This is a genomic window from Salinivibrio kushneri (genome assembly GCF_005280275.1).
Classification (GTDB): Bacteria; Pseudomonadota; Gammaproteobacteria; order Enterobacterales; family Vibrionaceae; genus Salinivibrio; species Salinivibrio kushneri.
Window position 1 is genome coordinate 1,114,934 of the sequence record NZ_CP040021.1, and the last position, 57,671, is coordinate 1,172,604.

Genomic DNA, 57,671 nt, shown 5'->3' on the forward strand with positions numbered 1-57,671 from the left:
GCGCCCACGGCCGCGGCGGCGCGTGATAGTGGCGTCACCAGCTCTCGCACACCCGTCCCGTGGCTTGGGTCGACCAACACTGGCAAATGGCTGCGCTGCTTCATCAAGGCCACGGCGTTCAAATCCAAGGTGTTACGTGTGGCGGTTTCGTAAGTGCGAATACCGCGTTCACATAAAATCACATTGGGGTTACCCGCATCGACAATATATTCCGCTGCCAGCAAACACTCTTCGATAGTGGCGGAAAGCCCCCGTTTTAACAAGACAGGTTTGCCCGTTTCGCCTACCGCTTTGAGCAAGCCATAGTTTTGCATGTTACGTGCGCCAATTTGCAAGCAATCAATGTACTCGCACACCGCGTCGACTTGGCTAATTTCCATCACCTCAGACACGGTTGGCATGCCAGTCAGGTCACTGGCTTGTTTGAGTAGCTTTAGCCCCTCAACCCCCATGCCTTGGAAATCATAAGGGCTGGTGCGTGGTTTAAAGGCGCCGCCCCGTAATACTCGCGCACCATGGGTTTTAACGCGCTCCGCCACGGATAGCAATTGAGACTCTGACTCCACCGAGCAGGGGCCTGCCATGACCACGAAGTGTTGGCCGCCTACAGGGACATTGCCGATATGTACCACACTGTCGTGCGGCTGCACATCGCGGCTCACGCGTTTGTACTTGGTTAAAATCGGTTTGACTTCCTCAACCAGCGGGTTGGCCTCAAAATGGCATTGTTGCAACACACGTTCATCACCCAGTGCGCCCAATACAATGCGTTCCACACCCGGCATATAAAGCGGTTTTAACCCGCATTGCTCGATTTGATTGAGGAGGACGTTGGCATCCTGCTCGGTGGCTTGGGGTTTAAGTACAATAATCATCAAATATCCTTATCAACTATGTTGCGGGTTACCGTGACTGAATGCGTAGTGGCACGATAACGCGTGATGGCAAAACTGAGAGACAAAAACGCCCGCATCAGTGGCGGGCGTTGTGAATAAGGTTGCTGTTTATACAGCGCGTCACACCGCCCGTGAGGAGCCGTGCCACCAAATAAGTGCAACAGAGTTCATGGATGTCGCCAATACACTCACGGCCTGTGCGGCAGTGGGTGCAGTGTGAATCGAATGTGATCTAGACGCGGCGTTGAAATACATGCTGCGAGACTCCGTCGTGACTGTTACCCTTAGCGCCATATTGCTCCCCGAGACTGAGAAGTGGTGCGCGTTAACCTGTGTACTAGTAAACTGATATTTTGCTTCTGTGTCAACGGGGAATTCAAAAAGAATGCAGAAAAAGTGCGGAATAAGCACACGATAATAAACAACAAAGATATTCACCGTGCTCGCTAAGCGCTGATTAACTTGGCGCATTCGCATCGACAGAGCCCGCATGGCGCGTACTCAGCCTCAGGCTGATAAGACACCAACTGACAGTGCCAAGGCGCGAGCGCATTAAGGAAACCCGATACACCATGATCATTGACTTACATAGCCATACCACTGCCTCCGACGGCCGCCTATCACCAAAAGATTTGGTGCAGCGCGCTGTCGAGCGTCGCGTGGGCGTGTTGGCGATTACCGACCACGACACCACCGCTGGGCTGGTGGAGGCACAAGCAGAAATCGACCATCAACGCTTGCCTCTTACACTGGTCAATGGCATTGAAATTTCGACCTTGTGGCAGAACTTTGATATCCACATTGTAGGGTTGAATGTCGACCCCCAGCATCCGGCATTAACCGCATTGATTGCCGAGCAAGCTGAGCGACGCCAACAACGCGCTGAGCTGATTGCTGAGCGGTTAGAGCGCTCGCATTACACAGGGGCGCTTGCGGGAGCGCGTGAACTGGCTGGCGATGCGCCGCTGACCCGTGCGCATTTTGCGCGCTGGTTGGTCGAGCAAGGTCACGCGAAAACCATGCAGGCTTGTTTTAAGCGCTTTTTAACCCGAGGGAACACCGGCTATGCACCACCGAACTGGTGTTCGATTGCAGATGCGGTTGCGGCGATCCATGAGGCCGGTGGGCAGGCGGTGCTTGCTCACCCAGGCAGATACAAACTCAAAGCCAAATGGTTGAAACGATTACTGACTGCGTTTTCTGAAGCCAATGGCGATGCTATCGAAGTCGCTCTTCCTCAGCAGTCGCAACAAGAGCGTCGCTTGCTAGCCGATTACGCGCGAGATTATGGTTTGTTGGCCTCGCTGGGATCGGATTTTCATTATCCCTCTCCGTGGACAGAGTTGGGCCGCAATTTATGGCTACCCAAAGACAGTCAGCCGGTTTGGTATGACTGGACATGGTTAGACGCAGCGGAACAAAAATGGCAATCAGTAAATCAACTAGATAGCGACAAGCCAGACGCGTTACAATAACGAAATACGTTATATTGATAGCGATAAGGATTATCCGGCGCGCAGATCATTCACGCTGGATTTGCGGTGCGCATCCCGATGGGGTCAAGCTACAGCAGGAGGAACCATGAGTCAGTTTTTTTATGTCCACCCAGAGAACCCGCAAGCGCGGCTGATCAAACAAGCGGTGGAAATTGTCCGAAACGGTGGGGTGATCATTTATCCCACCGATTCGGGCTATGCGCTTGGCTGTCAGCTTGAGAACAAACAAGCGTTAGAGCGTATTTGCCGTATTCGCGATCTCGATAAAGATCATAACTTCACCTTGTTATGTCGCGATCTGTCTGAGTTATCACTGTATGCACGGGTCGATAACGTTGCATTTCGCTTGATCCGCAACAATACACCTGGCGCGTATACATTTATTTTCAAAGCGACCAAAGAAGTGCCAAAACGTTTGATGAATCCAAAACGGAAAACCATTGGCATTCGTGTTCCAGATAACCAAATCGCCCTGGATTTGCTCGAGGCGCTGGGTGAGCCGCTAATGTCGACCTCACTGATTCTGCCCGGTAATGATTTCACCGAATCCGATCCTGAAGCGATTCGCGATCAGTTAGAGCACAGTGTGGATTTGATTATGCACGGTGGTGTATTGGGTGAGCACCCCACCACAGTGGTCGATTTCAGCGAAGGCTTGCCTGAAATTCGCCGCCATGGCAGTGGTGATCCCGCCCCGTTTGATTAATGTCAGATGACAGGTGAACCAACGCACAGTGTCGCGCGTACTTATCCGTGCAATGTTCTTGTTCTGATGTTGCGTCAACCTGTGGTTGACCTTCCATTCCCGCCCAGCCACCTTGCTGGGCGTTTTTTTGTCCAGGTGTTTTGCTATTGACTCAGCCACAACAGTTGATATGCCGTGAACGCGTGAAACTGTTTCTCTATCTCTACGCTTATTGGTATCATGCACGGCTGGCTAACTTATTATCGTTAGCTCTTATGCCAACCGAGACAGTGATGACGCCTGTGAAGGCGACAGTAAGGTAAGAAAACATGAGCGAAAAATTACAGAAGGTGCTAGCGCGTGCTGGCGTAGGTTCACGCCGCGAGATGGAAGGCTACATCCAAGCCGGTCGGGTGAGTGTTAATGGTGCTGTTGCCAAACTGGGTGACCGCCTTGATGATCCCAGTGCGTTGGTACGTGTTGATGGTCACGCGGTGCAGCTTAATGCGCCTTCTGAGTCTGTGTGTCGCGTTCTTGCATACAACAAACCAGAGGGTGAGTTGTGTACGCGAAGCGACCCAGAGGGGCGTCGTACCGTATTTGATCGCTTACCTAAATTGAAAGATGCGCGTTGGGTTGCGGTTGGCCGTTTGGATGCTAACACCTCAGGCTTAATGCTGTTCACGACCGACGGTGAATTAGCGAATCGCTTGATGCACCCAAGCCGCCAAGTGCAACGTGAGTACATGGTGCGTGTGTTTGGTGACGTGAACGAAGATATGGTGAAAAACCTGGTTCACGGCGTAGAACTAGATGATGGCGTGGCACGCTTTGAAGACGTCGTTTATGCGGGCGGCGAGGGCATGAATCACACCTTTTATGTGGTGATCACTGAAGGACGCAATCGTGAAGTGCGTCGTTTGTGGGAAACCCAAGGTGTAACGGTAAGCCGTTTGAAGCGCGTGCGTTACGGCGATATCTATCTTGAAAAAGACCTGCCGCGTGGCGGTTGGCGTGAGATGGACCTTAAAGAGGTCAACTATCTGCGCGAAATGGTAGAGATGAAGCCAGAGTCGCAGACGGTGATCACGCCAGAAGATCAAAAGCGTAAAAAATCGCGCCAGAAGATCCGCCGTGCGGTACGTCGCTACGAGGAGCGTATCGACAGCAATGATAAGCCGAAGAAAACACGCCAGGCTCGTCGGGGTAATGGACCCGCAGCAGGGCCGAAAGGCGGAAGCCCGAAAAAGGGTAATCAGCGCTCGGGCGCGCCGCGTGGTAAAGGCAAACCAAGAACGCGTAAGTAAGTCTGCGTGATGTTCGCTAAAGCCCGGCCATGTGCCGGGTTTTTATTTTTGTGTGACGGGGTCGCTGTCGTCGTGCTCTTTATTATTGATAGCAGCCATCTCATGCTTCTAATTGGTTCGCCGATCGCAAGCTAATGGTGATAATGATTATTGTTTGTGTTAGTTTTTGGGTTTATTTATAAACTTGTCGACAAACGGATGTGATGACAACGGCATTAGCACCAGAGCAAACCGCACGCTTTGATCGCATAGAGCGGGTTCTAGACTTTATTCACGCAAACCTTGACCAACCGCTTTCTGTCAGTGAGTTGGCCGCCCATAGCTGCTGGTCTCGCTGGCAATTGCAGCGCGTGTTCTCGGAACAAACCGGCGTGAGTGTGGCACACTATGTGCGTGAACTGAGACTTAGCTATGCTGCGAAACAGTTGCTCTCTCGGCCCGATAGAGTGATTGATATCGCGCTGTCGTTTGGGTTTACCTCAGAGGCGAATTTTTCCCGCGCATTTCGTCAGCAGTTCGGAGTGAGCCCTCGGACCTATCGTCGCCGAGGGGTGATGGATGGGATCCGAACGCCACTGCATGTCACCACACTGGCAACCCCAAAACCCTCATGGCTGTCAGTGCATATTCAAACGCGATCATCGATCACCCTGGTGGGGCAGACATCGCCGATATTAGGCTTGTTCGCACCTGAGCCCGATTTTACGGACGTGGTGCCTAAGCTGTGGCGTGATGCGTACGAGGCGGGCTTTATTGACGCCAGCCAGTCAAGCATTGGTGCGATTGATGTCGCCAGCGCCGATACGCTTCAAACGCCGTTACCGTATTTGGCGGGTCAACAAGGCGACACCTTACCGGCGGCTTCTTTGACTAAATGGACGGTGCCTGAGTCGACCTATGCGGTGATTACACATTTAGGGCCAGTGACTGAGCTACCTAATACTTTGCATACCTTTATTTATCATTGGTTGCCAGCCTCAGGCTATCGATGCACTGACGGGGTTGAGCTTGAAGTCTATCCGTCGGGTTATCAACCACAGCGTGACACGGCAGAAATGACGTATTGGATCCCGCTCGAGTGTCGCCATCATGCACCAAAATGAACAGTATTCATTTTGTATCTCTTTAAAATGCGAATGATTCCGTTTTACGTTTAATTTGCATTGAGAGGAAAACATCATGGATATGGGTTGTGCACGCATGCAGCAGGTTGGTGGATGGCGACTGTCCCCGTTAGCAATGGCGGTCATGGGGAGCTTGATGCTGCCATCAGCTTATGCCGAGTCGCAACACGCCGAGATGGAAACCATACAAGTCTTAGGCGACACCTACCGCAATACGGCGACTAAAACAGTACTGGCACCAGAAGAAACGCCTCAAGCGGTCACCGTCATCGACCGAGAGGCCATCGAACAGCGCCAAGCCAGTTCATTGAGTGAAGTGGTGCGCTATACGCCTGGTGTAAATACTGAGCTGCGGGGTGGGGCCGTCACGCGACTTGATCTCTTTAATATTCGTGGTTTTATCAACTATCAGAACTTTTTTGATGGCCTAGCGGTACCTTACAACACCTGGAATTTACAGCCTCAAATCGATCCGATTGCGATTGAACAAGTGGAAGTGTTTAAAGGCCCGACGTCGGTGTTATACGGGAATATTCCACCGGGGGGGATGGTGAATATGATCGCCAAGACGCCGCAACAAGAGGCGGCGCACCGTGTGGCAATGAGCACCGACTCTGATGCGCTGCGTGAAGTGTCTGTCGACAGTACCGGTGCAATTTCTGACACCCCATTGGCGTACCGGATGGTGGCGCTGGCACGACAAAAAGATGGCCAAGCGGGCGATTCAGAAGAAGAGCGCTATGTCGTCGCTCCATCGTTAGATTGGCGGGTGTCGCCAGATACCTTGGTGAACGTTAACCTTTATTACCAAGCGGATCCGGCAGCGGGGATTTATACCTCATTGCCGGCCAAAGGCTCGGTATTGCACAGTGACCAAGGCAGCCTTTCTAGCGACAGTTTTTCCGGTGACAACAACTGGAATACTTATGATCGTGAGTTTCTGATGCTGGGTTACAAGGTGCAGCACCAGCTCTCATCAAATTGGTCGTTGCTGCACTCGGCACGCTACACAGATGCCGATTTGCTGCAAAAAAACATGTATCACCAAAAAAGCAATGACGGTCGCCACTATCCGCGAAACGCTTACCTAACCGATGAGACAATGGCGGCTTGGGTGGTGGATACGCAGCTTTCTGGTGATTTGAACTGGGGGTCGGCACAGCACTACACCTTATTCGGTATTGATTATCAAGATATGTCTTCCGACGTTGATTATGACGATACGTTGGCGAATGTGGTGCCGGATATTGATATATTCGACCCCGACAACAACCAGGTTGACCCTGATTCTCTGGACTTTATCTACCAAGATCAGCATGACATCTCGGTAACGCAGACCGGCCTCTATGCCCAAGATCAGATCCTGTGGAACCAATGGGTGTTGCTCGCTGGGGCTCGTTACGACGAGTACGAGTTAAAAGATGACCAGCACACACTGTATGCGGGCTCACCGAGTACGTCAGAGAAAAACATTCGTCACTATAATCTGGCATTCCGTGCCGGTGCGATGTACCAGTTTGACAACGGCATTTCCCCTTATCTGAGTTACTCAGAAAGCTTTGAACCAACCGATATGGATAATCGGGGTAATGTGTTTGACCCTTCCACCGGCAAACAATGGGAAACCGGCCTCAAGTACTTGTCGCTAGACGGCAGCACGGGGCTGAATTTGGCGTTGTTCGAGCTTAAAAAGCAAGACGCGCTGGTGAATGATCCCAACGACTCATACGCGAAAATTCAAACCGGTGAAATCCGCTCTCGTGGCATAGAGGTCGAATTTAATCATGCACTTAGTGTAGAGACGGATGTGGCCTTAACTTATGGCTATATTGATATGGAGATCACGGATGACCCTAACCTAGAGGGCAAGACGCCAGTTTGGGTACCAGAGCAGACTGCCAGTGCGTGGCTGAATCACCAGATCAGTGCGGGGACACGCGTGAGTGTGGGCGCACGTTATGTGGGTGAGTCACAGGGTAACGCAACCAATACCTTTACGGTGCCCGACTATACCGTGTTTGATACTGCGATTAGTTACGATCTTTCGCAAGCGTCATCGTCGCTATCAGGCGCAAAACTGTCCCTATCTGCAACAAACTTGTTCGATAAAACCACTTACAGCTGTTTTGATGAATTGAACTGTTGGTATGGGGACGAACGCAATATCAAAGCCAAACTCAGCATCGATTTTTAAATCGGTGAGCTAAAACGAGCGCCCCCAACCATGGGGGCGCTGTGCTTAGCGCTTAGGTTGTGCATCGATACATTGTCCGTGCTCACCAATACCTTCTGGTGCCATCAGATACAGGTAGAGTGGCATAATATCCAATGGTGTTTTCAGTGTTTCTGGATCTTCCCCTGGGAACGCGCTCGCGCGCATACTGGTGCGGGTACCGCCTGGGTTGATCGCGTTGACACGTACCTTGGTATCAGACATTTCATCCGCCAGTACTTGCATCATGCCTTCGGTCGCGAACTTAGAAATCGCATAGCTGCCCCAATAAGCACGCCCTTGGTGGCCGACAGTCGATGTAGTAAACACCACGCGAGCATCGTCAGACTTTTTCAATAATGGCAACAGGGCTTGCGTCATCAGCATGGTCGCTTTGACATTCACTTGCATCACATCTTCATGTGACTTTTCATCAATTTGATCGAATGGGCTAAGCACACCGAGAAGGCCAGCGTTGTGCAACACGCCGTCTAAGCGCCCGAACTGTTGTTCAATGGTGTCTGCCATATCCAAATAATGCTGACGCGTGGCACCCAGCATATCCAGTGGGATAATCGCTGGCTGTGGTGCGCCCATGGCATCAATTTCATCGTATACTGCTTCAAGTTTTTTCACGGTGCGGCCGAGAAGAATGACAGTGGCCCCTTTCTCTGCATAGCTAAGTGCGGCTTGGCGGCCAATGCCAGCGCCTGCACCGGTCACCAAAATCACACGCCCTTCAAGCGCGTTTGAGCTTACTTGGTAGTCCACGATATAAATCCTTATTTATTGTTAAACGTAGATTATTGTAAGGTTGCAGGTAAAGTGTGACAACCAAGTGCGTGATGTACGGTTAACGGCATTGCCAACGTAGCGATAAAAAAGAGGATACAACATTGGATTTCATTGCGGATTATGGGCTTTTTCTGGCCAAAGTCGTCACTTTCTTATTAGCGGCATTTGTGTTGGTCGCTTTAGTGCGCGCCGCGAGCGACAAAGGGGGGCAAAAAGGTAGCCTGAAGCTCACTGACTTGACTGAGCGGTTTAAAAACTATCGTCAATCGTTAGAGCAGCATTTGTACAATGAGTCGTCGTTAAAAGCGCGAGAGAAAGACGAGAAAAAAGCCAAGAAAAAGGAAGAAAAGGCGCAAAAAGCCGCAGCCAAAAAGCAGAGCGAATCATCGGCTCAACGAGATCCACAACTGTTCGTGATCCACTTTAAAGGCAGCATTGATGCCCGCGAAGTGGAGGCGTTACGCGAAGAGGTGACGGCGATTTTGTCGGTAGCAACCGAACAGGACGAAGTCTTGGTCAACGTCGAGAGTGGTGGCGGTATGGTGCATGGCTACGGCCTAGCAGCGTCTCAGCTGGCACGCTTCCGTCAAGCAGGGGTGCCCTTAACCGTGGCGGTCGATAAAGTGGCGGCGAGCGGCGGTTATATGATGGCATGCGTCGCGGATAAGTTAATTGCAGCGCCGTTTGCGATTATTGGCTCGATTGGGGTGATTGCCCAACTACCTAACTTTAACAAGTTGCTAAAGAAAAACGATATTGAATTTGAGCAGCTGACCGCCGGTGAATTCAAGCGCACGCTTACCATGTTTGGTGAAAACACTGACAAAGCACGCGAGAAGTTCAAAACGGAGCTGGAAGAAACCCATGGTCTGTTCAAAGCGTTTATCAGCGAATACCGCCCGTCTCTCAATGTCGATGATGTTGCCACCGGTGAGCACTGGTTTGGTAACCAAGCATTGGAGCGAGGATTGATTGATGAGGTCTGTACCAGCGACGAGTATTTATTCCAGGCGGCGAATAACGAACGAAAAGTGCTGTCGGTGTCGTACCAGCAGCGGAAAAACATTGCGGAAAAACTGGCTGGTGCATCCGCGGAAGTGGCCGATCGCGTGTTGCTAAAATGGATCAGTCGTGGTCAGCGTCCGTTGGTGTAATTCATTTTCTGTGTCCTGTCTGTTGGCGCTAGACGTTAGACAACGGAGAGAAATAGCGGCAACAGGCGCACGATAATTAGCGAAATAGTGGTAATAGTGTGAGCCAAGCCAAAGATTACCGCATCCACTTAGCTATTTTGCGTGCGGCAATGGTAATGATTAGCGCGTTTTTGCCGGAAATCGGCATGAAGAATAATCGAGATATCACCATCACAATTGCGTAACAATTGTGGAAGGGACGAGCAATCAGCGTGTTTTGCTGCGAATTTAGTTGATATTCGGCTAGACTCGCTCAATATTGTAAACAGATAGCGGCACTCCGCATGGAAGTGCAACGCAACGAATTTTCGACAGTTTTAGCGCAAAGGGCGTCAATTAGGTCATTATGGGCAAATCTCTCGTCATCGTGGAGTCCCCAGCAAAGGCGAAAACGATCAACAAATATCTCGGCAAAGACTTCGTGGTGAAGTCGAGTGTCGGGCATGTTCGTGACTTGCCAACTGGAGCGACGCAAGGCGGTAAAAAAGCCGCACCTGTGTCCACGAAAGGGCTCAGCGCCGAAGAAAAAGCGCGAATTAAAAAAGAAAAAGAACAGAAGGCGCTCATCAATAAGATGGGCGTTGATCCTTACAATGGCTGGCAAGCGAAATACCAAGTGTTGCCCGGTAAGGAAAAAGTCGTCGCCGAGCTTAAGTCACTGGCTGAGCAAGCGGACCACGTTTATCTCGCAACGGATTTGGACCGCGAAGGGGAGGCCATTGCTTGGCACCTGCGCGAACTTATCGGTGGTGATAACGACCGTTTCAAGCGCGTCGTGTTTAATGAGATCACCAAAAATGCGATTACACAGGCGTTTGAAGCGCCGGGTGACGTCAATATTGACGGTGTTAATGCGCAGCAAGCGCGTCGTTTCCTAGACCGTGTGGTGGGCTTTATGGTCTCGCCGCTGCTATGGAAGAAAGTGGCGCGTGGCCTATCGGCCGGTCGTGTGCAGTCGGTCGCAGTCAAGCTGCTTGTTGAGCGAGAGCATCAAATAAAGGCCTTTATTCCCGAAGAGTTTTGGGATGTGCATGCCGACACGCTCACACCGAAAGAGCAAGCACTGCGTTTGCTCGTGGCGCAGCAAAACGGCAAGGCTTTTAAGCCGAAGAACAAAGATGAGGCGATGGCGGCGGTATCGGCGCTTGAGCACGCTAGTTTTGTGGTGCGTGATCGCGAAGATCGCCCGTCAACCAGCAAACCATCAGCGCCTTATATCACCTCAACATTGCAACAGGCGGCAAGTACGCGCCTGGGCTTTGGGGTGAAAAAAACCATGATGCTGGCGCAACGTTTGTATGAAGCCGGTTATATCACTTACATGCGTACCGACTCGACCAACCTCAGTAAAGAGGCGGTCGACGCGGCTCGTGGCCATATTGCCAGCGAATACGGTGAGAAATATTTACCTGAGTCGGCCAATGTCTACGGGGCAAAAGCCAACGCACAAGAAGCGCACGAAGCGATCCGACCTTCTGATGTGGGGGTTAAGGCCGATGATTTGCAGGGCATGGACCCCGATGCGCATCGTCTGTACGACTTGATTTGGCGCCAGTTTGTGGCCTGCCAAATGGTACCGGCAAAATATGACTCGACCACTTTGACGGTCGATGCGGGCGATTACACCTTGAGAGCCAAAGGCCGTACGCTGCGCTTTGACGGTTGGACGCGGGTACAGCGTCCTTCTGGTAAAAATGAAGATCAAACCTTGCCAGCGGTTGAGGTGGGTGAATCACTGACACTCGACAAGCTTGATCCCAAGCAGCACTTTACTAAGCCACCCGCCCGTTATACCGAAGCGGCCTTGGTTAAAGAATTGGAAAAAGCGGGCATTGGTCGTCCATCGACGTATGCGTCTATTATTTCCACCATTCAAGATCGTGGTTATGTGCGGGTCGAAAATCGTCGCTTCTATGCTGAGAAAATGGGCGAGATTGTCACAGACCGCCTCAACCAAAGTTTTGCCGATTTGATGGACTATGACTTTACCGCTCGCATGGAGGCATCACTGGATAAAATCGCGGAAGGTCAAGCTGACTGGAAAGGGGTACTTGACGACTTCTTTGCCGATTTCACCGCAGAGCTTGAACAAGCCGAGCAGGATGAAGACGAAGGTGGTATGAAGCCCAATAACATGGTGATGACAGATATCGACTGTCCAACCTGTGGGCGTAAAATGGGGATTCGTACCGCTTCGACTGGGGTGTTCCTCGGCTGTTCGGGTTACGCATTACCCCCGAAAGAGCGGTGTAAAACCACCATCAATCTGATGGATGAAGATGGCATTGTTAATGTGCTCGAAGAGGACGTTGAGACCGCTGATCTTCGGGCGATGAAGCGTTGTCCGATTTGTGAAACGGCGATGGACTCTTACCTCATTGATCAGCATCGCAAGCTGCATGTGTGTGGTAATAACCCGAGCTGTGAAGGCTACGTGGTTGAAAAAGGCGAGTTTAAGCCGAAAGGCTATGATGGCCCAGTGGTGGAGTGCGACAAATGTGGTAGCGACATGGTGCTGAAAAATGGCCGGTTCGGTAAATACATGGGGTGCACCAATGACGAGTGTAAGAACACGCGTAAGATCCTCAAAAATGGTGACGTGGCGCCACCGAAAGAGGATCCGGTGCACTTTCCAGAACTGCCATGTGAAAATTCAGACGCCTACTTTGTGCTACGCGATGGCGCTTCAGGCTTGTTTATGGCCGCGAGCAACTTCCCCAAATCCCGCGAGACACGCGCGCCGCTGGTGGAAGAGCTTCATCGCTTCAAAGAGCGTATTTCGGACAAGTTCAAATACCTTGCCGATGCCCCGCAGGAAGATCCCGATGGGCGTCCTACTGTGATTCGTTTTGCGCGTAAAACTAAAGAGAATTACGTGCGCAGCGAAGAAAACGGTAAACCAACGGGTTGGTCAGCCTTCTTTGTGGATGGTCAGTGGGAAGTCACTGATAAGCGCAAGAAGAAAGCCAAAGCCTAATAGGCGCACGCGCCAACAATTAAGCCCGCCGCTAAGGCGGGTTTGTTGTTTTAGAGAAAGCTTGCCCTTGCTTGATCCGCACCAATATCTCCTCGACAACAGTTGTTAAAATCCCGCCTTTGTCTTTTACCGCTGAGGCGTCATGGAGCTGCATCAACTTGTTAATACACTAGGCCAAGACTTAAAACACCGTTATGGTGAACGTGTCCATAAGCTGACACTACATGGTGGTTTTAGTTGCCCCAATCGTGATGGCACGCTCGGGCGAGGCGGTTGTACCTTTTGCAATGTCGCCTCGTTTTCCGATGAAACCGCGCAGCACCAAACCGTTAGCGATCAACTGCGCCTGCGCTCGAAAGAGGTAGACCGAGCACGTCGTTATCTGGCGTATTTTCAAGCCTATACCAGTACTTATGGTGAAGTCGCGCGATTAAAGGCTTTGTACCAGCAAGCACTCGCGCGTGAAAACATGGTCGGGTTATGTGTCGGTACTCGGCCAGATTGTGTGCCTGAGCAGGTGTTGACGCTGTTGGCGGACTATCGTCAACAAGGGTTTGAAGTCTGGTTAGAGCTGGGTTTGCAAACCGGCCATGATAAAACGTTAAAGCGCATTAACCGTGGCCATGATGTGTCGGTGTACGAGCGGATCACTCAACAAGCCCGTGCGCTCGGTATCAAAGTATGCACGCATTTGATTGTTGGCCTGCCTGGAGAGGGCATCACCGATCATCAAACAACGATTGACCGTGTGGTGAGCACAGGCACCGATGGCATCAAATTGCATCCGCTGCATATTGTTGAGGGGAGTATCATGGCGAAAGCGTGGCGGGCGGGGCGTCAAAGCGAAATTACATTAGACGCCTACGTCGATAGCGCCACGATGATGATCCAGCGAACGCCCCCTGAGGTGGTGTATCATCGCGTGTCTGCGAGCGCGCGTCCACCGACGTTACTGGCCCCTTCATGGTGCGAGAACCGCTGGTTAGCGATGACCGCCATTGCTAACCAGCTGGACCAACATGGCGCACAAGGCACCGCGCTCGGTACTGCTTTTACTGCACGTTAGGCTCTGATTGTGAGGAAGATACGCCGGGAGTGAGCCGACGCAGCAGTTGGCCAATATCTTGCAAAATCAGATATAAACACGGCACCAAAAACAGCGTTAGCAAGGTGGCAAACATCACCGCAAAGCCAAGTGCAACAGCCATTGGGATCACAAAACGCGCTTGCAGGCTGGTTTCAAACATAATGGGGAGTACCCCCGCAAAGGTGGTGATAGAGGTCAGTGTGATTGCCCGAAAACGGGCACAGCCTGCGTCGATCACTGCTTGTTTGATCGCAACACCCGCGTTGCGCGCTCGATTAATATAATCCGTCATCACCAGCGCATCGTTGACTACCACGCCTGCGGCGGCAATCAAACCAAAGGTCGACATCATACTTAAATCAATATCAAACCAATAATGCCCCCAAATAGCCCCCGTTAAGCTAAAAGGGATCACAGACATGATAATCAGTGGTTGTGTGTAGCTTTTTAAGGGCACGGCTAACAACGCATAGACCACAATCATCCCGGCCACAAAGAAAAGCTTTTGTTCATCTTGCTGGGCTTGTTGTTCTTCAATCGAACCACTGAGTTCACTGGTAACCTCCGGATAATCGGCCAATACCTCAGGTATCACCGATTGCTGAATGGTCTCCACTACTTGATTGGGTTCCACTAACTCTTCATCAATCGCCCCATAGACATAAACCGTTCTAAATCCAGCTTCACGGCGCAGGCTACTCACCCCAGGTTGCTGTTCAAGTTTAACCACATCGCCCAACATAACTTGTTGACCGGTTGGGGTGGTGATCACCGCATAACGTAAGGATGAAAATGCCTCCCGGGTTAATTTGGGATAACGCACCATGACTCTTATTTCTTCACCGTCACGGATCAGGCGCTGCGCTTCCCCGCCATAGAAACTCCCACCGACTTGCTGTGCAATGGTGGTGAGATCCAGTCCTAGATCATGAGCCACGGGCGTGAGGGAAATAAGCACTTCCTGGCTGCCGGAATCGATGGAAGACGACACATCAAAAAGGCCCGTTTGCTGGTTAAGGCGCGACATTAACGCACGTCCGGCCGCATTGAGTGTGTCGATATTGGGCCCAAAAAGGAGAAAGCCAAACTCATCACCTTGTTCTCCACCATTCACATCATCTTGAATGGTGAGTTTTTTAACCCCTGGGATCTCCGGCATCGCCTCGCGCCAGCGCCGTGATAATTCGAAGGTGGTAAAGGGGCGCAATGTATCATCGACTAAAGGGATCACCAGTTGTCCCGAGGTTCGCCCTTCATTAAACACCAGGGTATCTTGCACCATGGCTTGGCCCGTTTCGGCTTCTGTGGCGTTATCGACCCGGTAGACCATACTTTCAATGGCTTTGAGTGCGGCTATGGTTTGCTCACTGGAGGCGTTATTGTTCATCTCAAGACGAATATTGGGAAAATCATGCGGGACTTTGGGCGTCGGCACCATACGCACGTGGCTGGCAACCACCAATGAAACACTGATAGCTAATAAGGCACCAAATAATGCGAAAGCCGACCAGCGCCAATGCACGGCGAAGGTGACGGCGCGGCGGTATGGCCCATTGACAAAGCGATGGAATTGCCGATTAAAACGCTGGCGAAAGCTATTTGATTTGGGCGTGGAAAAGTGGGTGTGCGCCAAGTGAGCGGGCAAAATAAGCTTCGACTCTACCAAGCTAAAGATCAGACACAAGATGACGATTGACGCGATGCCAAAGAAAAAGGCGCGTTCAGGGCCGCTCGACATAATAAAAGGGGCAAAAACGGCAATGGTGGTGAGCACGCCAAAAGTGGCAGGGGTGGCAACACGCTGCGCCCCGGCGACAACGTTATTGACGCCGCCACCCATGTGCTCCACTTCGGTATACACACTTTCGCCGATAACGATCGCGTCATCGACGACAATCCCCAACACCATAATGAACGCAAATAGCGAAACGATGTTAATGCTGACCCCAATCACTGGCATTAACATGACCGCGCCAAGAAAGCATACGGGCAAACCGATAAGCACCCAGAGGGCAAGTTTAAAGCGCAAGAATAGTGTCAGCAGTAACGCAACCAGTACCGCCCCTTGTAATAAGTTTTTGAGCATCATATCAAGGCGGGCATTGAGGTAGTGTGTCATATCGACCACCGATTTGAGCGCCAGCCCGGCGGGCAATGTCGCGTTCTTTTCACTGATGTAACCTTTGACAGCGTCGGCGACAGTGACCATGTTTTCCGACGCCGTGGCGTTCACCGAGAGAAAAATCGCGTTTTGCCCTGAGTATTTAAAATAACGTTCGCCCTCTGTAAAGCCGTCTTTAATGGTGGCAATATCCTGTAGCAATAATCGACTGCCGTTGGGGCCAATTTTGATTGGGATCTGGCGAAATTCATCACCGCGGTAGCGTTGATTCTCGACCCGAATTGCAATCATGCCGCTGTCGGTGCGTACCTCCCCGGCAGAGAAATTGGCTGAGTAGCGGGCAATGGCGTCACTCACCTGATTAAGCGTGAGGTTATACTTGCGCAGAATACGGGGGGCCACTTCGATGGCAATTTCGTAGGTAGGGGCACTGAGCTCCACCAAGGTGACGTCCTTGAGTTGGAGGAGTTCGTCCTCAATGTCCTGTGCTGCGCGTTTAAGCTCAGTGAGTGGCTTATTGCCTACCACTGCCATCTGAATAACGGTTTGGCGAAACTCCACTTGCGCGACATTAAGCGGCTCCATCGACGCGGGGAGGTTGGACAGAGCGTCGACCTCTTGTTTTACGCGATCCAGGACGAGATTGAGATCTTCCCCAACATCCACTTCGATTTCTACTTGACCAAATCCGCGCCGCGCGGTTGAAACCACCGATTCGATCCCGGTGACATCTTTAATCGCCTCTTCGACTTTAACCAGAATACTTTCTTCGACCTCCTGTGGAGACGCCCCAGGATAGTCCGCTGTGATATGGATATAGTTGATTTCGATGTTAGGGAACATCTGTCGCTGAATGAAAAAGTAACTGGCGACCCCCATGATGAGTACAAATACCATGATCAGGTTTGCAGCAACCGGGTTGTGGGCAAAATAGGCAATGAGCCCACGCGATGGCGTGTCAGCATTATTCATGTTCACCCTCCGGCGATACCTGCGATGCGACGCGAACCGTCATGCCAGGCTCGGGGAATTCAGGCAGCGTGGTAACCACTTGGTCATCATCACTTAAGCCTTGGTCAGCGTAGATATACTGGCCCTCCGTTCTTACCACGCGTAGCGTGCGCGGGGTGAGTTTTCCCGCTTGGTTGACTACCCAAACTTGACGATTGTTTATCAAGGACTGCGGCAGCTTAAAGACGTTCTCCAACGTTGCCCCTTTGAACGTCGCCTCGATATAACTACCAAAAGGTAGGGCAGGTTTAGCCGACTGGATGCCGTAAGGATCATCAAGGCGCACCACTACCCGCATCATGCGCGTACTTTGCTCTACGATGCCGAGATCGCGCACCAGTCGCGCTTGGCGTTGAGCCGGTTCGCTGCCGTTGCGAGTAAGCTGAACCTCGATCCCTGCTAAGGGTGTGGGGAGAAAGAGGGTGTCGAAGCCAGCAATAGGCAAATGCACTTCCGCCGCCTCGATACTATTAAGGACCCCCACCGGGCTTCCTGCGTTGATGTACTGCCCAACCCCGACGTCTCGCGACACGACGAGTGCATCGTAAGGGGCAGTCACTTGGCAGTTGTCTAAGTCGCGTTGTGCACGTTTTAACGCTGCTTGTGCTGATTTTACGCGGGCTTTTGCACTGAGGACTTGTGGCTTGCGTAAGTAAAGATCGGTGACTTGTGAGGAAGGAAGGCTTTTTGCTTGACGTTTTGCCACCGCGGCCTGGGCTTGTTCTTCTATCAAGGCCGCTTTTGCACTGGCAAGGTCGGCTTCGGCATTTAGTACCGCGGCTTGATAGTTCTCAGGCTCAATGGAAAACAGCACATCACCACGTTTAACAATGCCGCCAGCAACAAAGTTTGGATGCCAAGCGACGACTTCACCGGACACTTGAGCAGAAAGCTGTGTGGTCTCGACAGGGATGACCTCACCGTGCGCTCGTAAAACCACTTGGTGCTGGGTTGGGTGAACAACGCGTGTTTCAACAATCGGTGGTGGCGGGGACGCAGCATTTTCTTGGGGAGCGGACTTTGTTGCCGCGATGGCGGTATAGCCCAGATAGCCAAGACCGAGAATGATAAGAGGTAAAAACCAACGTAGTCCTTTCATTGATGCCGGGATCCTTTTTCGCCATGGCGGTATATTGCACTATGGGGTGAGCTTAACGCTTCATTGACTAATCTATCACGCGAATCTGTTGATTGAATGACAGGTCAACCTAACTTTTGATGCGCATCAGTTTTTCTATAACAGCGAGTACGGCTTAATATGCAACAGCGATCGTTGTGCGGCGATGTAAAAAGCCCTCGATCGCGGGACAAGGCGTTGTCGCGGGGGAGTTCCGATGACGTAAACACAGTTGTAGCCGTGGTTATTTTTCATAATAAAATTACATAACTCCTAAATTCCATGCATTTTTTTACCGTTTTTGACGATAATAAAATGTATTTTACGTAAAAAAATACCCTCCTCTATCCATTCTCTTCTCGTTAATTTTGTAAGAAAAATAAGATTGGCGACTTTTGCCGTTTTTGACGTGATTTCGTGTTCGTACTCTATGATTTTTATTTCATTTTATTGACATGAAAATACGCTTCTCCGGAAGCTGTCATTCCTAAATAAATGTATAAATAATTGTTTATAAAGCACTTTGTGTTTTTTATGAATAAGATCCATGTCATAAAACGGTCAAAAACATGCTCTATGTCATATTATTCGTATTAAAAATTAAGTCGTGATTGATATTTTTCTCTGCGTAATTAGTCTGAGGATGTGGTTACACGAAATGTGTAAGCAGCGGGGGAAAGCTGAAATATATTTCTCAGCTTTCAAATCGGTTTTGCACTCGACAAAACTTAATAAATCAACGAGGCAAAGCCAGTATCTTGCAGATAGCAGGAGTCTTTCATGAATAAAATGTTTAGCGTATCGACATTAGCTGCAGCTGTTTTTAGTGCGGTGGTGGCGGCGCCAGCAATGTCACAAACATTATCCTCAGAGACATCACCTTTTTTTACTGAATCTACCTTAAGTGGGAATCTCAATTTTTGGATGCGATCCCGTGATCGCGCAGGTACAGATGCCAACGGCAACGATACGGCCAAAGAAACCAACCTTGACCATGGCTCTATCTATGCAAATCTTGCCTTTAACTCAGGCTATGCTGCGGAAGTGGTTGGACTTGATTTGATGGCCTTTAGTACCTTTGATATGTGGCAAAACGGTAGCCCGGACCACGAAATGAACTTTTGGGGCGTGAATAACCCCTTTGATAAAGAGCCAGATGATAGCGAATGCACGGGCGCATGGGACGATGTGTGCACGGATAATGGTGTATCTCTGGCTACTGCGGCGGCTAAGTTTAAATTTGGCGAAAACGTAACGGCGAAGCTGGGTTATTTTCAGCCTTCAGTACCAAGCACGATTGGTATTAACTGGTCGTTTGCGCCGGGCACTCATGTGGGTGGGGAGTTAGGTCTGAGTGTCGATAATCTTGATCTGGGCCTTGTGGTCTCCGAGCGCTATAAAGCGCCTTGGTTTAAAGAAACCTATGAATTTCAAACGACCGATGGTGAAGACGCTGGTACCGCCTATTCGTTAGGGGCGCGGTATACATTGGATAATGATGTTTCTATCGATGCGGCTTATGGGGCTTTAAGTGACGGTGACCGTTGGAATGCCCATCTCAAAGTCAAAGGCACCACTGAGGGTGGCGTGTATTGGTCGCCGCAACTTTATGTGGTCGATGATGATGAGCAATATGATAGCACGGCATTCCAGCTAGCGATGCTTACCAGTATGTCATCAGGTCAATACTCTTATCGTGCAGAGGCCACCTATACCGAAGCCGACTCCGGCGATCCTGCCAAGGTGCAAAATTTAGCGTATCGCTTGACGAGTCAATATGGTGGCTCGAACGGTACCTATGACATTTGGTGGAATAACCGCTCGGACTTTAACCACGATGAAGAACTGGCGGTATTTGGGTCGTTATCGCGTGATTTCTCGGATATTGGTGCAAAAGGCTTTAGTGCAGGCTTTAACGGCGCTTATGGCTTTGGCTCATCCGCCAAGGGATACGATGATCTAAAAGAATACTCTTATAGCCTGTTTGCGAATTACGCCATTCAAACCGGTGCACTTAAAGATGCGAAAGTAAGCTTCTACTTCACGCAGTACTTTAACGATACCGATGCGCCGAGCTGGAAAGGGTATACCAATCTCTTCCAAGACGAAGATGACTTTAAGCTAACGTTAGCGATTCCTTTCTCCATTAAGTAACGTCTTTTTTGGTACTGTCTTTTAGCTGGGCCTAGCGCTCAGCTTTTTTTATGTGCTGTGCAATCAAACTACATCAGGTTGCCAGCGCATTTGGGTGAATATCACTGGCTTTGGTTAATCGTGCTCTCAAGTCAAAATGCTGCTAATCACTGGCAATGCCCACACAATATTCGACCCTTTATCTTTCCACCAAAAATCACTATGACAAAACAAGTAAAAAGTCGCACTAAGTCGCTTAACAGCATAGTATGTCGCTAGCATATTGATAGATTGGTCAGCCTTGGTAAAGTGACCCTATAATCACTAACAAATAAAACGTTGAATTAATGAGAGAGGGTATGATGAGTAAGAAGCGCCGCTATTCATCGGAAGTGGTTGATGGGGTGTCTAAAGCACCGGCTCGTGCCATGTTGCGCGCGACTGGCTTTGAAAAGCAGGATTTCTCAAAACCGCAAGTGGGCATTGCTTCGACTTGGAGCATGGTGACACCGTGCAATATGCATATCAACGAACTGGCCGATCATGCCTGCAGTGGTGTGGACGCTGATGGTGGTAAGGGCGTTATCTTTAATACCATTACCATTTCTGATGGTATTGCCAATGGTACGGAAGGTATGAAGTATTCTTTGGTCTCTCGTGAAGTGATCACGGACTCCATTGAAACGGTTGCGGCATGCCAAGGTTTTGATGGCTTGGTGACCATTGGTGGTTGCGATAAAAACATGCCCGCTTGCGTTATTGCCATGGCCCGACTTAACCGGCCTTCCATATTCGTCTATGGCGGAACGATCAAACCGGGTGCAAATCATACCGATATCGTGTCTGTATTCGAGGCAGTGGGTCAGCATGCTAAAGGCGATATTGAATTAATAGATGTTGAAAAGATAGAGAAAACGGCCATTCCTGGCGCAGGTTCTTGTGGTGGTATGTACACCGCGAATACGATGGCATCCGCTATTGAAGCCTTGGGATTAAGTTTGCCGGGCAGTTCAGCTCAAGAAGCGATCTCACAAGATAAGCGTGTGGATTGCGAAGCGGCGGGTAAAGCGGTGGTGCGTTTAATCGAAGAGGGCATTCGCCCCTCAGACATTATGACGCGGGAAGCATTTGAAAATGCCATCACTGTGACCATTGCGCTTGGCGGTTCAACCAATGCGGTGCTGCATTTGTTGGCTATGGCGAATACGGTTAATGTAGATTTAAGCTTGGATGACTTTACACGCCTAGGGCAAAAAGTCCCTGTGCTTGCGGATTTGCGTCCAAGTGGTCAGTACATGATGTCAGAGCTTGTGGCCATTGGTGGTATTCAACCATTGATGAAGCGTCTATTGGACGCGGGTCTATTGCATGGTGATTGTTTAACGGTGACAGGAAAAACCTTGGCGGAGAACTTAGAAGAGGTTGAAGACTATCCTGATCACCAAGATATTATTCGTCCGTTTGATAATCCTATTAAGCAAACCAGTCACTTGGTGGTATTGAAAGGCAATGTCTCTCCGACGGGGGCCGTGGCAAAAATCTCGGGCAAAGAGGGTACGCAGTTTACTGGTCGCGCTCGCGTATTCCACTCTGAAGAAGAAGCCTTGCAAGCGATTTTAGATGGCAAGATCGTAAAAGGGGATGTGATTGTTATTCGCTACGAAGGACCCAAAGGGGGCCCAGGCATGCGCGAAATGTTGAGTCCAACTTCTGCCGTGATGGGGCGTGGCTTGGGTAACGACGTTGCGCTGATCACGGATGGTCGCTTCTCTGGGGGGAGTCATGGTTTTGTCGTAGGCCATGTGACACCGGAAGCCATGGATGGTGGCCCCATCGCCATTATTGAAGATGGTGACACCATTTCTATTAATGCTGATGATATGTCGATTGATGTCGATTTAACGCAAGCCGAAATGAATCAGCGTTTAAGTCAGTGGCAACAGCCAGAGCCACGATACAAACGCGGCGTATTGGCAAAATATGCCAATACTGTGATTTCCGCAGCGGAAGGGGCGGTGACTGACCAAGATCTAAAACTATAAATCGTTGTTGAGTTTTACGGTTTATCACTTGGTTGCTCAGCCAGTCTTAGCGCTTCACCAAGGTTTGAATGTGCTGTGCAATCAAATTACATAAGGTTGCCAGCGCATTTTTATGTGCATGGTCGAGCGGGTAAGAGGCATTCAACCGAAAGCAATGGGCAAACTGTGCGTGTGTTGCAAACATATTGCCCGGCGCGATACTGATATGATGTTTGAGCGCAAGGTGGTAAAGCGCGGTGGTATCACTGTCTTTGGGCAAAGTTATCCATAAAAAATACCCCCCTTGGCTGTTAATGACATTAACGCCTTGCGGTAAATGGGCGTTCAGAAACTGATAGGTCGCTTTTTTTCGTTCAGCCAGTGTGCGACGCAGCTGCTTTAAGTGGTGTTCATAGTTGCGGTTATGAAGATAATGCGCGACGGCAAGCTGAATGGGGACGCTGGTGGTCACTGTGCTCATTAGCTGCAGCTTTTGTAGTTTCTGGGCTTGATCACCGGCTGCCACCCAACCAAGGCGAAAGGCATCGACCAAGGTTTTTGAGAAAGACGAGCAGTGCAAAACATGACCGCTGTTATCGAACGCTTTAGTAGGGTGCGGTTTGTGTTCGCCATCATAGAGTTCGCCATAGACATCGTCTTCGATTAAATACACCTGATAGCGTTTGACGAGTTCGGCAAGGCGTGCTTTTTTCGCGTCTGACAGCGAATATCCCAACGGATTTTGATGATTGCTCATCAGCCAACAAGCGCGGACTGGATGCGTTTGCAAGGCGCGTTCGAGCGCATCGAGATCAATCCCTTCCGTCGGATGTGTTCGGATCGCCATCGCTTTGAGTCCCCGGTTTTCAAGGGCTTGTAGCGCACCGTAAAACGCCGGACTTTCAACAGCGACCCAATCCCCAGGTTGTGTAACCGCGCGTAAGCTCAGGTTAAGCGCATCCAACCCGCCTGCGGTGATCACGATTTCATCGGGAGAAACCTGCATCCCCTGCGCTGCATAGCGTTGGGCAATCAGGTGGCGTAGTTGAGCATTACCCGGGGGAAGATTGTCGACCACACTATGAATCGACATAAAGCGCACCGCAGTGGTGAGCGAGCGGTTTACTTGATGGCGAGGGGCGAGCAGGGGATCAACATAGGCATGCCCATAGCTCGCCATACCCGGCGAGCGGCTGGCTTGCAACACATCGAAAATATAGTCATTGATATCGACAGATTCTGCAGGATGAATCGCACTATCTGGCTTGTTATCGTCGAGTTCGGCATGGGGAGCGACGCGGTAACCTGAGCGGGACTGAGAAACAATCCACCCTTGGCTTTCAAGCAGTTGATAGGCTTGAAGCACCGTCATGACACTCAACCCTGAATAAGCGGCCTGTTTTCTCAGCGAGGGGAGCTTTTCTCCCACATGCCAAATGCCTGCTTGAATTTGTTGTTTGATCTGCTCGCTAAGCTGCTGATACTTGGACATCTTCCTACCATAATCGCCGCTAAGTGAACCAGACTATAACACTGAAAATATCAAACTGTTATAGGTTAATCTGAGTCGTCTGTGTATGGGCACATTAAAAATGGGCTTCTACCATACGCGTTGGTCTAATTACTAAAGTGGACTTCACGTATGTTTGGTCTTGATGCCTTTATGTTGGCCCGTATCCAATTCGCGTTTACGGTGTCTTTTCACATTATCTTTCCTGCAATTACTATCGGCCTTGCCTGCTACCTTGCGGTGCTTGAGGGGCTATGGCTTAAAACTCGCGAGCAGGAGTACAAAACCCTCTACCTTTTCTGGTCGAAAATTTTTGCGGTCAACTTCGGGATGGGCGTGGTGTCTGGGTTGGTGATGGCATACCAATTTGGGACCAACTGGAGTGGCTTTTCTGAGTTTGCGGGCAGTATCACTGGCCCGTTGCTGACTTATGAGGTACTTACGGCGTTCTTTTTAGAAGCCGGATTTCTCGGGGTCATGCTGTTTGGTTGGCAACGTGTCGGTGATCGCTTGCACTTTTTCGCTACGTCCATGGTCGCGTTGGGCACCGTGATCTCTGCCTTTTGGATTTTAGCCTCCAACAGTTGGATGCACACGCCACAAGGGCATGAAGTGGTCAGTGGTCAAGTGGTGCCTGTGGATTGGTTAGCGGTGGTGTTCAATCCCTCTTTCCCTTATCGCTTAGCGCACATGGTAGTCGCGGCGTTTTTATCCAGTGCCTTATTTGTTGGTGCGTCGGCGGCGTGGCATCTGCTCCAAGGGCAGCGCAGCCCAGCCGTGAAGCGGATGTTTTCGATGTCGATGTGGATGCTGTTATTCACCGCGCCCATTCAAGCGTTTATTGGTGATTTACATGGCCTAAACACCTTGGAATATCAACCTGCCAAAATAGCAGCGATGGAAGGGCATTGGGACAACAGCCATGGCGAGCCCACGCCGCTTATTTTATTTGGCTTTCCGGACATGGAGGCGGAAACCACCCGCTACAAAGTAGAGATCCCCTATTTGGGGAGTCTGATCTTAAAACACAGTCTGACCGAGCAAATTCCAGCCCTAAACGAATTTGCTGCGGAAGACAGACCCAATTCGCCTGTGGTTTTCTGGTCGTTCCGCCTGATGGTGGGCTTAGGGCTATTGATGATCACACTTGGACTAGTGGCGGCGTGGCAGCGCTATAAAGGACGCCTGTTTGAACACCAAGGGCTGCTCCGTTTTGCTTTGTATATGGGGCCGGCGGGGTTGGTTGCGATTCTTGCTGGCTGGGTAACCACTGAGGTAGGGCGCCAGCCTTGGGTAGTGCATGGCCTTTTACGCACCCAAGATGCGGTGTCTGCCCACGGTGACTTGCACATGAGTATTAGCTTGATCAGTTTCTTTGTGGTGTACGGCTTGGTCTTTGGGTTGGGGTACATCTATATGATCCATCAAATTAAATTAGGTCCGGATCAGCATGATGATACACCGCATGAACCGTTAACTGTCTCTGGCCGTGTGTAAGGGGGAAACATGGATTTAGCAATGATTTGGTTTGGCATCATCGTGTTTGCCACTTTAATGTACATCGTGATGGACGGATTTGACTTGGGGATCGGAATCCTGATGCCGTTTATCACTGAACGCGAAGAGCGCGACTTGATGGTTAACAGTGTCGCCCCAGTATGGGATGGCAATGAAACTTGGTTAGTCCTTGGAGGGGCGGCATTATTTGGTGCTTTTCCCTTGGCATATGCCGTGATTGTCGATGCGTTAACAATTCCGCTTACTTTGATGTTGGTGGCGCTTATTTTTCGTGGTGTGGCGTTTGAGTTCCGTTTCAAAGCGTTGCCCGGGCATCATGGCTTTTGGGATACCGCCTTTATGGCAGGGTCTATTTTTGCCACCTTTTTTCAAGGGGTGACTGTGGGTGCGGTGATTGAAGGCTTTCCTGTCGAGGGCCGCGCTTTTGCTGGTGGCGGGCTCGATTGGTTGGCACCGTTTCCTCTCTTTTGCGGAATAGGACTGATCATTGCGTACGGTTTACTGGGGGCCACTTGGCTGATCATGAAAACGGAGCATGCGTTGCAAATGCGTATGTACCACCTGAGTCGTCGACTTGTCGTGTTGATGGCGGTAAGTATCGCGATAGTCAGTATTTGGACGCCATTCGCGTATCCGGGAATTGCCGACCGTTGGTTTAGTATGCCAAACTTGCTCATTCTCTCTCCGGTTCCATTATTGACCGCTTTTTGTTTGCTCCGGCTCTGGCGTGCCCGTCCTGATCAGGCTCACCACCGTCCATTTATTATGGCGTTGTGTGTCACCTTGCTCGGATTTATTGGCCTCGGCATCAGCATTTGGCCACATATCATTCCACCCAACATCACAATTTGGCAGGCGGCCTCACCACAGCAAAGCTTGCAATTTATGCTGATTGGCTCGGTGTTTATCATCCCGGTTATTTTGATGTACACCTATTGGAGTTACCGTGTCTTTAGTGGCAAAGTGAATCCGGATGAGGCCTATCACTGATGGCTGGTATGACAAAACCGACTTGGCAGCGTTGGCTTTGGTTAATCACGATCTGGGGAGCCAGTGTAGCGGCATTGGGGGTTGTCTCTTGGCTGTTTAGGCTTTTGATGCATGCTGCGGGCTTGCAAAGCTAATCGCCTTTCGCCTGCTATTGTGTAAGAAATCAGTGATAAGGCTCTCAAGCTGATGATAAAGCGGTCGGATGTCTTATCGTTGAAATAGTACTGGCTGGAGCCTCGTTCTATGATACACGCGAACACTTTTTAACTAAAACAGGGTTACGTATGGAATGGTATTTAAAAGTGCTGCGTAATTATGCCACTTTTTCAGGGCACGCCCACCGTCGCGAGTATTGGATGTTCTTTCTGATTAACTTTTGTATCTCGTTGGCGCTTAACATTGTCGCTGAAGCAACGGGATTAGTGTTGCTGAGCATTGTGTATTCATTGGCGGTACTACTGCCAACCTTAGCGGTGACATCAAGACGTTTGCATGATACCGGGCGCTCAGCATGGTGGTTGCTCATCTCACTGATCCCTATTATCGGAATGCTTGTATTGCTGGTGCTTTGCGCGTTGGAAGGGGATCAAAATAGCAACCAATACGGTTCTAACCCCCAGCTTGCGGAAGGTGTTTAGCACGATGGAGTGACTTGCTTGCATGAGAACGGCTGTTACGACAAACACCGAGTTTGATGACAGTCGATAGCCTGCTCATGGCGAGTGATTCGGTTTTTAAGCATTCCTCTTTCCAACTTAGGTGCTACATGATTACACTCGAGCCCTACCAATTAGTTGACGCTAGTTTTTCTCCGTGGCGTCCTATTTATTTAGACGTTGCTCAAGCCCTGTCTGATCGTATCTCGACACCTGATATTGAGGTACTGCATTTTGGCTCCACGTCAGCCAAAGTAGGAGGCAAGGGGGTTATTGACTTATCCATTCTCTATCGTTCTGGCGAACGCGATCATGCTGTTGCTCATCTCTATGCACTCGGTTTTCAAGATCAGCACAGTGATCAGCCTTTTCCCGAACACCGTCCTCGCAAAGATGCCTCTGTAACCTATCAAGGTGAGCGGTTTCTGATCCATGCTCACGTGATTGAAAAAAACAGTGAAGAGCATCGTCGCCAAATGGCGTACAAACAGTATTTGCTTAGTAACCCTGAAGTGCGTACTGAATACGAAAACAAAAAGCGCGCCATACTCGCTCAAGGTGTGCGTGATCAAGATGTTTACGTTAAGCACAAAGCTCCTTTTGTAAAGGGGGTTTTGGCGGAACTTTAAAGGCGCATGTGCAGCATGATTCACCTCTATCGTTCTGCCTGCTTTTCAACCATCTGAATCAAAAAGAATAAAAGGGCTATTGACCTCGGGTTAAATTTCATTAAAGTACAGTCTCGTTCGCAGCGCAGTCTGCGGACCATGGTGCTACCACGCATAACTGCGTTGCCCTGGTGGTGGAATTGGTAGACACAAGGGATTTAAAATCCCTCGGCGTTCGCGCTGTGCCGGTTCAAGTCCGGCCCGGGGCACCATAGCACTTTCATAATCCCTATCTGTCTTCTATCTCGAGTAAAATAGTCTCATTCTGTCGCGCCTCAAACACAGAGAGCTTGGCGTTTTCTGATACGCAGTAGATCGCTACGAATAATTGCATAATCGCCGATAGTTTAAGGATGCTGACAAGTGGTAATAGCGCTTTGTGTCTTTGCCGCGCTCCGGTAGGATAGCGTGAGGAGGGCGGCATGAATCTAACCCAAATTGATGCGTTTTGTGCAGTCGCAGAGACTGGCTCAGTGTCTGAAGCTGCACGTCAGCTGGATGTGAATCGTTCACGATTGAGTATGGCGATTAAAGCGCTCGAGCAATCACTTAACGCTGAATTGTTCTATCGCACCGGTAACCGTCTGACACTGTCGGAAATCGGCAAAGCCGTTTACAAAGATTTCGAGAGTATATCGGTCACCGCGGCCCGCATTCGTCGCACGTGCGAGCAAGCGAACGCGGGCTTTAATGCCGAAGTGTGGATCGCGCGTGATGATGCGATCCCCGATCAACTTTGGCAGGACTGGGCGCACCAGCTAAACAAGCGCTTTACGGCGACGTCCTTCAACCTCGTATTGGCGTCGAGCGGTGATCTGGCCAATTTGGTTGAAACGCAACAAGTCGATTTTGCCTTTGGAGTAGACTACGAACGGATTGACGATCCGCGCATCAACTATCAGCCGCTAGGTAAAATCCGCATGATGTCGGTGTGCAACAGTGAGCATCCGTTGAGCCGGCTGCGTCGGGTCAGTGATGACCAACTACGTAATGCCATGCAAGCGGTGATGGTCTATCTCAATGAAAAAGACAATCCTGAGCTTCAACCTTTCTCACGCCGCTACATTGGCTTTTCGAGCTTTGAATATATGCTCAATACCATCTTACAAGAAGAAGCGTGGGGCGTGTTGCCTGAGCCGCTTATCCGGCAATACTGACGAGAACAGCGCTTAGCAGTGATCAAACATACCTATGGTTTGACCCAAGAAGACTATTGTCTATTCACCGCCTCAGGGATGGCCGAGCATCCTGGGATCCAATGGCTGAGTGATAGCATTACCAACTACTTGTTTGATTTTTAAGTACGTGGCTTGATAAGTGGTTTTTCAAGACGTTGCGATATAGGTTAAGCAAATCTTAACCTAGGTTAAAAAGTTTAAGATTTTCTGAACACCCACCGAGCGCTACAATGCTGTCACTGATTTTTACTGAGCATCATTATGACCGCATACATGCGTTATCTTCCTTTTTCATTGGCTGTGTTAGCTTGTTTAACCCCTTGGGTAAGTTCGCCGATCGCTCTGGTGCTAGGCTTTTTGTTAACCTCCTTGGGCTGGGTGCCAAGCGCAATCTCCCTCACCAAAATTACCAAAAAATTGCTGGCCTATTCGATTGTGGGTCTAGGGTTTGGCATCCCGCTACAAGAGGCGCTCGCCGTGACAGGCGATGGAATAGGGCTGATTATTGCCACCATTGCAGGCACGTTGGTCTTTGGCACACTGCTGGCCAAACTGATGGGGCTGGATAAAAAGACCGGTCACCTGATTGCCTCAGGCACTGCGATTTGTGGCGGCAGTGCAATCGCAGCCGTCTCGCCCGCTATCAACGCGGATGATAGAGAAATTGGTCTGGCGTTAGGCACGGTGTTTGTGTTGAATTCATTGGCGCTGTTTGTGTTTCCCATGGTCGGGCATGCGCTAGGACTCGATCAGCATACGTTTGGAACTTGGGCGGCGATCGCGATTCATGATACGTCATCGGTGGTGGGCGCGGCGTCCGCTTATGGTGAGCAAGCACTAACCACCGCTACCACCCTCAAACTTGCGCGCGCATTATGGATTGTACCTGTGGCGTTTGTCAGCGCACTCATGTTTCGCAGTCACGCTAAAAAAATCACAATTCCGTACTTTATCGTTTTTTATTGTCTGGCGATTGGTATCAGTGATGTCTTTGTCCAAGCGCAACCTATCTATGAGGTGATTTTCGCCATCTCAAAGCAAGTATTAGTAGTGTGTTTATTTTTAATCGGCTGCAGTATTTCTGTCACCCAGCTACGCACGGCAGGCCCTAAGCCTTTACTGTTTGGTGTTGCGCTGTGGGTGATTATCTCCTGTACGTCGCTAACGTGGCTGCTGCTAGCTGCTTAGTCTCCATCGTTGCCTCAGGTTCACTCATGCGACGTGTCCTGAGGTAAACGTAATACCGCGATCAACAGAAACGCACTGAGTGCCGCACCAAACTGCCACCATCCTGTGCTGGTCATCGCGAGGAAAAGCTGCAAGCTAATTGCCGCGAGTAACACGCCTTTTCTCATCGTCTTAGTCCATAAAGAATCTAAATGTAGATTTAGTATGCGCAAAAGTTATATGCAAGCAAAATGCGATTTAGCGCTATCTCATAACTAAAACTTGTTTATAACGCTCACCGTCAAAAAAATTGACAGAAAGATTAATTAATAAGCAATTGAAAATAAAAATCTTTTTGTTCATTCCTAATAGAAAAATGAAAATGCCAGCAAGTTCGTGTTTGTAAAGCGGCGCAGTAGCACCAAGAATATGTGCGTGTTTTCTACTTTTGGTGTTTTATGTCTCCTCAAAACGTGATCAATGAAAAGTCAGTATTAGTGTTTTCAGCCCTTCTCGCATTGGGGTTTGCCATCGCCGGCCTTGCCGTTGGATGGATTGCTGGCTCTTTAGTGATTATGTTCGACGGTATCTACTCCTTGATTAGTCTAGTGTTAACTTTGTTGTCACTGGGAACGTCATGGTATATCCACTCGCGTTACGCAAGGCCGATCACACGTGCGCTGCTGACACCGCTTGTTGTCGCCATTAAAGGCGCCGTGATTATGCTGCTTGTGAGTTATTCTCTGTATGAAGCGGTCTCTTCCTTGGTCGAAGGCGGACGTGCGGTTAACCCGTCATTGGCGGTACTGTTTGGTATTGTCAACGTGGTGGGTTGCGGTTACGGATGGTGGATGATTGCACGTAAAAACCGGGCAGGGCAAAGCCAGTTGGTGGAGGCGGAATCGCGCCAGTGGCAAATGGATACCTTACTAAGTCTCTCGGTCACCTTGGGCTTTTTAGGCGCTTGGCTAGTCGCGCATTCACCTTGGTCGGATTACGCGGTTTATGCGGATCCTATGATGATGGTGTTGATGTCGTTTTTCTTTATCAAAGTGCCATTTGTCATGGTGCGTAACGCGTTAAAAGAGCTCGCGCCTGTCACAGTGAAGTGGTATCGCACCCGCTCAGTGGCGTAATCAGAACTCGCCGCAACGCGGACCTAGCCAAACGATCCTATACCCTTGCAGGGGCCAGCATATACTGAGTCGGCGTTTAGCCGCCTTATTGATATTATCTTATGCACTATAACTTTTTATATTGGCATTTATATCAACTTAAATACTGTGGCCAGTTTCAACGTTATGTGAAGAGATACTTTTTGTTCTTTATGCTCGTCTATTGAGGTGTTGGCAGCAGAACCTCGCGACGGCGCTTACACTGAAAGGTAACCATAGCGCTGCGATAGAGAAAGAATGTTGCATATAGCGAAAGCGGAGTTAAATGATCTAGACGCCCTCACCGTGTTATTCGACCAATACCAGCGCTGGCTCGCGATTCGTCCGCCGCTCAGTCAAACAAGGGCGTTTACCGAGCAACGGTTGTGTGAGCAAGACACGTGTATACTGACCGCTTCTCGCCAATCCTCCATGGTGGGATTTGTCCACCTAACGCCTTTGTATTCGCTCGCGAGGGCGCGCCGTGGCTTAATTATTAACGATTTGTACGTGCAGCCAGACTCACGGCGACAAGGTATCGCACGGGCATTAGTCTCGCACGCTCTCAAGGAGGCTCGTGCCCGCCAAGCCGCTTGCTTACTGCTACAAACCCATCAGAGCAACCATGCCGCTCATCATCTTTTTGAATCTTTTGGTTTTATTTGCGACGTTAGCCAGTACTATTTTCTGGACGTGATCGATTAACGGGTGACGAAAGAAGTAGCGAATGGCGTACGATTTTGTGGTCGTTGGGGGCGGTATCGTCAGCGTTGCCACCGCTTGGCAGTTGCAACAGCGGTATCCAAAAAAATGTCAGACTATCAGTACGCCACACAGCGATTAATCGGCGGAGTATTGTGACTGTCTCGTCCAGATGATTTAATGGTGAGAGGTAAAATATCAAGGACGACAATATGTTACTGCCACCATCTCTTAAAAAAGGCGAGACAATTGGCTTTTTCTCGCCATCATCACCTGCCACCGTATTTGCGCCGCAACGATTTGAACGCGCGATGGACTATGTCAAAGCACAAGGCTTTGATCTGAAGGCGGGGGCATTGACAGGGCAATCGGATCACTATCGCTCAGGCTCGATCAAGGCGCGTGCGGAAGAGCTCAACCAGCTGATCCGTGATCCAAATGTGCGCTGCATCATGTCGACGATTGGTGGAATGAACAGCAATGCTTTACTTCCCTACATCGATTATGCCGCTTTGGCTGATGATCCCAAGATTATCGTGGGGTATTCGGACCTCACTGCCTTACTACTCGGTATCTATGCCAAAACGGGATTAATCACCTTTTATGGACCAGCCTTAGTAGCGTCTTTAGGGGAGTTCCCGCCACTGGTCGATGAAACCTTTGACGCGTTTCGAGCAGTAACAACTGAGCATGTAACGCTGCCGATGACCTATAAGATGCCTGCCCAATGGACGGATGTCATGATCGATTGGGGCGAACAGACAGACGCAAAACCGAGCTATGAGAATGCATGGCAATTTATGGGTAAAGGTCAGGTAAATGGGCGCATTATCGGTGGCAACCTCAATACGCTGAATGGGATCTGGGGAACGCCTTATATGCCAGCGATTGAAACAGGCGATATTCTGCTGATTGAGGACTCTTTGTTGGATATTGCCACGGTTGAGCGCTCACTCGCACACCTAAAACTGGCCGGAGTGTTTGATACGGTAGGCGCGGTGTTACTTGGTAAACACGAGCTGTTTGATGACAAAGGAACGGGACGTTCAACCTATGACGTTCTTGAAGAAATACTCGATGGCCAGCCGCTCGCTGTGGTTGATGGTTTTGATAGTTGCCATACGCATCCGATGTTAACCATACCTTTGGGGGCTCAAGCCTGTATTGATTTTGATGCCCAGACGGTCTCACTCTCGCAACCTTGGTTGGCGGGTGAGCACGCTGGGCAATGAGCTTGGATCAGTAAGCCACACCGATACGTTGGCGACGGTGGGCGCCACTTTCCAGTTCGTCGATCATCGCGATGGCATAGTCAGCAACGCTGATTTTGCTGTCACCATGGTCATCGGTAAGCAAGGTATCCGCGCCAACGCGATAGCGGCCTATTTTGTCGCCCGGGAAAATCTCTGCGGCAGGGCTGACGAACGTCCAATCTAAAGTATGGGCGTGCTTACGGAATACCTTCAAAGCGTCGCCTTGAGCGAGCGCTTCTGCTTTATAAGCGTTAGGGAAGTCGGGCAGGCTGACCAGCTCGACTCCAGGTGAAACTTCTAGTGAGCCAGCACCGCCGACCCAGAGTAAACGTTTGACGTTAGCGGCGGGTAATTCGTCAATTAAGCGCTTAGCGCTGTTTGCCACCATCTCATGGTTGCCTGCAGCGCGCCCGCCCACGGCGGCAATGACTGCGTCAGCGTCAGCAACGGCCTGTTGTACAGAGTGATGGTTATCCAGCAAGTCGAATTGACGCACCTCGACATCGTCGCGGGTCACTTTTTCTGGCTGACGGACAAGAGCGATAACCTCATGCCCACGATGACGCGCTTCTTCGACGATTTGGCTACCGATCCAGCCTGTTGCACCAATAATTGCGATTTTCATATTGTCTTCCTCATGCTGTGATTGCTTGGATGGATGTAGCTTATTAGCTTTCATTTATTGGATAAATAATCATAATAGATACAGTTTGTATCAATTAAAGAGACAATATGGATAGGCTAACGGCAATACGTAGTTTTGTAGAGGTGGCCAATTGCAAAAGCTTTACGCGGGCGGCCGAACAACTCGGGCTAACGCGTTTGCAGGTTTCAAGGCATGTGCAAGAGGTCGAGCAATGGCTTGCACAGCGTCTGTTGCATCGGACAACGCGTAAAGTCAGCTTAACGTATGCCGGTGAGCAAGCCTATGGTCATTGCCAGCGTATTTTGGACGAAGCGGCGGCGTTAACGTTGACGACTGGACGATTACACGGCGCCTTAACCGGTCGTATTCGAGTCGCTGCGCCAATCGGGTTAGCGCAAGGGATCCTTGTTGCTCCAGTAACGCAATTTACCGATGCGCATCCAGAGGTCGTCATTGAAGTGATTGCCTCCGACCAATTTACGCCCTTAGTGGATGAGCGGGTCGATATTGCGCTGCGCTTCACACCTCAGCCGGATGAACATTTAATTGCCCGCAAACTCATGGCCATCGATTCTATAGTGTGTGCGTCACCGGCATATATAGCCCACGCGTCGCAGCCTAATCACCCGAGCGATCTCAGTGATCACCCGTGCTTAATTCATGTCAGCGGTGATCATTGGCAGTTTATTAAAGACAGTCGCCGAGAAGAGGTAAGAGTGAGTGGGCCGATTCACGCCAACGACTTAGGCACTTTGGTCAACGCGGCGCGAATGGGAAAAGGGATTGTCCGTGTGCCATGTGATTTAGCCAATCCCTATGTAGCGCAAGGGGAATTAATACCTTTGCTGACCGATTACCGCTTACCGCCCAGCGCACTGTGGGCGGTCTATTTATCGCGTAGTTATCAACAACCTGTCGTGCGCCACTTTATCGATCACTTGGCAAACTGCTGGCAGCATGATATCCAAGCTCCCATTGATGGGTCAGATGCAGCGCATCAATAAAGGCATCATCATGGCTGACCAATATATAGGCACCTTGATAATGATTAAGCGCGTCGACCAGTGCGTGTTTGGCTGAAATGTCGAGGTGATTGTCCGGCTCATCCAACAGTAACAGTGGCTGGGCGTGTTGGTGAGATACCGCTAACATCGCCACTTTCATCTTCTCGCCACCGCTTAAACTATCAATCGTTTGATAAACGCGGTCGCCACGTAACCCTAAGCTAGCAAGGCAGGTTCGAGCATCCGACTCTGACAAGTCGCTATGATGGCGCAAACAAGATAGCAGTGGTTGTTTGGGATCCAGTAGTGAGAAGTGTTGATCTAGGTACACACAGTCACCGACAACGTCAATTGAGCCGCTAGCAGGCGCGTGATGTCCCATTAACGTCCGCAGTAACGTGGATTTTCCTACCCCATTTTGCCCTGTTAGTAGCCAATGCTCTCCCGCGTAGACAGACCAATCAAGTGGTTCAGTGTGTCCGAATGGCAACTGACACTGGCTAGCCTTTATCAGCCGTCGCCGTTTCATTGGCTCTGAGTGATGCATATACAGCGTTGGATTGTTTTCCGGAAGCTGCGTATCCAGCGCGTCGAGTTGCTTTTGGTAACGCTTAAATTGCTGAGAAAATTGTGTTTTCGCTCGAGACTTAGCGTCTTGCGCACTTTCTTTTTGACCATCTAGAATCAACTTTGCCTGACTTGATTTCTTACGTAACTGTTTGCCTTTTGCTTCGCGCTTCTGTGCCTTTTCAGCGCTTTTCTGCTGTTGACGTAACACCTGTTTGTGCTGTTTATTCAGGTGCGTACGTTTCGCGATGAGTGCTTCCTGTTCTTGCCGTTGCGTGCGAATGAAGTCGTCATAGTTGCCCGTGTATTTTGCGATACCTTGTGGTGTTAGTGCATAGATAGCTCGCATATGGCGAAGTAACTGTTGGTCGTGACTCACTGTGATCACTAAGCCTAGATAGCTTTCGATCCAGCTTACGAGCTTATGACGTGCAGCGCGATCTAGATGATTACTCGGTTCATCGAGTAATACGATATGCGCTTGGGAGTGAAAGACGCGATATAAACTCAATAAGGTCAATTGGCCACCACTAAGCACATGCAAAGGCGCTGACAAAGAGGCATCAATACCTAACCGGGTCAGTGTTGCCTGATAGCGTTCGGCGATATCCCAGTCATCATTTACTCGCTCGTAATGCGCTGGGTCGACGCTTCCAGCTTGAATGGCCGCCAACGCATGAAGCTGTTCGGCAATGCCCAGTACTTCAGCCAATGTTTGTGCCTTTGGCGCGGTAATATGTTGCGACAAGTAAGCAATATCACCATCGCGTTGTACATGACCTGAATAAGAGATCCCTTGCGCGGATGGCAACGTTTGACCTGCCAATAAAGTGAGGAGTAGTGATTTACCGGTGCCATTGTCACCCACAAGGCCAATGGGGCCGTGCTCAAAGGTGATAGAGACAGGTTCAAACAATACTCGCCCATCGGGCAGCGTCACACTGAGATCGTGTGTAATAAGGTAAGGCATAAGGCCTCCTTTATGTAAAGCAACACAAAGGGGCGGCGGTATGTGCTACACAGAAAACCTGCGTAGAGACAGTTTGGCAATAGAGAAAACATAAGCCCAGTGACCATGAATACCGACTAACCCCAAGATACCGAATATAAAAACGGTGTAATGAGTGTTAGTTGTTCATTGGCACAGACTCCGCTAAAGAAAGGAAATAAGACTATATAATAGGCGACTGGGCGTCTGCAACCCCAGCCGCTCGTGCACTACAACGCGAGTTTAGTGAGGTAGTGATGGCTTAACGTCAGTGAGCGTGCCAGTGGTTTGGGTAGGGTGTCGATTTCGAGGCTATCAAGCAGGTTTTTCACATGCAGCCCAAGTTCGGTATCACCACTGATACTGAGTTGGCGCTGGAAAAACAGCGTATCCGGATCGCAATAGTGAGTCGCCATTTTCAAAAACGCTAACCAATCTCCCTCGATACTGGCGTCTTCCTCCCCAGACAAGCGCACCAATAATTGGTTGTCTTCGTTCAGCGACACGAACCAATTGGCGTTGAGATCGCGCAAACCAATGCGAATGGTACGGCCAGCAAGAAAGTCGAACTCTTCCTCCGCCAGCGGCACGGCAAAAGCGGTATTCATCAATTTAGTCAACACCTGGGCCTGTAGCCCTTGTGGTAACTGAGTGATCGCTTTTAGGCCTGGTGTAATCAGATTGGGCTGAGGCAGTGGCAGAGCAAGGGGTTGTTGTGTGATTGGGTTAACGAGCATTTGGCTTTCCTTTGGTGCCAATGGTTGAGTGCCACTAGAGTAGCGAGGTTGGAGGCGCTGCCATTGGATCCGAGTCAAAAATGAGGAGGATTTTTGTGCCAACAGCGTCATTTATCGCGATTTTTATCCTCATGGGGAAGGGAGCTTGATACACATCAACCCCCCACATGGGCAACGCCCTTATCTTAGCCGGACAATCATAAAATGGAATGCAATGTTATGGAGCTCCTTTGTCCGGCGGGCAATATTCCGGCGGTTAAAAAAGCGATCGAACATGGCGCCGATGCGGTGTATGTCGGCTTAAAAGATGATACCAATGCGCGCCATTTTGCGGGGCTGAACTTCACCGATAGCAAATTGCAGCGCGCCAGTCAGTATGTACATGACCACGGCAAAGACTTGCACGTTGCCATTAATACCTTTGCCCATCCTGATGGTTGGCGCCGTTGGCAATATGCGATTGATAGCGCCGCCGGAAATGGCGCTGATGCGCTGATCCTCGCTGACATGGCCTGTTTAGATTACGCCGCCAGCACCTATCCCGATTTGGATATACACCTTTCTGTTCAAGCATCCGCCACTAACGCTGGGGCGATCCGCTTCTATCAGCAGCAATATGGCGTTAAACGGGTGGTATTGCCGCGGGTGCTCTCTATTCATCAGGTTAAACAACTGGCACGTGATACCGATGTCGATTTAGAGGTATTTGCCTTCGGCAGCCTGTGCATTATGGCCGAAGGGCGCTGCTATTTATCGTCTTATCTTACCGGCCAATCGCCCAATACCGTGGGCGCTTGCTCACCGGCGGCATTCGTGCGCTGGCAAGATACTGAGCAAGGGCTGGAGTCGCGCTTAAATGGCGTCTTGATTGACCGGTACCAAGCCGATGAAAAAGCGGGGTATCCCACCCTGTGCAAAGGCCGTTTCTGTGTCGATGGCAACCGCTATCACGCACTGGAAGAGCCCACCAGTTTGAACACCTTAAGTGTCCTGCCTGAGCTTTATCGCGCTGGGGTTAAATCGGTCAAAATCGAAGGCCGTCAGCGCAGCCCTGCGTATGTGGAACAAGTTGCACGGGTATGGCGTCAAGCGATTGATCGCTGTGTCGCAAACCCCGAGGCGTTTGATATTGCACCGGACTGGGCGCATTCGCTCGATAGTCTTTCTGAAGGGGTGCAAACCAGTTTGGGTGCTTACCATCGCAAGTGGCAATAAGGAATTATGATGCAATTTTCTCTCGGGCCAATCCTGTATTACTGGCCTAAGGCTGAGGTTGAAGCCTTTTATCAAGCGGCGGCAGACAGCCAAGCCGATGTGATTTATCTCGGTGAAACCGTCTGTGCCAAGCGGCGAGAGCTGAAAACCAAAGACTGGATCGGGCTCGCGCGTGAGCTGGCCGAGTCTGGTAAACAAGTGGTGCTTTCGACCATGGCGCTGATTGAAGCGCCCTCAGAGCTGACCATGCTGAAACGCTACTGTGACAATGATGATATTCGCATTGAAGCGAATGACGTGAGCGCAGTGCAGTTTTTAAGTGAGCGTCGGCAGCCCTTTGTGGTGGGGGCCGCCATCAATTGCTATAACCCGCAAACATTAAAACAATTTGTCGACCTGGGCATGACGCGCTGGGTGATGCCGGTGGAGCTGTCGCGCGACTGGTTGGTGAATATGTTAAACGGCTGCGATGCTCTCGGCATTCGCGATCAGTTTGAGGTAGAGGTCACTGGTTATGGCTACTTACCGTTGGCTTACTCGGCACGCTGCTTTACCGCGCGCTCAGAAAACCGTGCCAAAGATGACTGCGAGCTGTGCTGCCTCAACTACCCCAATGGACGGTTAACGGAATCCCAAGAGGGTCAAGCCGTATTTGTGCTGAACGGCATTCAAACCCAGTCTGGGCAGTGCACCAATCTCATTAACGATTTACCGTCGATGCAAGGGCTGGTGGATGTGGTGCGGTTAAGCCCACTGTCGCTTGACACCTTGCACTGGGTAGACAAATTCCGTGTTAACCAAGCAGGCAATAACCCGCAACCGCTCAACCACGATTGCAACGGCTATTGGCACCACTTGGCAGGCATGACACAAGTTCTAGGCTAACGCATAACAAAAACAGCCTGCATAGTCGGGTAGAGAGGTGATGGTATGTTGTATTTAGAGTTCTTGTTCTTACTGCTAATGCTGTACATCGGCTCCCGATACGGGGGCATTGGGCTGGGCGTGGTCTCAGGGATTGGCTTGGTCATCGAAGTGTTTATCTTCCAGATGCCGCCAACGTCACCGCCCGTGACGGTGATGCTGATTATTCTTGCGGTCGTCACCTGTGCCTCTATCTTGGAAGCCGCAGGTGGCCTTAAGTATATGCTGCAAGTGGCCGAACGATTATTGCGTAAAAATCCGAAACGCGTCACCTTGATTGCACCGTTTGTCACCTATGCCATGACCTTTATGCTTGGTACCGGTCACGCGGTGTATTCCATTATGCCCATTATCGGTGATGTCGCGCTGAAAAATGGTATTCGTCCGGAGCGCCCAATGGCCGCGGCGTCGGTTGCCTCTCAAATCGCGATTACGGCCTCGCCGATCTCCGCAGCCGTGGTGTATTACCTTGCTCAGCTTGCCGATATTCAACATGATATTACGTTAGTCTCGATTTTGTTGGTCACCGTACCCGCCACCTTGTTTGGTACCTTGCTGATGTCCCTGTACAGCTTGCGTCGCGGCAAAGAGTTGGATGACGACCCGGATTACCAAGAGCGCTTACAAGATCCCAAATGGCGCGAGCGTATCGAAAATACCACCGCGACGTCACTCGACGAAGTATTACCCCGTTCCGCGCGCAATGCGGTGTTATTGTTCATTGGTGCCATCGTTACCATTGTGATTATCGCCATGTGGCCAGAAATCCGGACGGTGGCAGGGGAGAGCAAGGCCATCAGCATGTCAGTCGTCATTCAAATGATGATGCTCTGCTTTGGCGGCATCATTCTACTGGCGACCAAAACTGATCCGCGTAATGTGCCCAATGGTGTGGTGTTTAAATCTGGGATGGTAGCGGCCATTGCCATTTTTGGGATTGCTTGGATGTCAGACACTTACTTCCAATATGCGATGCCGCAATTTAAGTCGGGAATTGTGGAGATGGTCACTCAATATCCGTGGTCTTTTGCACTTGCCTTGTTTATCGTGTCAGTGGTTGTTAATTCGCAAGCCGCGACCGCAAGGATGATGTTGCCGGTGGGTCTTGGGTTAGGGCTAGACCCTGCGCTGCTTATCGGCATTATGCCGGCCGTGTATGGGTACTTCTTTATCCCCAACTATCCTTCTGATATTGCAACCGTGAATTTCGATGCTTCCGGCACCACCAAAATTGGTAAATGGTACTTCAACCATTCATTTATGGCGGTCGGCTTAATTGGCGTGGTGAGCGCTTGTGCGCTCGGTTATGTATTAGGGCAGATGTTTATCGCCTAATACACAAAAGGATTTAAAGGAACACAAGGATGCAAGTGAGACGTGCCTCGGTTGAGGACTTGGATGCCATCTTCGCCCTGAATGTACAAATTGGTGACATGCATCATCAACATGCGCCGCATTTGTTTGCAACGCCTGGCCCAAGCGGTCGGGCGTTTTTGCAGCAAGCGCTGCAAGAAGCGGATAAGTACTTTTGGGTGGCAGAGCATCAAAACAAAGTGATTGGCTTTTTGTCGGCAAGGCTGGAGTCGTTTGAACACATTCCTCATCTGGTCGACGATCCCATGTGTCATGTGAATACCATCGTGGTTGATCGTGATGCGCGTGGAACCGGGGCGGGCAAAGCGTTAATGGCTGCGTGCACCCAATGGGCGAAAGACAATCATGCCACTGTGATAAAACTAGAAGTGATGACGTTTAATCAGGATGCACAGGCGTTTTATCAAGCGCTGGGGTTTACTCCAGACTCTATCACCATGATGCAAAGATTGAATTGCGAGCCGGAGGAGCCAGCACAATGATTGATAAAGATACCGTGATGCGGGTGGCACGACCCACTGACAATTTAGCCGATATTACCAACATGTATTGTGATGGGCTGGGGTTTGAGCTATTGGCGACGTTTTCTGGCCATAATGATTTTGATGGTGCCATTATTGGTCACCCACACCACAACTATCATCTTGAATTTACGCATCATCGCGGCACGCATGTCGGTCCAGCGCCCTCACAAGAGAATTTACTGGTTTTTTATTTGCCGGATCACGCCGCATGGCAGGCTGCCTGTCAACAAATTGAAGCCGCTGGGTTTAAACCTGTGCCGAGCTACAATAGCTATTGGGATAAAGACGGGCGTACCTTTGAAGATCTGGACGGTTATCGTGTAGTACTACAAAACCGTGAGTGGGCGTATTAAAAACGGCAAGCCAGAGGTCGACTTGCCGTGCTGCCTACAGATGGGCCAATACTCCCCAATCGACTGAAAGGGGAGCAGGGAAGATTATTTAATTGCGTCCGCTTCTTGTTTTTGACGCGCGCTATGTGTCGGGCCAAAGCAGAATTGAATTTGGTCCGCGCTCGGTGAAGCGGGTGTTGTGGTGCCATCCAGCCAATCATCCCAGCTTTTCACAAATTTATCGGCGAGCTTCTCCGCGGCGCTTTTATTCCACAGCCCCCCTTTAAAGGTCAGCTCCATGACGTTGACGGTAATTTCCGTTTTGTAATGATCTTTCGGTGCACCTTTCCCCGAGCTATGACTGCGTTCCATCATCATAAAGGTTTGCTGAATACCAACGACAATGTCAGTGCCAGTCGCGTTCATGGTGTTTTGAACAAACAAGGTTTTGGTGTTTTGGGTATTCACTCGGCTAGTACACGCCTTGGCAAGGTTCACAATACTGTTTTTAATCAACGGAACATCTTGCTCGGTGATCCCGTCATAGAGGCCAACGACCTTATCAATCAGAGAGTTGTAGTTCTCCTCTTCGTAATGCACCGTGGTGCGCTCTGATTGAGTAACATTAAAAAAGGGCACTTTAAGAATGGAACTCACAAACTCCTGAAACCCTTCGGCATTCTTGTCATTATCTGGGTCTAGCGGATTCCACCCTGTACGGCTTTGAGCGAGACCTAAAATACTCGACACCGCGTTACCGGTAGACTCAGTGAGCAAGTCAACAATTTCACTATGGTTACCAGCGCTAATGGCATCATCTAATTTTTTACCTTGCGCAGATTCGGTTTTAGCATTTTTACCGGCACCGATGGTGTTCTGGCCTGATACTGTGCTGTCACCATCGCGCGGTGCCGCGAAGAGCGTGCTGTGTTGGAGCTGTTGACGGCTCGAGACTAAATTCTGATGATTATTTAGCCAAGTATCAAAGTGCGATGTCAGGTTTTGTGCATCTGAAGCGTTCATAATCGTGTTCCTAATTTCAACAATGTGAATCGTGACTGAATGAGTTTCAATCGCTTAGGCAACAACAAAATACTGCCTACAAAACTAGGCTAGTCTGTTTGGTTTTATTTTCCACCCGTGGACGGAGATAATCCTCTATTGGATTGTGGTGTGTAGCGCTGACTCACTGAAATATAATGTCTGTTTATTGACATTGATTTGACGAAGTTGTGCAGCCTTTGTGTTTTGATGGCAAGACAAGGTGTTAGGAAATGACATGTCTATTTATCAATGCATTAACGGTGTGGCGTTAAGCGTATGCTGAACGGTAATTTGTGGTATCAGCAATCACAGTCATTGGTAAAATAGATTAGCGCGGATGCCTAATGCCTATTAACGTTGTATGAGTCGGGTCAATCATGCACCTCGCCTGATTGCCTATTGACACAATGCGCAAGCTGATTCGTTCTGAATAAAGCTTGTCTAACAATAAGAGCAAGGAGAAAGCAATGTCTCAGCAACGCCCAACGTCGGGAGGCCAGTGCCCTGTTATGCATGGCAGCACGACCTCTGAAGCGATGGCACACAAAACCTGGTGGCCAAACGCGCTTAACCTCGACATTCTTCATCAACATGACAGTAAAACGTCTCCTTTTGATGAGCATTTCGATTATCATGCCGCGCTAAAAACCCTTGATATCGATGCATTAAAAAAGGATGTGAAAGCGCTACTGACCGACAGTCAGTCATGGTGGCCTGCCGACTGGGGACATTATGGCGGTTTGATGATCCGCATGGCGTGGCACTCCGCGGGGAGCTATCGCATTGCCGACGGCCGCGGTGGCGGTGCGACAGGGAACCAGCGTTTTGCGCCTTTGAACTCATGGCCGGACAACGCCAACCTTGATAAGGCTCGTCGTCTGTTGTGGCCCATTAAGAAAAAATATGGCAACAAAATTAGCTGGGCCGATTTAATGTTACTTGCGGGGACGATGGCTTATGAATCGATGGGCTTAAAAACCTATGGGTTCGCATTTGGCCGCGAGGATATTTGGCACCCTGAGAAAGATACCTACTGGGGCGCAGAAAAAGAATGGTTGGCCCCAAGTGATGCTGAGAACAGTCGCTACTCTGGCGAGCGCGATCTGGAAAACCCATTGGCGGCGGTGATGATGGGGCTGATTTATGTCAACCCAGAAGGGGTAGATGGCCATCCCGATCCGCTTAAAACCGCGCAAGATATGCGTGTCACTTTCGAGCGGATGGCGATGAACGATGAAGAAACTGTTGCGCTCACCGCGGGTGGCCATACTGTCGGTAAATGTCACGGCAATGGCGATGCGGAACAACTTGGTCCTGAGCCGGAAGCCGCGGCGATTGAAGAGCAAGGCTTAGGTTGGAACAACCACCAAGCACGTGGCATTGGTCGTGATACGGTCACCAGTGGTATTGAGGGAGCCTGGACCACCCACCCCACGCAATGGGATAACGGCTACTTCTACCTATTGTTTAACTACGAGTGGGAATTGAAGAAAAGCCCTGCGGGCGCGTGGCAGTGGGAGCCTATCGACATCAAAGAAGAAGATAAACCTGTCGATGTGGAAGACCCCACCATTCGTCGTAATCCGATGATGACGGATGCCGACATGGCACTCAAAATGGATCCGACTTATCGCAAAATTGCGGAGCGTTTCTATCAAAATCCCGAGCAGTTAGCGGATGCCTTTGCTAAAGCTTGGTTTAAACTCACGCACCGCGATATGGGACCCAAATCGCGTTATATCGGCCCAGATGTGCCGAGTGAGGATTTGATTTGGCAAGATCCTGTGCCGGCAGGGCGTGCCGATTATGACGTCGCGGCGGTAAAAGCAGATATTGCCAACAGTGACCTGACGCTGGCAGAGAAAGTGACCACCGCATGGGATAGCGCACGGACTTATCGCCAATCCGATAAGCGGGGTGGGGCGAACGGCGCGCGGATCCGCCTAGCACCGCAAAAAGATTGGCTCGGGAACGAACCGGAGCGTCTAGCGAAGGTGATTAACGTGCTGAGTAACATTGCCCAGAAGCATCAGGTTAGTCTGGCCGATACCATCGTGCTAGCAGGCAACCAAGGCATCGAAGAAGCGGCAAAAGCCGCTGGCGTCCCCGTCGACGTCCCCTTCGCACCTGGCCGCGGTGATGCGACCATGGAGCAAACCGATATTGCTTCGTTTGAGGTGTTAGAACCGATTGCAGATGGATTCCGTAACTGGTTGAAAAAGGACTACACCGTTCAGCCTGAGGAGTTACTGCTCGACCGTGCCCAACTGATGGGACTGACAGCCCCAGAAATGACGGTACTGCTGGGAGGGATGCGCGTGCTTGGCACCAATCATGGCGGTACGCAGGAAGGTGTGTTGACTGACCGAGTGGGTCAGCTAAGTCATGACTTTTTCGTCAACCTGACAGACATGGCGTACCAATGGAAACCTGTTGGCCGCAACCGCTATGAAATCATTGCACGCGATTCTGGCGCGGTGAAGTGGACGGCAAGTCGCGTCGATTTAGTGTTTGGCTCTAATTCAATTTTGCGCGCTTACGCTGAGTTCTACGCGCAAGATGATAACCAAGCCAAGTTTGTGCATGATTTTGTCGCGGCGTGGGTGAAAGTGATGAACGCGGACCGTTTTGATCTTCACCACTAGTCGATAACCGAATCAAGATAAACTGTGATCGCCAAGCCGCCTTTTATTGAGAGGCGGCTTTTTATTTGTCTTAAATCAAGCTCGGGCTTGGTTTGTGTCGTGCTACAGGCAGGGGTTTAGTACAGTGAGCTGAGTAAATTCCATCCCATTCTTTTATTTTTACCATCTGGCGGAGTGAATTATGCTAGAGCTGCTCATTGGGCTAGTTGTAACAGTGGCCGTGGGTTACTTCATTGTCAAAGGTTATCGTCCTGCAAGTACCTTACTAACCGCAGGGATTTTATTACTGATTATCACAGGACTAATTGGGCACAGTGTCCTGCCGGCTAAATTGACGTCGACGGGCAACCTGTTTACCGACTCGCTTGAATACGTGAAATACATGCTGCAATACCGGGGTGGCGGCCTCGGAATGCAAATTATGTTGTTGTGCGGCTTTGCGGCCTATATGTCGCACATTGGTGCCAACAACGTCGTGGTGAAACAGTTCTCTAAGCCGCTCTCGGTGATCAAGTCACCCTATGTGCTGCTGGTGGCGGCTTACATCGTGGCCTGTTTGATGTCGCTGGCGGTCAGCTCTGCCACTGGGTTGGGAGTCCTTCTGATGGCCACCTTGTTCCCGATGATGACCGCGATGGGCATTTCTCGTCCTGCTGCCACCGCGGTTTGTGCATCTCCCGCTGCGATTATCTTGTCACCCACGTCGGGCGATGTGGTGATTGCAGCGGAAAAAGCAGGCCTACCGCTTCACGTGTTTGCGGTCGAAACCGTATTGCCGGTCTCTATTTGTGCGATCATTGTGATGGCCGCCGCGGCTTACTTTTGGAATAAATATCTGGATAACAAAGAAAATACGCCGATGGAGCGTGTGGATGTTTCTGAGATAGAAACGCATGCGCCTGCTTATTATGCGGTGTTGCCGTTTTTACCCATTATTGGGGTGTTTTTGTTTAACGGTGAAACTATTCCAGGTCTCTATCTCGATATCTACACCATTGTGGTGCTGTCAATATTTTTGGGGGCATTGGTGGACTTTGCGACCAAGAAATTTGATGGTAGAAGAACACTAGAAGATCTCGACGCCTGCTACGAAGGCATGGCGGATGCCTTTAAAGGCGTGGTGATGCTGTTGGTGGCTGCCGGGGTGTTTGCCCAAGGCTTGATGTCGATTGGTGCGATTGACAACTTATTGGGCTTGGCGGAAAGTGCGGGCGCAGGCGGTATCGCGCTGATGTTGTTGCTAACCCTGCTCACTGTAGCGGCTGCGATTGCGACTGGATCGGGCAATGCGCCTTTCTATGCGTTTGTCGAACTCGCGCCATCGTTAGCCGCGAAGATGGGACTTAACCCAGCCTTTTTGATTATCCCCATGTTGCAAGCCTCTAACTTAGGCCGCACGGTTTCGCCGGTATCAGGCGTGATTGTGGCCACATCTGGGATGGCAAAACTCAGCCCGTTTGAGGTGGTTAAACGCACCTCGGTGCCGGTGCTTTGTGGGTTAATTACCGTGATTATTGGCACCCTTGTATTGGTGCCGATGATGGCGTAACGTCGCAAGGCATGTAAAGCCCGCGTGCAGGTGCTCGCGGGCTTTTTAAATCGTATCGCACCCTTGACCAACACAGTTTGGAAGCAAACAACATGACTGCCCCGACCAAAATCACCTTCTTCTCCACCTTAACGCCCATGGTGGCCGCTGGTGTTAAAACCATCACCATTCGCGATGAGTCCGAAAGTCACTATCAACCTGGTTCGCGTGTCGCGGTGCATCAGCTAGAAACCGATAATTATGTGTGTGACATTGTGATCGACAGCGTTGCGCCGTTAGCGTTCGAGGACATTAATGCCCGCCATGCTGAACAAGAGGGGATGTCACTTTCCGACTTGAAGGCGCTGATTTTGCAAATCTACCCAGAACGCCCGCCGTTGTTTGTGATTGATTTTCACCTTGCTTAACGGTTCGCGCGTGTTCGCAGCGCGTGGACTGGCAGCGCGTGGACTGGCAGTGCGTCTGATTACATCGCGTCTGATTACATCGCGTCTTATAGCGTTTCACAAAAAAGCGCCCGATAACACGGACGCATTGGGACGCTTGACGGTTTATTAGACGATTTTAGGTTGACCATCCGAGGCGGTGGCACCCCCGTCGACGGGGAGATTAACACCGGAAATAAATGACGCATCGTCACTGACAAGAAATGCTACCGCAGAAGCAACCTCTTCAGGCTCTGCTGGACGACCTAGTGCGATACGTTCATTGAACTTATCCCGCACCGATTCAGGCCAGCCATTAGTCATATTGGTTTTGACTAAACTCGGGCAAACGGCATTAATACGCACCCCTTGAAGGCCGTGATCGAGTGCCATGGCACGTGTTAGATTCGCAACCGCGCCTTTTGCAGCACAGTAAAAAGCCGCGCCCCAATCACCGCCCAGGCCTGATACTGACGCCGTATTTACCATCGAGCCTTTGGTTTTTATTAACTCAGGCATGGCGTATTTAGCGCAAAAAACCACACCATCAATATCGACACCTGATACTTTTTCCCAGTCGTCCAATGTGCCGTCAATCACCGAGCCAGGTGTATGCACCCCAGCGTTATTGATCAGCATATCTAACTGACCAAAGTGAGACACCACTTCTTGAATCATGGCTTCTACCGCTTTTGGATCTGAAACATCGACAGAGAGCTTCAAGACGCGATCAGCATCGTATTTTGCAGCTGTGTCATTTAATGCCGCTTGGTTCCAGTCCGCAATGGCCACTTTGGCGCCTTCTTGATAAAGGCGGTCGGTAATCGCGGCGCCAATACCGTTGGCGGCACCGGTAATCAATGCGACTTTTTGGTTAATACCTTTCATTGTGTTCTCCTTTATGTCTGTTTGATCAGGCGAATACCGGATCCATGCTGCCGGCCTTGCGTGGGGCCATTAGCTTAAAGTTGTCGCTGTAGTCCACGGGAATGGCGATAACAGCTGGGCCTTGGGTATCCATGGCTTGTTTCAGTTGAGTGACTAAATCTTCTTGTCGTGTGACCGCAAAGCCTTTAGCGCCAAAGGACTCGGCGTAGGCTTTAAAGTCAATCGGGCCAAATTTCACACCGGAGAAGCGCTGATATTTTTTGACTTCTTGCATCTCTACCATGTTGTAGGCGTTGTCCACCCAGACAATGTGTAGCAAGTTGCATTTGAGGCGGACTGCGGTTTCAAGCTCCATGCTCGATTGCATAAATCCACCGTCTCCGGACACGGACACCACTTTGCGATCGGGGTTGAGCAAGCTCGCACCAATCCCCCAAGGAAGGGCGACGCCCATGGTTTGTTGACCGTTCGAGACCAGTAATTGACGGGAGCGGAAGCAGTTGAGGTAACGGGCGATCCAGATATGGAAGCTGCCCATGTCAAGACACAGTGTGGTGTCTGGCGTGATCACATCCTGCATCGCCTTGATCAAATGCAGTGGATGCATGGCAAAATCTTGATGTGAACGGCTGTATGCTCGAATAGCTTGGCGCTGGTGGGCGACTTCTTCCAGCAGATCGACCGTCGAGGCGGGCATTAACCACTGATGGTCGAGCTGCTCGGTAAGTGCATTAAGGGTTGGCTCAATTTGGCCAACAAGCTCGACACTGGGGCGGTAATAGTGCTCAATTTCTGCAGGGGCCACATCAATATGGACAATATCGGTGTGTTGGGTGTTCCAAAGCTCCGGGTCATACTCAATCGGGCCAAAACCAATGGTGACGATCAGATCAGCGTTCGCTAACAAAAGATCGCCCGGTTGATTATTAAATAATCCGACCCGACCCGCAAAGCGCTGATAGTAGGTGATGTCGACGGTGCCAGCGGCCTGGTAGGTCCCGATGACCGGAAGCTGGGTACGATTGAGTAGGGCGCGAATGGCTGCCGCATTTTCGGGGCGGCTGGCTTGCAAACCGAGTAAAAATACTGGATTACGCGCCGCTTTGATTTTGTTTGCCGCTTCGCGGATAGAGCGTGTATCGGCCACGCCTAGCGGGGCAGGAAATGAGGGGGCGAGTACGCCACTCTCCACGGGTTGGTTGAGAATATCCATCGGTAGACTGACAAAGGCAGCGCCAGGGCGACCGCTTTCTGCCGCACGAAAAGCGTTGGCAAGAATTTCAGAGGTGGCTGAAGCCGCTTGTACTTCGGCACTGTACTTGGTCACCGAATTGAAAATGCTGACGGTGTCGAGGCTTTGGTGGGTTTGTTTTTGTTGATCGGCCCGTTTCACCGCCCCCCCTAAAGCAACCACAGGATCGCCTTCAGAATTGGCGGTCGCCACGCCAGTCACTAGGTTCGTGCAGCCCGGACCGGATGTTGCCATGGTAACGCCCGCTTTACCGGTTAAGCGGCCAATAACACCGGCCATAAAGGCGCCATTCGCCTCATGGCGGACCGGGATCATTTTAATGTTGGTATCTTCAATCGCATCAAAGAGGCGATCAATTTTTGCCCCGGGAATACCAAAGATATAATCGACGCCTTGGCGTTCTAGGTGATTTGCGACCAGTTGTGCGCCTGTGTCCCACTGTGTTGTTTTTGTCATCTTGGGCTCCTCGTGAGGTTAGCTCCCTATGGGAGGTGATATTATTTTTCTGCTTGTTCGATAGCGGCGTGTATGTTGTCCGGGGTTAAGTTCGCGTCGAGGAAGCTGGCATTCGTTGGTAGATCAATGACCAGTTTTGAGACCCGACCAATTTGCAAGGTGCCACAGGCCAATTCGTAGTCTTGAACATGCCCCCCGCCTTGGCGTGTGTCAGTGATAAAGTGCTCGTGATAGCCTGCGACATTGATGCCCTGGGTATACTGTGGGCTGCGAAAGCCAGCAATCACGCCATTGACATGGTCAAAGCGAAACTCAGGCTGCGCGGCGATAGCCTCAAGCATGGGTTTGTACGGCGGAGTTTGTTTGGGCACAGTACGGGTGCGCACATGTTCAAAGGCTCCATCGATACGAACCGCACAAAAAATATTGTCGCTTGGCACCCAGCTATCGATGACATCATGCAGCTCTTGGCGCGACATGGGGTGATCAAAAGACTGGCTGATCTCTGGCTTGAAAAAGGTCATGACCGCAAAGGGAGTCTTTTGCTCCGGATCGGCATGACGCGCCGAGCCATCACTGCGCAGTTGGAATAGGGTTTTATCAAAGGCGATGAGTTCACCGTCGAGTTGGTTGAATGTGCCGAGGCCGAAGTCGCCATGTTTAAGGAGATCGGCCATGGTGGTTTCTCCTTCGTAAACGCCATCAATCAAGGCACTCATCAGTGAGGTTTGATAGATTTCGCCCTCTCCAGTGTGTTGGTGATGTTCAACATAGGCGGCCGCAATGTGCTCGGCGCAGTGGCAGGTTTGGGTGCTCATAAAGCGTCCTCGTTAACCGTGTTTAACAACCGTTCTGATAACCAAACGGTTGGTTGCGTGATACCTATGGCTATGATGCGAGCTGGCGTGGATAGCATCCAATACAAAAAAGGTTGGCTTTGATATCGAAAAGATATGGCACATAAAAAACGTGTTAAGATACTGAATACCAGAAAGTTCTCAGAGGTAAGGTCATGGAGCTAAGGTATTTACGGTATTTTGTAACGGTGGCAGAGTGCCAGCACTTTACCCGCGCAGCTGAAAAGTTGGGCATTGCGCAACCACCACTGAGTCAACAAATTAAAAAGCTAGAGCAAGAGGTGGGGGTGCCTTTGTTTGAACGCTTATCGCGCGGGGTGGCGTTAACACCCGCCGGTCAGGTGCTTTATGATGATGCGGTGAAAATCTTGGCGCAGTTAGATCATGCGGTGCAGCGGGTCAAACAAGTCGCGCGAGGGGAGCGAAATCAACTGCGACTTGGTTTTGCCAGCTCGACGGTGGTGAGCCAAGCGGTGTTAGAGCTTGTTCGGCGGTTACAGCAATCCCATCCAGACATTGATTTTCAACCGATAGAGTTACCCATGCCAGCGTTGGTGGAAACCTTGCGCCAGCAGGATGTCGATCTCGCCTTTCTTCGCCTGCCTTGTTATGCCAGTGAACACGTGGCGCACACGCCGCTTTTTTCTGATCCGTTTAAGCTGGTGGTGCCTGCTCATCATGCTTTTGCCAAGCAGCAAAGCGTGACGTTGTCACAACTAGGGCATGATCCGATTATTCTGTTTCCGCGTGATATTGGCCCCGGATTACACGATGCCTTAGTGGATGGGTTAAAAGGGGCAGGACTGACGCCATCGAATGCTTCGTTGGCGCCGCAATTGCATTCGGCAACGGCGATGGTTTCCGCGGGGTTTGGGATTGCCCTAGTGCCTGAATCATTGACGACGCAACTGAGCGACCATGTTGCTGTGGTCAGCGTTGAGGACATGCCCTTGGTGAGTCACGTCGTGTTGGCGTGGCAGCGTACCAATACTGCTCGGGTGGTACGCCAGTGCATCCATACCGCACGTGAACAAATCGAACGCTTGGCGTCAGAGCCTGTCGCGGGCGACTAAGATTGTTGCGCTGCGCGTTGCAGAAACTCCAATTGCATCCGCTCTTGCTCGTTCATTTGATAGGGCTCGTCGGATAATTGTCTGGTATCGAAAGTACCGAGTGAATAATAGTCTCGTGGGCTGATGCCAAATTGTGCCCGTTCACCGGGATAACCAGACATACGCTCAATGACCACGTCTTTCAGTTGCCATTCATCGCCATAGCCGCGCATTGCGGCTTTGAACGCGCGTAGCGCCAGAGTTTGCTCTCCTTCACTGAGGCGTGTCTTACTGGTTAATGCTGCAACGGGTTGATCGTCAGCAGTAAATAGATTGGCACGCACTCGGTAAATACCGCTTTTGTCGATATCCAAAACCAGTGGTATCACCATATCTGGCCCGCGGCCGAAAACCGGCTTCACCCCTTTCACTTCCGCAATAGGTTGATAAAGACGAAAGTCGGCAGTGAGCACGTCGTCGCCCCCGTCAAAATTGAGAGCCGCTTTGAGGCGAAGCTCAATGGGCCAGTCAGCTTCGGGCTCAATGTTCCACTGTGTCTCTGTCACATTGAGGCGGGTCAATTCCCGATTAGTCTCGACATCAATGACCGACACAGTCGCGTGATTAAAAGAGGCCGGGGTGATCAGTGAGGCTTGAATATTTTCCGGATAAAAGTAGCGGTATTGGTTGAGCTTTAATGCTGCTTTTACCGAGCCATCGAGGATCGGCATCGGCGTCGAGACATATCGATTCCAGTGTAGATAAGGGCTTTGCTTCGATGGAATCGGGATCGAATAGGAGGGATGCTGGATTTGCTCTGCATAGTCGGCCGCAATGTAGCTCAGTGTCGGTGCCATCGAGGTTTGCACGATATCGGGTTCTTCTGGACGATGTTGCGCATTTCGAGGGGTAGACGCTGGCGTCGATGGCTTGTATTCGGCAACGTCGGGCGATGGTTGTTGAATGCTCTGTTCAGCCGTCATTTTGGTGGGCGGCGCGCCGGAAGTATCAAGCCATAGGTAGGCAGTAATGCCAATGGATACGACCAAGGTTACTGCGAGTAGCAGTCGAGTCATAGCAACCCCTAATTAATGTGTTACAGGCACGGTAGCACAGGAAAGAAAAGCGAATCAGTCGTCCTACTGCCCTTGTATCGATGAAAGGGCAGCTTTGTTAATGACGTCACAGTGTATCCGAAATTATTGTGGAAGAGCATGAACCAGCTCTGACAAGGTGTCACGGTCTGAATCACGGACAAAGCGGTATTTCTTGCCGAACCAGCCATCTTCGTCAACGGTCTCGACGGCGATACGAGACTGATCGCCGAGCACAAGCTCTGGATCGGTTGCCGTCACCTTCCCCTTGTGCCAAGGGTTAAAGATAGTGAGGTGGCTGTATTTGTCGCCCATCAACAGTGGATAGTGCGAGGGCATAAAACGTCTAACCCCTTTGTGGACATAATCTAACTGGCCGTCGAACTCAATCGCGGTCGAACAGCTATCAAATGCATCGGCATCGGCAGCGCCACAGGCGGAGTGGGCGGCAACCACACCATCATCACTACCTGGAATAAAGGGAGATGTCGCCCCCAAGAAGTCAGAACCATTTCCGACAAAACGAATACGCGGTACGCGGTTATTAGGCCACATAGCGAGTTGTCGCGCGTTGGCCACTTTCAAGTCGTTCAGTACGCCGATATTGCCCTTGCTGGGGAGTTGTCCCATCCATAGTGACACGGCTTTTTTCATGGCATGATTAAGCCAACCGCCGCCTTCGGTAACATTCACCGCGATATTGGCCAACTCAACGCCGCCACCCGCACCGGCGAAGTCAAAGGTACCGACAATATTAAGAGGTTCGAGCCCTGCGTTGGTCAGCCAGTTTTCTTGATTATCTAACAGGTAGCGAGCGACCAAGTCGCCGGTAGAGTGGGTGACTAAAAGGCAGCCGGACAGACAGGTTTCTTGCTCTGAAAGCCTTTTTAATGCAGGCCATAGATAATCTGAGGCAATCTTTCCTTCGATGCGCTCGTGGGCGGGCCAATCGATACGGGCATCAGCATGCTGTAACCAGTAGTTTTGCCAGTAATCTGAGCCATCCACGGCAACTTGATCACGGTCTGGACGGCTTTGTAGCTGATCGGGTTGAAAACCATGAATTAACACCACGCTGTAAGGACCGATGGCTGAAAAGCTTGCCGCAGACAGCAATAACGAGACGATACAGAGTGCTTTATAAATATATTTCATATTTGTTGCCAGCCTGTTTTGAGTAAACACTCAATATTATATAGCGTATTATGCAATAAATGCCATAGTGATAAATTGGTCAATAAAACAGCATTTAAACGTAAAAAGAAAAAAACACGCTATCCACGTCGTTGTTTTGTATAGTAAACAACCGTATTTTGTGTAAACAGGCATCAGCCGGAACAAGCATTAACCTTATATTGTTAAGGGGTAATGTTTTTATAAATAAACGGATTAATCACATCATTTATTGAAATGTGATCTTGTTTCTAAATAAAACGATGCTTATCGCACTAAATAATTGATTGTTTTATTATTAAAAGAAAAACACTATGATTTATTTCGACAATGTCGCAAGGAAACTTCACAACGGTCACAAGTCAACACGAATTGGATGTCGCGAGACACTTATACTCGAATGCCTTTTAAAACACTCACCTCAGGCGGTGAGCAAGAAGACACTGATTTGTTATGGTTGGGGCAATGAATACATTGGCCAGACATCGTTAGCAAAATCGATCAGTGCACTACGGCGTGCATTGCTTGCAGTTGGTGCGGATGCCTCATTGGTGATCACTGTTCCTAAGTATGGTTATCGGTTAACTGAAGGTATGATCTCCTATCCTCCTGCTGATCTGGTGTGCAGCGATGATGCGTCAGGGCAACACTCGGCATCTTCTAAAGAAACACAACCCGCCCAAACTCAAGCGGTCAGTCAAGGACGACGTAACGCGCCGCTCTACCGGCAGTGTTTGTTAATTGCGATGACATTACTGCTGTGCGTGGCGACAAGCGTGTTCGTGGTTGGAAAAATCAATGGGTGGCGGTGGAGTGATTTGGTTCAGCGAGGAGGATTAAATCAAAAGCGTATTGGGGCGCTTTACGTGTTTTACCCGCCCGGCAGTGAACTTGGTTTTTCCATAGAGCAATTTTTGACCCACAGCCAGTGTAACTGCTTTGTTTATACTGAAAAAAAATATAAGTACGCCACTCTTCTTTTTGTTTCAAAGAAGACACACCGAAGCACGTTTATTCGATACTCTCCGCTCAATATTATTCATGCGACACAAAAAATAGATGAATTTCTCCAACAGGAAAAATAGCGGTCTTATTTGAATTAGCGTTAGCTAAATTAAATGGCATGTTTGGATTTTTGCTCTTTAATGGCTCTGAAAATAGAGCCTATACTCTATTTTTTGTCGCTATAGCCTCCTCCGATCATTGAATAAATATCACATTGAATATCCCGTATACTTTTGAATTAAACTCGATAAGATTATGAAATTTAAGGGTAATTAAATTCAATGCTTTTCATTATTTCTTATTGATTCGTTATGAAAGGGTAAGGGCTGCGACCACCATGACAGTCGCACAATAACTCGTATTAATGCTTGATAAGGAATACGTTAAATGGCGAATAAAACACATGTAACCGCGCTCACGCTGTCCAGCCTATCAATACTGGTTTATGCAGGGCTCGCGCAGGCAAACATATACCCTGATCAAATAGTGCTCGATACCTTAGGCGAGGATCAATGCCGGGCCAACTATCGGCCATTAACGGCAGACGAGGCGAGTACCCACCGCCACTTTTTGATGGATCGCATGGGGAAATGGCAAATCGCTGGACTCGAAGGCGATTGGGCGATCATGGGTAGCGGCTATAACGGTGAAATCAAACACTACGGCCAAACGAAAGATACATGGTGTTATCCCATCAATGATGAGGGCGAGATCCCGGATTACGCCGCGCAAAGCGTACCAGAAGGGACTGAGCTCGATGTCCAATATTCACTGGTTAATAACCGCAGTGAATTTGTCAAGCCGCTGAGTTATCTCGCGCATTACCTGGGTTATGCATGGGTAGGCGGTAACCACAGCGATTACGTTGGTGAAGACATGAACGTTTGGCGTTCCGGCGATCAATGGTTGATCCGCGGCAACAATGATGGTGGATGTGATGGCTACCGCTGTGACGATAAAACCACCATCAAAGTGGATAACTTTGCTTACACCTTAAATGACAGCGATTTTTGGCATGGTGATGTGGTCGAGTCTGATCGCCAGTTAGTTAAAACGGTTTCAGCGGTAGCACGTAATAATACCGATGTTGATCAACAGGTTGTCGTTGATCTTAAAGTCGATGAAGCCACCAATTGGGAGAAAACCAACACCTATGGGTTTGCGCAAAAAGTACAGACAGAAAACGAATTTAAGTGGCCATTGGTCGGCGACACCAAACTCACTATTTCATTTGAGGCGAATCAAAGTTTTGCCAACAGCAACGGTGGCTCGAGCAGTGAGCAAGTGACGCTACAAGCGCGTCCATTTGTTCCGGCGAATTCAGAGATCCCTATTCGCGTTGAACTTTATCGATCGAGCATTTCTTATCCGTATCGCTTTGGCGCCGATATTAGTTATGACGTGACGTTTGACGGCTTCTTGCGTTGGAACGGCAACGCATGGCATTCGCACCCTGAAAATCGTCCTACTTCACGACATACCTTTACGATGGGACGCAGCAGTAAGCCTGAGCACGATATTGCTTACCAGTGGCACCACCGCTATATCCCGGGTGAAGTCAAATGGTGGGACTGGAGCTGGGCCATTGAAAAATACGGACTGCAAAGTATGCAGTGGGCGACAGGAAAGAGCTTGCGTCCTTTCTACTCGTATGTGTCTGGCGACTTCTATGCAGAATCTCAATATGCGGGCACCATTGAAGTTGGACAAGCCAAATCGTTTACCTCTCACCACGCTACGCGTAGCAAGCGGTCTGCGCCCCTGATGGCAAGCCATGATCGCGTAAATGGGGTGGAGCTTATTTCTAACTTTGATTCGGATGAGTTGGCCGCGCTCGGATTTGACAATGCTGAGTTGACGATTAAGCCTGCTCAGTAAGGCGAAACAGCAAGCTGTTAGCAAACGTGCCGCACCCAAGAGGTGCGGCTTTTCTTTTCAGATGGCTGTTGGGGGGCGTCCGACCTCAAGAACTTGTGCGATAGTTGCAGAACAGTGCTTTCATAGACTAATTCATTGGCGCAATATTGACGCGTTGAATTTGCTCACGCCTCTAGCTTGCTGCTCAGTGCTTTGAGGTGGCGAGCAGGTGTCCCTCCGTATAGACTGTCAGGCGGCACGTCGTGCTTAACCACCGAGTTGGCGGCGATGACGCTGCGTGCCCCGATCGTGACGCCCTGACAGATAACCACATTGCCGCCAATCCACACATCGTCTTCCACCACGATGGGTTTGCACCAAGTCTCCCACGCGCGCCGGCTTTGATAATCGAGAGAGTGGGTAGGGGTGTAAAACTGGGTATTGGGGCCAATCAGCACATGGTGACCAATCGTGATCGGAGCGCCATCGAGCATAGTGACATTCATATTGATTAAGGTATTGCTGCCAACCCGAATGGTCTCACCAAACTCACAATGGAACGGCGGTTGGATCACCGAACCTTCGCCGATAGCACTCAATAACTCGCGCAGCAATTTCTGCCTTGTCGTCGCCTCTATTGTTTGATTGAATGCCAGTAAGGTTCGTGTGGCATGGTCTCGCCTGATATCAATAGAGCCATCACTGTCATCGAAGACAAGTCCTTGGCACATCTTTTCCCATTCGGTCATGGTTTCTCCTTATTATTTGTGAACAGTGATACAAGGCCTGTCATCGCGGCATTATCTCAGTTTGTGGGAGCGTGAAAACAGAAATCATTCCTTAAGCGTTTTTCCTCTTTCTATTATTTTCCTCCTCCTATGGAAATCGAACAAAAAAGCGCCACTCGGCAGTGGCGCTTGGTAGCATTTTCTTAGCGCTTAGCGATCAGCGAAAGTAAACACGCACATCGGTTTGGCTTCGGCTTCCATCGCCCGTGAGCAGTAGGTGCAGACGTTGCTGATCACGTAAATCGACCTCGATATACTGGTTGCTGCCCGGCACGTCTGAAACGGCTTGATTTTGCGCTTGCG

48 protein-coding genes, 1 tRNA gene, 2 pseudogenes and 1 other annotated feature (2 of these 52 running past the window's edge) are annotated in these 57,671 nt (G+C 50.2%); of the genes and pseudogenes, 34 read left to right on the forward strand and 17 right to left on the reverse strand.

The annotated features are described in order from the left end of the window. A protein-coding gene (gene aroF, locus FCN78_RS05385) for a 3-deoxy-7-phosphoheptulonate synthase (protein ID WP_077458909.1) crosses the window boundary here: on the reverse strand, nucleotides 1–875 show its 5' portion. Its footprint begins 139 nt before the window's first position; only the first 875 of its 1,014 coding nucleotides appear in the window; it begins with the start codon at nucleotides 873–875; its stop codon lies beyond the left edge, outside the window. Between the two features lie 82 nt (nucleotides 876–957). Further along, nucleotides 958–1,052: a sequence feature (Trp leader region), on the reverse strand. A gap of 416 nt (nucleotides 1,053–1,468) precedes the next feature. Here aroF and rnm point away from each other — a divergent pair. The 5 genes from rnm (at nucleotide 1,469) to FCN78_RS05410 (ending at nucleotide 7,702) form a co-directional block, all read left to right on the forward strand. Beyond that, nucleotides 1,469–2,371, forward strand: coding sequence for an RNase RNM (rnm, locus tag FCN78_RS05390; protein WP_077458908.1), 903 nt, complete (start codon nucleotides 1,469–1,471; stop codon nucleotides 2,369–2,371). Nucleotides 2,372–2,477: 106 nt separating this feature from the next. After that, a complete protein-coding gene (locus tag FCN78_RS05395) occupies nucleotides 2,478–3,098 on the forward strand; it encodes an L-threonylcarbamoyladenylate synthase (RefSeq protein ID WP_069362606.1) in 621 nt (206 codons plus the stop codon). A gap of 308 nt (nucleotides 3,099–3,406) precedes the next feature. Continuing rightward, the gene (gene rluB, locus FCN78_RS05400) at nucleotides 3,407–4,384 is read left to right on the forward strand and encodes a 23S rRNA pseudouridine(2605) synthase RluB (protein WP_069362605.1); all 978 of its coding nucleotides are present in this window, start codon (nucleotides 3,407–3,409) and stop codon (nucleotides 4,382–4,384) included. 203 nt (nucleotides 4,385–4,587) lie between these two features. After that, nucleotides 4,588–5,487, forward strand: a complete 900-nt coding sequence (locus tag FCN78_RS05405) for a helix-turn-helix domain-containing protein (protein WP_077659497.1) — start codon at nucleotides 4,588–4,590, stop codon at nucleotides 5,485–5,487. A gap of 76 nt (nucleotides 5,488–5,563) precedes the next feature. Beyond that, nucleotides 5,564–7,702 (forward strand): TonB-dependent siderophore receptor, encoded by a 2,139-nt coding sequence (locus FCN78_RS05410; protein WP_235607586.1) that lies wholly within the window; start codon nucleotides 5,564–5,566, stop codon nucleotides 7,700–7,702. A 45-nt stretch (nucleotides 7,703–7,747) separates the two neighbouring features. Here the strand turns inward: FCN78_RS05410 and FCN78_RS05415 are convergent, their stop codons facing one another. After that, nucleotides 7,748–8,491, reverse strand: a complete 744-nt coding sequence (locus FCN78_RS05415; RefSeq protein WP_077659498.1) for a YciK family oxidoreductase — start codon at nucleotides 8,489–8,491, stop codon at nucleotides 7,748–7,750. Nucleotides 8,492–8,616: 125 nt separating this feature from the next. Between FCN78_RS05415 and sohB the strand changes: the two genes are divergently transcribed. The 4 genes from sohB to mnmL all read left to right on the forward strand — a co-directional run bounded on the left by sohB (nucleotide 8,617) and on the right by mnmL (nucleotide 13,751). Beyond that, nucleotides 8,617–9,669, forward strand: a complete 1,053-nt coding sequence (gene sohB / locus FCN78_RS05420) for a protease SohB (RefSeq protein WP_077659499.1) — start codon at nucleotides 8,617–8,619, stop codon at nucleotides 9,667–9,669. Nucleotides 9,670–9,767: 98 nt separating this feature from the next. Next, nucleotides 9,768–9,893, forward strand: coding sequence for a hypothetical protein (locus tag FCN78_RS16090; protein ID WP_255377389.1), 126 nt, complete (start codon nucleotides 9,768–9,770; stop codon nucleotides 9,891–9,893). Nucleotides 9,894–10,054: 161 nt separating this feature from the next. After that, a complete protein-coding gene (topA, locus tag FCN78_RS05425; RefSeq protein WP_077522466.1) occupies nucleotides 10,055–12,685 on the forward strand; it encodes a type I DNA topoisomerase in 2,631 nt (876 codons plus the stop codon). 142 nt (nucleotides 12,686–12,827) lie between these two features. Next, a complete protein-coding gene (gene mnmL, locus FCN78_RS05430; protein WP_077659500.1) occupies nucleotides 12,828–13,751 on the forward strand; it encodes a tRNA modification radical SAM protein MnmL/YtqA in 924 nt (307 codons plus the stop codon). Here the strand turns inward: mnmL and FCN78_RS05435 are convergent. Beyond that, on the reverse strand, nucleotides 13,738–16,866 hold the full coding sequence (locus FCN78_RS05435) for an efflux RND transporter permease subunit (protein WP_077659501.1): 3,129 nt from the start codon (nucleotides 16,864–16,866) through the stop codon (nucleotides 13,738–13,740). The genes mnmL and FCN78_RS05435 overlap by 14 nt on opposite strands. Then, nucleotides 16,859–18,004 carry an efflux RND transporter periplasmic adaptor subunit gene (locus FCN78_RS05440; RefSeq protein ID WP_077659502.1) on the reverse strand — a complete coding sequence of 382 codons (1,146 nt, stop codon included), beginning with the start codon at nucleotides 18,002–18,004 and terminating at the stop codon, nucleotides 16,859–16,861. Before FCN78_RS05440 ends, FCN78_RS05435 begins: the two co-directional genes overlap by 8 nt. 798 nt (nucleotides 18,005–18,802) lie before the next feature. On the opposite strand from FCN78_RS05440, the gene FCN78_RS05445 reads away from it, so the two are divergent. Next, complete coding sequence (locus FCN78_RS05445) at nucleotides 18,803–20,176, forward strand: OprD family porin (RefSeq protein WP_077459155.1); 1,374 nt, start codon at nucleotides 18,803–18,805, stop codon at nucleotides 20,174–20,176. A 338-nt stretch (nucleotides 20,177–20,514) separates the two neighbouring features. Beyond that, nucleotides 20,515–22,197, forward strand: a complete 1,683-nt coding sequence (gene ilvD / locus FCN78_RS05450; RefSeq protein WP_198535302.1) for a dihydroxy-acid dehydratase — start codon at nucleotides 20,515–20,517, stop codon at nucleotides 22,195–22,197. A gap of 46 nt (nucleotides 22,198–22,243) precedes the next feature. Here ilvD and FCN78_RS05455 read toward each other — a convergent pair whose 3' ends face one another. After that, nucleotides 22,244–23,668, reverse strand: coding sequence for an aminotransferase-like domain-containing protein (locus tag FCN78_RS05455; RefSeq protein WP_077659503.1), 1,425 nt, complete (start codon nucleotides 23,666–23,668; stop codon nucleotides 22,244–22,246). Between the two features lie 150 nt (nucleotides 23,669–23,818). On the opposite strand from FCN78_RS05455, the gene FCN78_RS05460 reads away from it, so the two are divergent. The 8 genes and pseudogenes from FCN78_RS05460 (at nucleotide 23,819) to FCN78_RS05495 (ending at nucleotide 29,884) form a co-directional block, all read left to right on the forward strand. After that, nucleotides 23,819–25,183 (forward strand): cytochrome ubiquinol oxidase subunit I, encoded by a 1,365-nt coding sequence (locus FCN78_RS05460; protein WP_069362593.1) that lies wholly within the window; start codon nucleotides 23,819–23,821, stop codon nucleotides 25,181–25,183. 9 nt (nucleotides 25,184–25,192) lie between these two features. Then, nucleotides 25,193–26,194 carry a cytochrome d ubiquinol oxidase subunit II gene (cydB, locus tag FCN78_RS05465; RefSeq protein ID WP_077522479.1) on the forward strand — a complete coding sequence of 334 codons (1,002 nt, stop codon included), beginning with the start codon at nucleotides 25,193–25,195 and terminating at the stop codon, nucleotides 26,192–26,194. A gap of 8 nt (nucleotides 26,195–26,202) precedes the next feature. Then, nucleotides 26,203–26,328, forward strand: coding sequence for a DUF2474 domain-containing protein (locus tag FCN78_RS05470; RefSeq protein ID WP_198533044.1), 126 nt, complete (start codon nucleotides 26,203–26,205; stop codon nucleotides 26,326–26,328). A gap of 150 nt (nucleotides 26,329–26,478) precedes the next feature. After that, the gene (locus FCN78_RS05475) at nucleotides 26,479–26,832 is read left to right on the forward strand and encodes a DUF805 domain-containing protein (RefSeq protein WP_077659504.1); all 354 of its coding nucleotides are present in this window, start codon (nucleotides 26,479–26,481) and stop codon (nucleotides 26,830–26,832) included. A 128-nt stretch (nucleotides 26,833–26,960) separates the two neighbouring features. Next, the gene (locus FCN78_RS05480; protein ID WP_077649650.1) at nucleotides 26,961–27,479 is read left to right on the forward strand and encodes a GrpB family protein; all 519 of its coding nucleotides are present in this window, start codon (nucleotides 26,961–26,963) and stop codon (nucleotides 27,477–27,479) included. 164 nt (nucleotides 27,480–27,643) lie between these two features. Continuing rightward, nucleotides 27,644–27,730: transfer RNA gene (locus FCN78_RS05485), tRNA-Leu, on the forward strand. Between the two features lie 210 nt (nucleotides 27,731–27,940). Further along, nucleotides 27,941–28,819: pseudogene (locus FCN78_RS05490) on the forward strand (LysR family transcriptional regulator). 138 nt (nucleotides 28,820–28,957) lie between these two features. Next, the gene (locus tag FCN78_RS05495) at nucleotides 28,958–29,884 is read left to right on the forward strand and encodes a YeiH family protein (protein WP_077659505.1); all 927 of its coding nucleotides are present in this window, start codon (nucleotides 28,958–28,960) and stop codon (nucleotides 29,882–29,884) included. 20 nt (nucleotides 29,885–29,904) lie between these two features. Here the strand turns inward: FCN78_RS05495 and FCN78_RS15835 are convergent, their stop codons facing one another. After that, a complete protein-coding gene (locus FCN78_RS15835) occupies nucleotides 29,905–30,051 on the reverse strand; it encodes a hypothetical protein (protein ID WP_158014711.1) in 147 nt (48 codons plus the stop codon). Between the two features lie 270 nt (nucleotides 30,052–30,321). On the opposite strand from FCN78_RS15835, the pseudogene FCN78_RS05500 reads away from it, so the two are divergent. From FCN78_RS05500 to FCN78_RS05515, 3 genes and pseudogenes are all read left to right on the forward strand, one after another. Beyond that, nucleotides 30,322–30,954, forward strand: a pseudogene (locus tag FCN78_RS05500) (cation efflux transmembrane domain-containing protein); the annotation flags it as partial. A 321-nt stretch (nucleotides 30,955–31,275) separates the two neighbouring features. Beyond that, nucleotides 31,276–31,722 carry a GNAT family N-acetyltransferase gene (locus tag FCN78_RS05505; protein ID WP_077659506.1) on the forward strand — a complete coding sequence of 149 codons (447 nt, stop codon included), beginning with the start codon at nucleotides 31,276–31,278 and terminating at the stop codon, nucleotides 31,720–31,722. Between the two features lie 209 nt (nucleotides 31,723–31,931). Further along, nucleotides 31,932–32,951 (forward strand): S66 family peptidase, encoded by a 1,020-nt coding sequence (locus tag FCN78_RS05515; RefSeq protein ID WP_077659507.1) that lies wholly within the window; start codon nucleotides 31,932–31,934, stop codon nucleotides 32,949–32,951. Between the two features lie 7 nt (nucleotides 32,952–32,958). On the opposite strand, the gene FCN78_RS05520 is transcribed toward FCN78_RS05515, so the two are convergent. After that, nucleotides 32,959–33,597, reverse strand: a complete 639-nt coding sequence (locus tag FCN78_RS05520; protein ID WP_077659537.1) for an NAD(P)-dependent oxidoreductase — start codon at nucleotides 33,595–33,597, stop codon at nucleotides 32,959–32,961. Between the two features lie 107 nt (nucleotides 33,598–33,704). Between FCN78_RS05520 and FCN78_RS05525 the strand changes: the two genes are divergently transcribed. Then, nucleotides 33,705–34,622 (forward strand): LysR family transcriptional regulator, encoded by a 918-nt coding sequence (locus FCN78_RS05525; RefSeq protein WP_077659508.1) that lies wholly within the window; start codon nucleotides 33,705–33,707, stop codon nucleotides 34,620–34,622. On the opposite strand, the gene FCN78_RS05530 is transcribed toward FCN78_RS05525, so the two are convergent. Continuing rightward, nucleotides 34,546–36,159, reverse strand: a complete 1,614-nt coding sequence (locus FCN78_RS05530; protein WP_077659509.1) for an ABC-F family ATP-binding cassette domain-containing protein — start codon at nucleotides 36,157–36,159, stop codon at nucleotides 34,546–34,548. The two genes, FCN78_RS05525 and FCN78_RS05530, sit on opposite strands and share 77 nt — an antisense overlap. 248 nt (nucleotides 36,160–36,407) lie before the next feature. After that, nucleotides 36,408–36,914 (reverse strand): ubiquinone anaerobic biosynthesis accessory factor UbiT, encoded by a 507-nt coding sequence (gene ubiT, locus FCN78_RS05535; protein ID WP_158009969.1) that lies wholly within the window; start codon nucleotides 36,912–36,914, stop codon nucleotides 36,408–36,410. A 219-nt stretch (nucleotides 36,915–37,133) separates the two neighbouring features. Between ubiT and ubiU the strand changes: the two genes are divergently transcribed. Genes ubiU through FCN78_RS05560 form a run of 5 tightly spaced genes read left to right on the forward strand, consistent with a single transcriptional unit; the run spans nucleotide 37,134 to nucleotide 41,304 of the window. Beyond that, complete coding sequence (gene ubiU, locus FCN78_RS05540) at nucleotides 37,134–38,129, forward strand: ubiquinone anaerobic biosynthesis protein UbiU (RefSeq protein ID WP_077522499.1); 996 nt, start codon at nucleotides 37,134–37,136, stop codon at nucleotides 38,127–38,129. A gap of 9 nt (nucleotides 38,130–38,138) precedes the next feature. Next, the gene (locus FCN78_RS05545) at nucleotides 38,139–39,014 is read left to right on the forward strand and encodes a U32 family peptidase (RefSeq protein WP_077659510.1); all 876 of its coding nucleotides are present in this window, start codon (nucleotides 38,139–38,141) and stop codon (nucleotides 39,012–39,014) included. A gap of 45 nt (nucleotides 39,015–39,059) precedes the next feature. Next, nucleotides 39,060–40,388 carry an anaerobic C4-dicarboxylate transporter gene (locus FCN78_RS05550; protein WP_077649658.1) on the forward strand — a complete coding sequence of 443 codons (1,329 nt, stop codon included), beginning with the start codon at nucleotides 39,060–39,062 and terminating at the stop codon, nucleotides 40,386–40,388. Nucleotides 40,389–40,417: 29 nt separating this feature from the next. Continuing rightward, a complete protein-coding gene (locus tag FCN78_RS05555; protein WP_077649659.1) occupies nucleotides 40,418–40,909 on the forward strand; it encodes a GNAT family N-acetyltransferase in 492 nt (163 codons plus the stop codon). Continuing rightward, nucleotides 40,906–41,304 carry a VOC family protein gene (locus FCN78_RS05560; RefSeq protein ID WP_077522505.1) on the forward strand — a complete coding sequence of 133 codons (399 nt, stop codon included), beginning with the start codon at nucleotides 40,906–40,908 and terminating at the stop codon, nucleotides 41,302–41,304. The genes FCN78_RS05555 and FCN78_RS05560 overlap by 4 nt, the downstream gene beginning before the upstream one ends. An 84-nt stretch (nucleotides 41,305–41,388) precedes the next feature. Here FCN78_RS05560 and FCN78_RS05565 read toward each other — a convergent pair whose 3' ends face one another. Continuing rightward, nucleotides 41,389–42,306, reverse strand: a complete 918-nt coding sequence (locus FCN78_RS05565) for a hypothetical protein (RefSeq protein ID WP_077459172.1) — start codon at nucleotides 42,304–42,306, stop codon at nucleotides 41,389–41,391. A gap of 488 nt (nucleotides 42,307–42,794) precedes the next feature. Here FCN78_RS05565 and katG point away from each other — a divergent pair, with 488 nt between their 5' ends. The 3 genes from katG to yqfB all read left to right on the forward strand — a co-directional run bounded on the left by katG (nucleotide 42,795) and on the right by yqfB (nucleotide 46,928). After that, nucleotides 42,795–44,972 carry a catalase/peroxidase HPI gene (gene katG / locus FCN78_RS05570; protein WP_077659511.1) on the forward strand — a complete coding sequence of 726 codons (2,178 nt, stop codon included), beginning with the start codon at nucleotides 42,795–42,797 and terminating at the stop codon, nucleotides 44,970–44,972. Between the two features lie 181 nt (nucleotides 44,973–45,153). Then, a complete protein-coding gene (gene dcuC / locus FCN78_RS05575; protein WP_077659512.1) occupies nucleotides 45,154–46,521 on the forward strand; it encodes an anaerobic C4-dicarboxylate transporter DcuC in 1,368 nt (455 codons plus the stop codon). Nucleotides 46,522–46,613: 92 nt separating this feature from the next. Then, nucleotides 46,614–46,928, forward strand: coding sequence for a N(4)-acetylcytidine aminohydrolase (gene yqfB, locus FCN78_RS05580; RefSeq protein ID WP_077600634.1), 315 nt, complete (start codon nucleotides 46,614–46,616; stop codon nucleotides 46,926–46,928). Between the two features lie 147 nt (nucleotides 46,929–47,075). Here the strand turns inward: yqfB and budC are convergent, their stop codons facing one another. Genes budC through budA form a run of 3 tightly spaced genes read right to left on the reverse strand, consistent with a single transcriptional unit; the run spans nucleotide 47,076 to nucleotide 50,360 of the window. Further along, nucleotides 47,076–47,834 carry a meso-2,3-butanediol dehydrogenase gene (budC, locus tag FCN78_RS05585; protein ID WP_077659513.1) on the reverse strand — a complete coding sequence of 253 codons (759 nt, stop codon included), beginning with the start codon at nucleotides 47,832–47,834 and terminating at the stop codon, nucleotides 47,076–47,078. A gap of 25 nt (nucleotides 47,835–47,859) precedes the next feature. Next, entirely contained in the window at nucleotides 47,860–49,542 is a 1,683-nt protein-coding gene (gene alsS, locus FCN78_RS05590; RefSeq protein ID WP_077659514.1) for an acetolactate synthase AlsS, read from the reverse strand. 41 nt (nucleotides 49,543–49,583) lie between these two features. Continuing rightward, nucleotides 49,584–50,360 (reverse strand): acetolactate decarboxylase, encoded by a 777-nt coding sequence (gene budA / locus FCN78_RS05595; RefSeq protein WP_077659515.1) that lies wholly within the window; start codon nucleotides 50,358–50,360, stop codon nucleotides 49,584–49,586. A gap of 194 nt (nucleotides 50,361–50,554) precedes the next feature. Between budA and FCN78_RS05600 the strand changes: the two genes are divergently transcribed. Then, on the forward strand, nucleotides 50,555–51,472 hold the full coding sequence (locus tag FCN78_RS05600) for a LysR family transcriptional regulator (protein ID WP_069362570.1): 918 nt from the start codon (nucleotides 50,555–50,557) through the stop codon (nucleotides 51,470–51,472). Here FCN78_RS05600 and FCN78_RS05605 read toward each other — a convergent pair. Further along, nucleotides 51,469–52,527, reverse strand: coding sequence for a hypothetical protein (locus FCN78_RS05605; RefSeq protein ID WP_077659516.1), 1,059 nt, complete (start codon nucleotides 52,525–52,527; stop codon nucleotides 51,469–51,471). The two genes, FCN78_RS05600 and FCN78_RS05605, sit on opposite strands and share 4 nt — an antisense overlap. Before the next feature lie 123 nt (nucleotides 52,528–52,650). After that, nucleotides 52,651–53,700: a hypothetical protein gene (locus FCN78_RS05610; protein ID WP_077659517.1), complete on the reverse strand. Its 1,050-nt coding sequence runs from the start codon at nucleotides 53,698–53,700 to the stop codon at nucleotides 52,651–52,653. Between the two features lie 332 nt (nucleotides 53,701–54,032). On the opposite strand from FCN78_RS05610, the gene FCN78_RS05615 reads away from it, so the two are divergent. Both FCN78_RS05615 and FCN78_RS05620 read left to right on the forward strand, forming a co-directional pair. After that, a complete protein-coding gene (locus FCN78_RS05615; RefSeq protein WP_077659518.1) occupies nucleotides 54,033–54,803 on the forward strand; it encodes a transcriptional regulator in 771 nt (256 codons plus the stop codon). Nucleotides 54,804–55,110: 307 nt separating this feature from the next. Then, on the forward strand, nucleotides 55,111–56,601 hold the full coding sequence (locus tag FCN78_RS05620) for an aerolysin family beta-barrel pore-forming toxin (protein ID WP_077522523.1): 1,491 nt from the start codon (nucleotides 55,111–55,113) through the stop codon (nucleotides 56,599–56,601). Nucleotides 56,602–56,765: 164 nt separating this feature from the next. Here the strand turns inward: FCN78_RS05620 and FCN78_RS05625 are convergent, their stop codons facing one another. Both FCN78_RS05625 and FCN78_RS05630 read right to left on the reverse strand, forming a co-directional pair. Then, on the reverse strand, nucleotides 56,766–57,329 hold the full coding sequence (locus tag FCN78_RS05625) for a sugar O-acetyltransferase (protein ID WP_077659519.1): 564 nt from the start codon (nucleotides 57,327–57,329) through the stop codon (nucleotides 56,766–56,768). Nucleotides 57,330–57,525: 196 nt separating this feature from the next. After that, nucleotides 57,526–57,671, reverse strand: partial view of a M9 family metallopeptidase gene (locus FCN78_RS05630; protein ID WP_077659520.1) — the 3' end only. The gene runs 2,302 nt beyond the window's last position; only the last 146 of its 2,448 coding nucleotides appear in the window; its start codon lies off the right edge, out of view; its stop codon occupies nucleotides 57,526–57,528.

Coding starts and splice junctions, on each gene's coding strand:
- FCN78_RS05515 (WP_077659507.1), top strand. CDS start 31,932: ATGTTACTGCCACCATCTCTTAAAAAAGGCGAGACAATTGGCTTTTTC.
- yqfB (WP_077600634.1), top strand. CDS start 46,614: ATGACTGCCCCGACCAAAATCACCTTCTTCTCCACCTTAACGCCCATG.
- topA (WP_077522466.1), top strand. CDS start 10,055: ATGGGCAAATCTCTCGTCATCGTGGAGTCCCCAGCAAAGGCGAAAACG.
- FCN78_RS05550 (WP_077649658.1), top strand. CDS start 39,060: ATGTTGTATTTAGAGTTCTTGTTCTTACTGCTAATGCTGTACATCGGC.
- FCN78_RS05410 (WP_235607586.1), top strand. CDS start 5,564: ATGGATATGGGTTGTGCACGCATGCAGCAGGTTGGTGGATGGCGACTG.
- FCN78_RS05600 (WP_069362570.1), top strand. CDS start 50,555: ATGGAGCTAAGGTATTTACGGTATTTTGTAACGGTGGCAGAGTGCCAG.
- FCN78_RS05505 (WP_077659506.1), top strand. CDS start 31,276: ATGTTGCATATAGCGAAAGCGGAGTTAAATGATCTAGACGCCCTCACC.
- FCN78_RS05480 (WP_077649650.1), top strand. CDS start 26,961: ATGATTACACTCGAGCCCTACCAATTAGTTGACGCTAGTTTTTCTCCG.
- FCN78_RS05610 (WP_077659517.1), bottom strand. CDS start 53,700: ATGAAATATATTTATAAAGCACTCTGTATCGTCTCGTTATTGCTGTCT.
- FCN78_RS05460 (WP_069362593.1), top strand. CDS start 23,819: ATGTTTGGTCTTGATGCCTTTATGTTGGCCCGTATCCAATTCGCGTTT.
- FCN78_RS05620 (WP_077522523.1), top strand. CDS start 55,111: ATGGCGAATAAAACACATGTAACCGCGCTCACGCTGTCCAGCCTATCA.
- FCN78_RS05445 (WP_077459155.1), top strand. CDS start 18,803: ATGAATAAAATGTTTAGCGTATCGACATTAGCTGCAGCTGTTTTTAGT.
- FCN78_RS05555 (WP_077649659.1), top strand. CDS start 40,418: ATGCAAGTGAGACGTGCCTCGGTTGAGGACTTGGATGCCATCTTCGCC.
- budC (WP_077659513.1), bottom strand. CDS start 47,834: ATGAAAGGTATTAACCAAAAAGTCGCATTGATTACCGGTGCCGCCAAC.
- dcuC (WP_077659512.1), top strand. CDS start 45,154: ATGCTAGAGCTGCTCATTGGGCTAGTTGTAACAGTGGCCGTGGGTTAC.
- FCN78_RS05530 (WP_077659509.1), bottom strand. CDS start 36,159: ATGCCTTACCTTATTACACACGATCTCAGTGTGACGCTGCCCGATGGG.
- FCN78_RS05525 (WP_077659508.1), top strand. CDS start 33,705: ATGGATAGGCTAACGGCAATACGTAGTTTTGTAGAGGTGGCCAATTGC.
- FCN78_RS05560 (WP_077522505.1), top strand. CDS start 40,906: ATGATTGATAAAGATACCGTGATGCGGGTGGCACGACCCACTGACAAT.
- FCN78_RS05615 (WP_077659518.1), top strand. CDS start 54,033: ATGATTTATTTCGACAATGTCGCAAGGAAACTTCACAACGGTCACAAG.
- alsS (WP_077659514.1), bottom strand. CDS start 49,542: ATGACAAAAACAACACAGTGGGACACAGGCGCACAACTGGTCGCAAAT.
- FCN78_RS05545 (WP_077659510.1), top strand. CDS start 38,139: ATGCAATTTTCTCTCGGGCCAATCCTGTATTACTGGCCTAAGGCTGAG.
- rluB (WP_069362605.1), top strand. CDS start 3,407: ATGAGCGAAAAATTACAGAAGGTGCTAGCGCGTGCTGGCGTAGGTTCA.
- FCN78_RS05475 (WP_077659504.1), top strand. CDS start 26,479: ATGGAATGGTATTTAAAAGTGCTGCGTAATTATGCCACTTTTTCAGGG.
- FCN78_RS05395 (WP_069362606.1), top strand. CDS start 2,478: ATGAGTCAGTTTTTTTATGTCCACCCAGAGAACCCGCAAGCGCGGCTG.
- ubiU (WP_077522499.1), top strand. CDS start 37,134: ATGGAGCTCCTTTGTCCGGCGGGCAATATTCCGGCGGTTAAAAAAGCG.
- budA (WP_077659515.1), bottom strand. CDS start 50,360: ATGAGCACCCAAACCTGCCACTGCGCCGAGCACATTGCGGCCGCCTAT.
- FCN78_RS05495 (WP_077659505.1), top strand. CDS start 28,958: ATGACCGCATACATGCGTTATCTTCCTTTTTCATTGGCTGTGTTAGCT.
- FCN78_RS05440 (WP_077659502.1), bottom strand. CDS start 18,004: ATGAAAGGACTACGTTGGTTTTTACCTCTTATCATTCTCGGTCTTGGC.
- rnm (WP_077458908.1), top strand. CDS start 1,469: ATGATCATTGACTTACATAGCCATACCACTGCCTCCGACGGCCGCCTA.
- FCN78_RS05520 (WP_077659537.1), bottom strand. CDS start 33,597: ATGAAAATCGCAATTATTGGTGCAACAGGCTGGATCGGTAGCCAAATC.
- FCN78_RS05565 (WP_077459172.1), bottom strand. CDS start 42,306: ATGAACGCTTCAGATGCACAAAACCTGACATCGCACTTTGATACTTGG.
- FCN78_RS05605 (WP_077659516.1), bottom strand. CDS start 52,527: ATGACTCGACTGCTACTCGCAGTAACCTTGGTCGTATCCATTGGCATT.
- FCN78_RS05625 (WP_077659519.1), bottom strand. CDS start 57,329: ATGACCGAATGGGAAAAGATGTGCCAAGGACTTGTCTTCGATGACAGT.
- mnmL (WP_077659500.1), top strand. CDS start 12,828: ATGGAGCTGCATCAACTTGTTAATACACTAGGCCAAGACTTAAAACAC.
- cydB (WP_077522479.1), top strand. CDS start 25,193: ATGGATTTAGCAATGATTTGGTTTGGCATCATCGTGTTTGCCACTTTA.
- ilvD (WP_198535302.1), top strand. CDS start 20,515: ATGATGAGTAAGAAGCGCCGCTATTCATCGGAAGTGGTTGATGGGGTG.
- ubiT (WP_158009969.1), bottom strand. CDS start 36,914: ATGCTCGTTAACCCAATCACACAACAACCCCTTGCTCTGCCACTGCCT.
- FCN78_RS05405 (WP_077659497.1), top strand. CDS start 4,588: ATGACAACGGCATTAGCACCAGAGCAAACCGCACGCTTTGATCGCATA.
- katG (WP_077659511.1), top strand. CDS start 42,795: ATGTCTCAGCAACGCCCAACGTCGGGAGGCCAGTGCCCTGTTATGCAT.
- FCN78_RS05470 (WP_198533044.1), top strand. CDS start 26,203: ATGACAAAACCGACTTGGCAGCGTTGGCTTTGGTTAATCACGATCTGG.
- FCN78_RS15835 (WP_158014711.1), bottom strand. CDS start 30,051: ATGAGAAAAGGCGTGTTACTCGCGGCAATTAGCTTGCAGCTTTTCCTC.
- FCN78_RS05435 (WP_077659501.1), bottom strand. CDS start 16,866: ATGAATAATGCTGACACGCCATCGCGTGGGCTCATTGCCTATTTTGCC.
- FCN78_RS05455 (WP_077659503.1), bottom strand. CDS start 23,668: ATGTCCAAGTATCAGCAGCTTAGCGAGCAGATCAAACAACAAATTCAA.